General features: G+C 46.7%; 48 protein-coding genes (1 of these 48 running past the window's edge). 40 read left to right on the plus strand and 8 right to left on the minus strand.

Going from position 1 to position 57671, the window contains the following annotated elements; genetic code table 11:
* Positions 1–136 precede the first annotated feature (136 nt).
* Positions 137–385, plus strand: coding sequence for a hypothetical protein (locus HI950_RS31785; RefSeq protein WP_169090667.1), 249 nt, complete (start codon positions 137–139; stop codon positions 383–385).
* Between the two features lie 167 nt (positions 386–552).
* Here the strand turns inward: HI950_RS31785 and HI950_RS31790 are convergent, their stop codons facing one another.
* Positions 553–2868 carry an AraC family transcriptional regulator gene (locus HI950_RS31790; RefSeq protein WP_169090665.1) on the minus strand — a complete coding sequence of 772 codons (2316 nt, stop codon included), beginning with the start codon at positions 2866–2868 and terminating at the stop codon, positions 553–555.
* A gap of 356 nt (positions 2869–3224) precedes the next feature.
* Here HI950_RS31790 and HI950_RS31795 point away from each other — a divergent pair, with 356 nt between their 5' ends.
* From HI950_RS31795 to glgD, 10 genes are all read left to right on the plus strand, one after another.
* Positions 3225–4214 (plus strand): ABC transporter permease, encoded by a 990-nt coding sequence (locus tag HI950_RS31795; protein WP_169090663.1) that lies wholly within the window; start codon positions 3225–3227, stop codon positions 4212–4214.
* Between the two features lie 30 nt (positions 4215–4244).
* Positions 4245–5132 carry a carbohydrate ABC transporter permease gene (locus tag HI950_RS31800; protein ID WP_141680397.1) on the plus strand — a complete coding sequence of 296 codons (888 nt, stop codon included), beginning with the start codon at positions 4245–4247 and terminating at the stop codon, positions 5130–5132.
* A 35-nt stretch (positions 5133–5167) separates the two neighbouring features.
* Positions 5168–6691, plus strand: a complete 1524-nt coding sequence (locus HI950_RS31805) for an extracellular solute-binding protein (RefSeq protein WP_169090661.1) — start codon at positions 5168–5170, stop codon at positions 6689–6691.
* Between the two features lie 82 nt (positions 6692–6773).
* On the plus strand, positions 6774–8054 hold the full coding sequence (locus HI950_RS31810; RefSeq protein ID WP_169090659.1) for a Gfo/Idh/MocA family protein: 1281 nt from the start codon (positions 6774–6776) through the stop codon (positions 8052–8054).
* A gap of 29 nt (positions 8055–8083) precedes the next feature.
* Positions 8084–9547 carry an arylsulfatase gene (locus HI950_RS31815; RefSeq protein WP_169090657.1) on the plus strand — a complete coding sequence of 488 codons (1464 nt, stop codon included), beginning with the start codon at positions 8084–8086 and terminating at the stop codon, positions 9545–9547.
* Positions 9548–9561: 14 nt separating this feature from the next.
* The gene (locus tag HI950_RS31820) at positions 9562–10173 is read left to right on the plus strand and encodes a chromate transporter (RefSeq protein ID WP_169090655.1); all 612 of its coding nucleotides are present in this window, start codon (positions 9562–9564) and stop codon (positions 10171–10173) included.
* A 12-nt stretch (positions 10174–10185) separates the two neighbouring features.
* A complete protein-coding gene (locus tag HI950_RS31825; RefSeq protein ID WP_169090653.1) occupies positions 10186–10725 on the plus strand; it encodes a chromate transporter in 540 nt (179 codons plus the stop codon).
* A 142-nt stretch (positions 10726–10867) separates the two neighbouring features.
* Complete coding sequence (locus HI950_RS31830) at positions 10868–11734, plus strand: formylglycine-generating enzyme family protein (RefSeq protein ID WP_223285642.1); 867 nt, start codon at positions 10868–10870, stop codon at positions 11732–11734.
* A 396-nt stretch (positions 11735–12130) separates the two neighbouring features.
* Positions 12131–13279 carry a glucose-1-phosphate adenylyltransferase gene (locus tag HI950_RS31835; RefSeq protein WP_169090648.1) on the plus strand — a complete coding sequence of 383 codons (1149 nt, stop codon included), beginning with the start codon at positions 12131–12133 and terminating at the stop codon, positions 13277–13279.
* Positions 13280–13290: 11 nt separating this feature from the next.
* Positions 13291–14403, plus strand: a complete 1113-nt coding sequence (glgD, locus tag HI950_RS31840; protein ID WP_169090646.1) for a glucose-1-phosphate adenylyltransferase subunit GlgD — start codon at positions 13291–13293, stop codon at positions 14401–14403.
* Between the two features lie 406 nt (positions 14404–14809).
* Here glgD and HI950_RS31845 read toward each other — a convergent pair whose 3' ends face one another.
* On the minus strand, positions 14810–15292 hold the full coding sequence (locus tag HI950_RS31845) for a CcdC family protein (protein ID WP_169090644.1): 483 nt from the start codon (positions 15290–15292) through the stop codon (positions 14810–14812).
* A gap of 365 nt (positions 15293–15657) precedes the next feature.
* Between HI950_RS31845 and HI950_RS31850 the strand changes: the two genes are divergently transcribed.
* The 18 genes from HI950_RS31850 to HI950_RS31935 all read left to right on the plus strand — a co-directional run bounded on the left by HI950_RS31850 (position 15658) and on the right by HI950_RS31935 (position 39027).
* Entirely contained in the window at positions 15658–16107 is a 450-nt protein-coding gene (locus HI950_RS31850) for a DUF2798 domain-containing protein (RefSeq protein WP_169090642.1), read from the plus strand.
* 239 nt (positions 16108–16346) lie between these two features.
* Positions 16347–17561 (plus strand): family 43 glycosylhydrolase, encoded by a 1215-nt coding sequence (locus HI950_RS31855; RefSeq protein ID WP_223285638.1) that lies wholly within the window; start codon positions 16347–16349, stop codon positions 17559–17561.
* Between the two features lie 245 nt (positions 17562–17806).
* Entirely contained in the window at positions 17807–18223 is a 417-nt protein-coding gene (locus tag HI950_RS31860) for an SRPBCC family protein (RefSeq protein ID WP_223285639.1), read from the plus strand.
* A gap of 316 nt (positions 18224–18539) precedes the next feature.
* A complete protein-coding gene (locus HI950_RS31865) occupies positions 18540–19652 on the plus strand; it encodes an ABC transporter substrate-binding protein (protein WP_169090638.1) in 1113 nt (370 codons plus the stop codon).
* Positions 19653–19755: 103 nt separating this feature from the next.
* A complete protein-coding gene (locus tag HI950_RS31870) occupies positions 19756–20676 on the plus strand; it encodes an ABC transporter permease (protein ID WP_169090673.1) in 921 nt (306 codons plus the stop codon).
* A complete protein-coding gene (locus HI950_RS31875) occupies positions 20676–21485 on the plus strand; it encodes an ABC transporter permease (RefSeq protein ID WP_169090636.1) in 810 nt (269 codons plus the stop codon). Before HI950_RS31870 ends, HI950_RS31875 begins: the two co-directional genes overlap by 1 nt.
* Positions 21482–22525: an ABC transporter ATP-binding protein gene (locus tag HI950_RS31880; protein ID WP_169090634.1), complete on the plus strand. Its 1044-nt coding sequence runs from the start codon at positions 21482–21484 to the stop codon at positions 22523–22525. Before HI950_RS31875 ends, HI950_RS31880 begins: the two co-directional genes overlap by 4 nt.
* On the plus strand, positions 22522–23358 hold the full coding sequence (locus tag HI950_RS31885; RefSeq protein WP_169090632.1) for an alkaline phosphatase family protein: 837 nt from the start codon (positions 22522–22524) through the stop codon (positions 23356–23358). Before HI950_RS31880 ends, HI950_RS31885 begins: the two co-directional genes overlap by 4 nt.
* 193 nt (positions 23359–23551) lie before the next feature.
* Complete coding sequence (locus HI950_RS31890) at positions 23552–25177, plus strand: response regulator (RefSeq protein ID WP_169090630.1); 1626 nt, start codon at positions 23552–23554, stop codon at positions 25175–25177.
* Position 25178: 1 nt separating this feature from the next.
* A complete protein-coding gene (locus HI950_RS31895) occupies positions 25179–26963 on the plus strand; it encodes a cache domain-containing sensor histidine kinase (protein WP_169090628.1) in 1785 nt (594 codons plus the stop codon).
* Between the two features lie 13 nt (positions 26964–26976).
* The gene (locus HI950_RS31900) at positions 26977–27963 is read left to right on the plus strand and encodes a substrate-binding domain-containing protein (protein WP_169090626.1); all 987 of its coding nucleotides are present in this window, start codon (positions 26977–26979) and stop codon (positions 27961–27963) included.
* 29 nt (positions 27964–27992) lie between these two features.
* A complete protein-coding gene (locus HI950_RS31905; protein WP_169090624.1) occupies positions 27993–29285 on the plus strand; it encodes an extracellular solute-binding protein in 1293 nt (430 codons plus the stop codon).
* 179 nt (positions 29286–29464) lie between these two features.
* Positions 29465–30841 carry an ABC transporter substrate-binding protein gene (locus HI950_RS31910; protein ID WP_169090622.1) on the plus strand — a complete coding sequence of 459 codons (1377 nt, stop codon included), beginning with the start codon at positions 29465–29467 and terminating at the stop codon, positions 30839–30841.
* 89 nt (positions 30842–30930) lie between these two features.
* Positions 30931–31833, plus strand: coding sequence for a carbohydrate ABC transporter permease (locus HI950_RS31915; RefSeq protein WP_169090620.1), 903 nt, complete (start codon positions 30931–30933; stop codon positions 31831–31833).
* 11 nt (positions 31834–31844) lie between these two features.
* Positions 31845–32690 carry a carbohydrate ABC transporter permease gene (locus tag HI950_RS31920; RefSeq protein WP_169090618.1) on the plus strand — a complete coding sequence of 282 codons (846 nt, stop codon included), beginning with the start codon at positions 31845–31847 and terminating at the stop codon, positions 32688–32690.
* 168 nt (positions 32691–32858) lie between these two features.
* On the plus strand, positions 32859–33956 hold the full coding sequence (locus HI950_RS31925) for a polysaccharide deacetylase family protein (protein ID WP_169090616.1): 1098 nt from the start codon (positions 32859–32861) through the stop codon (positions 33954–33956).
* A gap of 41 nt (positions 33957–33997) precedes the next feature.
* Positions 33998–35149: an MFS transporter gene (locus HI950_RS31930; RefSeq protein WP_169090614.1), complete on the plus strand. Its 1152-nt coding sequence runs from the start codon at positions 33998–34000 to the stop codon at positions 35147–35149.
* A gap of 413 nt (positions 35150–35562) precedes the next feature.
* Positions 35563–39027 (plus strand): S-layer homology domain-containing protein, encoded by a 3465-nt coding sequence (locus tag HI950_RS31935; RefSeq protein WP_169090612.1) that lies wholly within the window; start codon positions 35563–35565, stop codon positions 39025–39027.
* Positions 39028–39160: 133 nt separating this feature from the next.
* Here the strand turns inward: HI950_RS31935 and udk are convergent, their stop codons facing one another.
* Positions 39161–39796, minus strand: a complete 636-nt coding sequence (gene udk / locus HI950_RS31940; RefSeq protein ID WP_169090609.1) for a uridine kinase — start codon at positions 39794–39796, stop codon at positions 39161–39163.
* 120 nt (positions 39797–39916) lie between these two features.
* Between udk and msrA the strand changes: the two genes are divergently transcribed.
* The gene (gene msrA / locus HI950_RS31945) at positions 39917–40594 is read left to right on the plus strand and encodes a peptide-methionine (S)-S-oxide reductase MsrA (RefSeq protein ID WP_169090607.1); all 678 of its coding nucleotides are present in this window, start codon (positions 39917–39919) and stop codon (positions 40592–40594) included.
* A 106-nt stretch (positions 40595–40700) separates the two neighbouring features.
* Complete coding sequence (locus HI950_RS31950) at positions 40701–41621, plus strand: aldo/keto reductase (protein ID WP_169090605.1); 921 nt, start codon at positions 40701–40703, stop codon at positions 41619–41621.
* A 231-nt stretch (positions 41622–41852) separates the two neighbouring features.
* Here the strand turns inward: HI950_RS31950 and hflX are convergent, their stop codons facing one another.
* From hflX to HI950_RS31965, 3 genes are all read right to left on the minus strand, one after another.
* Complete coding sequence (gene hflX / locus HI950_RS31955) at positions 41853–43124, minus strand: GTPase HflX (protein ID WP_169090603.1); 1272 nt, start codon at positions 43122–43124, stop codon at positions 41853–41855.
* 468 nt (positions 43125–43592) lie between these two features.
* Positions 43593–46541: a DEAD/DEAH box helicase gene (locus HI950_RS31960; RefSeq protein ID WP_169090601.1), complete on the minus strand. Its 2949-nt coding sequence runs from the start codon at positions 46539–46541 to the stop codon at positions 43593–43595.
* Positions 46538–47743 carry a hypothetical protein gene (locus tag HI950_RS31965; RefSeq protein ID WP_169090599.1) on the minus strand — a complete coding sequence of 402 codons (1206 nt, stop codon included), beginning with the start codon at positions 47741–47743 and terminating at the stop codon, positions 46538–46540. The genes HI950_RS31960 and HI950_RS31965 overlap by 4 nt, the downstream gene beginning before the upstream one ends.
* A 122-nt stretch (positions 47744–47865) precedes the next feature.
* Here HI950_RS31965 and HI950_RS31970 point away from each other — a divergent pair, with 122 nt between their 5' ends.
* From HI950_RS31970 to HI950_RS32005, 8 genes are all read left to right on the plus strand, one after another.
* Positions 47866–48183 carry a thioredoxin family protein gene (locus HI950_RS31970; RefSeq protein ID WP_169090597.1) on the plus strand — a complete coding sequence of 106 codons (318 nt, stop codon included), beginning with the start codon at positions 47866–47868 and terminating at the stop codon, positions 48181–48183.
* Between the two features lie 117 nt (positions 48184–48300).
* Positions 48301–49560, plus strand: a complete 1260-nt coding sequence (locus HI950_RS31975) for an ATP-binding protein (RefSeq protein ID WP_169090595.1) — start codon at positions 48301–48303, stop codon at positions 49558–49560.
* A 112-nt stretch (positions 49561–49672) separates the two neighbouring features.
* Complete coding sequence (locus tag HI950_RS31980; RefSeq protein ID WP_054026073.1) at positions 49673–49903, plus strand: hypothetical protein; 231 nt, start codon at positions 49673–49675, stop codon at positions 49901–49903.
* A 148-nt stretch (positions 49904–50051) separates the two neighbouring features.
* Complete coding sequence (locus HI950_RS31985) at positions 50052–50315, plus strand: hypothetical protein (RefSeq protein ID WP_169090593.1); 264 nt, start codon at positions 50052–50054, stop codon at positions 50313–50315.
* Complete coding sequence (locus HI950_RS31990) at positions 50312–51445, plus strand: GerAB/ArcD/ProY family transporter (protein ID WP_169090591.1); 1134 nt, start codon at positions 50312–50314, stop codon at positions 51443–51445. The genes HI950_RS31985 and HI950_RS31990 overlap by 4 nt, the downstream gene beginning before the upstream one ends.
* A complete protein-coding gene (locus tag HI950_RS31995) occupies positions 51405–52886 on the plus strand; it encodes a spore germination protein (RefSeq protein WP_411268178.1) in 1482 nt (493 codons plus the stop codon). Before HI950_RS31990 ends, HI950_RS31995 begins: the two co-directional genes overlap by 41 nt.
* Positions 52879–54078 (plus strand): Ger(x)C family spore germination protein, encoded by a 1200-nt coding sequence (locus HI950_RS32000; RefSeq protein WP_169090587.1) that lies wholly within the window; start codon positions 52879–52881, stop codon positions 54076–54078. The genes HI950_RS31995 and HI950_RS32000 overlap by 8 nt, the downstream gene beginning before the upstream one ends.
* A gap of 554 nt (positions 54079–54632) precedes the next feature.
* The gene (locus HI950_RS32005) at positions 54633–55304 is read left to right on the plus strand and encodes a polysaccharide deacetylase family protein (RefSeq protein WP_169090583.1); all 672 of its coding nucleotides are present in this window, start codon (positions 54633–54635) and stop codon (positions 55302–55304) included.
* A gap of 91 nt (positions 55305–55395) precedes the next feature.
* Here HI950_RS32005 and HI950_RS36850 read toward each other — a convergent pair whose 3' ends face one another.
* On the minus strand, positions 55396–56436 hold the full coding sequence (locus HI950_RS36850) for a glycosyltransferase (protein WP_317618490.1): 1041 nt from the start codon (positions 56434–56436) through the stop codon (positions 55396–55398).
* Positions 56433–57416, minus strand: coding sequence for a phosphodiester glycosidase family protein (locus HI950_RS32015; RefSeq protein WP_169090581.1), 984 nt, complete (start codon positions 57414–57416; stop codon positions 56433–56435). Before HI950_RS32015 ends, HI950_RS36850 begins: the two co-directional genes overlap by 4 nt.
* Before the next feature lie 218 nt (positions 57417–57634).
* Between HI950_RS32015 and HI950_RS32020 the strand changes: the two genes are divergently transcribed.
* Positions 57635–57671 carry the 5' portion of a hypothetical protein gene (locus HI950_RS32020; RefSeq protein ID WP_169090579.1) on the plus strand. The gene runs 263 nt beyond the window's last position, so the window shows 37 of its 300 coding nt (coding positions 1–37); the start codon lies at positions 57635–57637; the stop codon falls past the right edge of the window.

Below are 57671 nucleotides of genomic sequence, written 5' to 3' on the forward strand. Positions count from 1 at the left end.
GACCGTTCAGATTTCCATAGAGCGTTGTAATCAGACGGAAAATCAAGCTATTCTATGAAAACCTGATTTATGGGGGCTCAGACTCCGGAATTAGGGGGCCTAGCCGATTTCAAATGAAGAAATTAGGCAGGAAGCAGTGAATTATATCGACTGGATCATGAATAATACAAAAGTTCCTGACTATGATATCCGTCTGACTTACATGTCGACGCCTGCCAAGGATAAGTTTACTGTGTTTGATCACGATGATCTGCTGAACATCATGCTGTCGAAATATTCGGCGGAGCAGTCATGGCAAAAGGTTGTGGATAGCTACAAGGCCAAGGGCCTTGACAAGATGATTGAGGAAGTAAACGCGAAGGCAAAAGAAGAAGGTATTGAATAGATGAAGCGGGCAGATCATTCACGGAGGGATATCTGATCCGAATGGTCTGCTTCTTTGGCTTACTCGAGTGATGGCCGCCTCCGTACAGAACACGAAAAAGATCGCAATTCACCTAACCAAACTTGGCCAAGGGGGGGATGCGATCTTTTTTCCTAAAGGGGTACGATTTAAACTTTAAACTGTTCACGATATTGTCCCGGAGTCAGGTCTTCAAGCCGCTTGAACATCCGGTTGAAATAGGGTGGCTGATAGCCTGCGGATTTCGCAATTTCATGTATTTTCATATCGGTAGTGATGAGGAGCTGTTTACAGTGATTTATTTTGATAGAGGTTAAGTAATCAATATAGTTAGTGCCGGTCATCTGCCTGAATGCCTTGCTTAGCTGGGATATGCTCACGTTAGCCTCGGAAGCGAATGTTTCGAGTGAGAGATCACACATATAGTTTTCATTAATGGTCGTAATGATTTGATCAACGACATGCTTGATGGAATGCTCATAGCTTTTGTTCAAGATTTCGATATAGGGCCTAATAATATTCGTACGAAACCAGTGAATACAAGCGTTTGAATCATGAAGCTCCATCAATTCCTTTTGCAATTTGACCCCGTCGTACAGTGCATAGGGATTATGGCCGGATTGAAGCATGGCACGGTACAGGTTATTTTTCAAACGCATCAGCACTTGATGAACGACCCATTCAGGAGCACCGCCATTTTGTAGTGCCATAACTAACCTTGTTAAGATCTCGACAGACTCTTCTTCGAGTCCAAGGTTGAGTGTATGGGTAAATTCTTGCTCCAGCTCTAAAGGGAAATCGCTTTGCATATTCACTTGCTCCAATACGAGCTCAGCGTCTAATAGCTGACTGTCAGATATAAAGCTGCGGTAATTCAGTGCTTTTTTTGCCTGTTCTAGTAAAAAAGGAACGTTAGACCATGAGCGAGTGGGGCCGTTCATAATGATGGTTGCCTTCATGTTCAATACATCACGCAAAGTATGAATCATGTCTGTGCTTAATTGCAGCAGCTGTTTCTTCAGCTCGTCAGAGGACGAAGATGACGGAAAGATCAAGATCATAGCGAAGGAGCTGTCCATGAAATTAATCGTGTGCATATATGAGGTCACAGGCTCAGAGAGTTGTTGCAAAACATTGATGGCAGCATACGTAAGCAGCTGATCATCCCTTGCTGTAAGTGGACCGCTATCTCGGCTAAGCGTATAAGGCCGGCATATGATGACTGAAAAATGTTGATCGGTGATGTCGAGCTGCAGGGCGAGCAGCTTTTCCTTTATTTCCGATTCGGTCAAATGCGTAGCTTGCCCCGAGACAAATTGATTGATAAACGCTTCTCTAACTTTAGGGATGGAAACATTCAATTGGTTTTGTAAAGATTCAGCAGCGAATCTGTGCTGCTTCCATTTTTCTTCGATATATTCGATCTCATTGTATTGGGAAGGGTCTTTTGCTTTTTCTTCTTTGAACAAATCCACTATTTTGCGGATAGGCTTGTACATGCGATGTGAGGCAAACCAACTTACCCCCAGTGCGATAAGCAGTGAAATAGCCCAGTAGATAAGTACAACCTGCTTATAGGGTTGATTAGGTGCTGTGATAGCTGATGCGGGTGTTCCAGAGACGTACGTCCAGATACTGCCCAATTTCCAAAATGATAGTGTATTCATCAGCATGACATCGTTGTCGACAGGGAGTTGAAAATGGAACTCGCTATCATACGATCGACCGTTTGCACTTAAAAACTCTTGTATCCGAGGCAGTGCATTTGGGTAATCCTTGCTCGCATCGGATTGCCCGATCAGGGTATCCTCCCCATCAAGGACATAGGAAATTTGTTCGGAATTCGAATTGAGATGGAATTTGGAAGGATTCACATATAGAACAAGGGCTCCGAATGGCTTTTGGCTATTGAAAGGTAATTTCATCACAATCGCGTTTTTTGAGTCGTCTTTATTAAAGGGTCTGATAAGTTTGTTTGTCCAAAATATGCCTTTATCTTCGTTCATTAAACTTTTCCAAGATGAAGCAGCAGCAGGGCTGTCAAGCGACCGTAACCCAAGTGTTGATTGCATCACCTTATTCTGGTTTTCAATATATAAGTAGGCTTGATCGATAAGCGGGTAGCCATTTTCAATGAAATCCAGCGTATCGCTTAATTCAAGCGTCATTTCAAATTCATTAACAAAATTCATGTTGGCAATAGAGGACTTGAATATAGGGTTCGCAATCATATGCAGGGAGTATTGGATAAGCTGAGTAATTTGATCATCAATCTGCCTCGAAGTGTCTTGGAGCAGCTGTTCGTTATTATGCTGATACTGCTTAATGAGGTACTGATTTCCGACATTCCAGTTGATGGCACTGACAATAGTGATAGGAAGGCAGGTGAGGAGTATGGATAGAGCGCTAAGTTTCCAATACATGATTCCTTTTGAGGATAGTTTTCTTGCCCATGGTGTTTTCATTTACCTCACTCCTGATCCGAATATCATAAAGATAATCCATGGTGTTAAGAAATGATGTTGTTATCCATCATAGCGAAATAGAGTTCATATGAAAAGAAATACATTTGCAAAAAATTAACTTTGTTAGCCTAGAAGCTCGTTATAAAAATAGTGCAATCTATGGAAATGAATAGGACAAACCCATATTCCATAAGGGGTGAGAAGTCCTCATTTCTAGAAAAGACCATCTTTTTAGCAGCGGAAAAAAAGTCGAATTGCATGAAATGTTAGGAACAGTTACTTTCATCTTATCGATCAACGGTGTTCCAAGTTAGTGGAATGGACAAAATTTTGATAGGAGAAAGCGAGGTAGACCGATGCGAACACCTAATACGGAAGCAGCATTTCGGGGCAAAAGCTTATCGTCTCGACCATCGAAAAACAAAATAATCAAAAAAAGAAATCGATCACTATGGCCGGATTTAAAGCGAGATCGGTATTTGTATTTATTGGCTCTCCCGGGAATCTTATTTTTTATTATTTTCAAATACATTCCGATTACGAATTTAATTATTGCTTTTCAGGATTATTCGCCTTACTTAGGGGTTTGGGGAAGTGAATGGGTCGGGTTTGAACATTTCACGCGATTTTTTTCCAATCCTGATTTTTGGATATTGATGCGGAACACACTGGGCATAAGTGTCATGAACCTTGTTTTTTTCTTTCCGGCTCCGATTATATTGGCACTTATGATGAATGAAGTAAGGAATCAAGTGATGAAGAGGATGGTTCAATCACTCATATATATTCCTCACTTTTTATCTTGGGTTTTGATCTATGGGCTTACCTATTTAATGTTTTCCCAATCAGAAGGCTTATTTAATAAGCTGCTCGCAGCACTAGATAAGGACACCATTGATATTTTGTCCAATCCGAATTATTTCTGGGGGCTGCTGACGGCACAATCGATTTGGAAGGAAGTAGGGTGGGGGACGATTATATTCCTCGCAACGATTGCGGGTGTTGATCCGCAGCAGTATGAAGCGGCTGTGATGGACGGAGCAGGACGATTCCGGAGGATGTGGCATATTACTTTACCCGCAATGAGAAACGTCATTATCATTCTATTCATTCTGCGTTTGGGGACAATCATGGATACGGGCTTTGAGCAAGTGTACCTGATGATGAACGCTGCTGTAACTGAGGTTGCTGAAGTGTTCGACACCTACGTATACCGCGTGGGGATACGGCAAGGAGAGTTCAGCTATAGTACAGCGATCGGTTTATTCAAATCGGTTATTGGTGTGGTCCTTGTCGTAGCGGCAAATAAGGTTGCTAAACGGTTCGGCGAAGAAAGCTTATACTAATTGGGGCTGCGAAGGGAGAGACATCGGATTATGAAAACGAACATGATTTGGAAGGATCGTATATTTGGGATTACGAATGGCGGTATTCTCATCCTATTTAGCTTAGCCATGATCTTCCCGATCTATTATACAATCGTACTTTCATTCACGGCTCCAACGGAGTATTACACGAGAGATTTGATATTATGGCCGAAAGAATGGTCGCTCGATGCATATAAGTACTTGCTTGATAACGGATTATTCATGAATTCGTTATTGATCAGCGTTTTTCTGGCAACGGTAGGCACAGCGCTGAGCCTGCTGGTTACAGGAGGATTGGCATATGCCATATCATGCAGACGTCTTCGTTTCCGTAAAACAATGATGTTCATGATCCTGCTAACCTTTTTATTCACACCGGGTCTCGTGCCGCTGTATATGGTCGTACGCAATCTCGGGCTTATCGATAGTATTTGGTCGCTTATTCTATCGTCTTTGACAAGCGGATGGTACGTGCTCTTGATGAAAGGATTTTTCGACAGTATTCCTGATAGTTTGGAAGAGGCAGCTCGCATCGACGGGGCTACCGAGATCGGCGTATTCTGGCGAATTATTATTCCGCTGTCTATGCCTGCGCTCGTCGCTTTTGGGTTGTTTTTTGCCGTAGCTTATTGGAATACGTATTTTAACGGAATTATGTTTATTAACGAGCAAACAAAGTGGCCGCTGCAGGTTCTTTTGCAAAATATGCTCGTTGATCCTACTACGATGGGAGGTGGTGGAGAAGCAAAGGTAGCAAGCCAGATGAACAGACAGATGCCAACCGAAACGTTGAAAATGGCTGCAGTCGTGATCGCAACGATTCCAATTATGCTGGTGTACCCATTCTTGCAGAAGCATTTTGCGAAAGGCGCAATGGTCGGTTCTGTAAAGGAATGATGACATAGGTTTTACTAATCTGAGGAGGTATGATCATGAATCGACAAAGTACACAGCTGAAGAAGTCTCTGTTAACGAAATCCATCGTTGTAATTCTCGGATCAAGCATGCTCATAACGGCATGCAGCGGTTCAAAGGAGTCTTCTGATTCTTCGGCTCCAACGAAAATTCAAATCCAGACGCTGAATTATGCACCCGAATTTATTAACAACACAAACGTGATCTGGAAAGAGTTTGAGAAGCGTACCAATACCAAGCTTGATATTACATGGCTGTCGCCTTCAACCTCAGAGGAAAAGATTAATGTCATGCTTGCATCCGGCGATTTGCCCGAGGTTACATTTGTCGAATCGTTAGTGAATCCGCAGCTGCAGAAGATGGTTGATCAGGGCGTTTTCTGGGACTTGACGCCGTACATAAAGGATTATCCGAACCTAAGTGCCCCAAATCTAGAATTGGCTTGGTCTGATTCAAAAATTAAAGGGAAAAATTATTCCATCCCTCGGTTTTATCCTAGTTACGGAGGCGGGGCTTTTCCGATCCTGCGTAAAGATTGGATGGATCAATTAGGACTTGCAGCGCCTACAACGATGGATCAATTTTATGATGTACTGAAGGCATTTAAGGAAAAGGATCCGAATGGAAATGGCCAGGCGGATGAAATTCCTTATTCCGCTAACTACGACACATTAGGCTTTGTATACGGCGTGTTTAACGGTACGCAAGGGCAATGGAAATTGAAAGAGGATAAGCTTGTTCCTACCATAACAGAAGATGAGTCGCGTGATGCTCTGCTATGGATTAAAAGGGCGTATGAGGCAGGGCTATTCCCAAAAGATTTTGCCATTATGAAATATTCGCAAACGGTAGACGTGATTCGTGGAGGCAAGTCGGGCGGCACTTCTCAATCGATGAACCATGCCTGGGTTACGGGTTCCGTTATACGTGAGGTTGTTCCGACTGCCGACTATATGCCACTCACTTATTTGGAGAACGCAGACGGAGTGAAATATACGCCATCGGGTTCCTCTTATTATGGCGTGTATTTGATCCCGAAGAAGGTTTCGGAAGATAAATTGAAAGAAATTCTGAAATTTTTCGATTACGCTTATGGGAAGGAAGGCAATGAGCTTGCTACCTATGGTATTGAAGGTGTCCATTATACGGTAGAGAACGGCCGCAAAATTGCTACTCCGCAAAGTGCTATCGATCAAGTAGGCGACGGTAATATGAACAATTTGATTCATCTCATCAGTGATGACATGTCGATAGGTGCTGTTGGTATGCCAGATGATATTTACAATCGGAATGTCGAAATTGTCAATGAACGTAAAAAGATCAAGACGCCAAACCCTAGCATTGAATTGTATTCTGAAGTTTACAACAAATACTATCCGGAAATCTCTAAAAAAGTGAGCGATATGCGCACAAAGGTTATTATTGGAAAAGATACGATTGAAAACTATGATAAATTAATAGACCAGCTGCGCAATGATCCAACCTTGAAACAAGTTGCAGATGATATGACGGCTGCTTATCAGGCGAAATTGAATCATTAATACGAGAATGCAGAAGGGGTGCTATGCAATAAAATGCTGCTGCCACCTCTTTTTGCAATAAACCAAAAAGGAGAGAGATCGCATGAGTCCTATTAGAGCGATTCTGATTGGAGCGGGAGACCGGGGAATGCGCGCTTACGCTCCTTATGCGCTTGCCCATCAAGAGGATCTTTGTATTGTCGGGGTAGCTGATCCGAATAGCGGGCGACGGGAAATGATTGCAAAAGCGCATCAATTAACAGATGAACAGCAATATCATTCCTGGGAGCATATTTTGGCAGATAAGAAGGATGCTGATGTGGCTATTATATGCACAATGGATCATATGCATCTAGAGCCTACGCTTAGAGCGCTGCAGCTTGGTTATCACGTATTGTTGGAAAAGCCGATGTCACCTATTCCTAGCGAGTGCGTGGAAATGGAACAGGAGGCACTTAAGCAAGGCCGTTTGCTTACGATCTGCCATGTGCTGCGTTATACGTCTTTTTGGCAGACGATCAAGCATGAAATTGAACAGGGAGCCATCGGTGATATCGTTTCTGTCCAATTAAATGAGAATGTGGGCAATATGCATATGGCGCACAGCTTTGTTCGGGGGAACTGGCGCAATAGCGACGAATCAAGCCCGATGATTCTTCAGAAATCTTGTCATGATATGGATATTCTATCTTATATTATGGATGAGCCTTGCGAGCGTGTGAGCTCGTTTGGGTCCTTGATGCATTTTCATGAAGGAAATAAGCCGAAAGGAGCGCCTGCCTTTTGTGCAGAAGGCTGCCCGGCAGAGAAAGAGTGCCAGTATCATGCGGTAAACTACTATTTGAATGAAGGACGAGGATGGGCGCGGAAATTTACGAATAACGATACGGATGAGGAAATCATGGAAGCGCTGCGTACAGGTCCTTACGGTCGATGCGTGTACCAGACAGACAACAATGTGGTCGACCATCAGGTGGTCAATATGGAATTTGCCAGCGGAGCGACAGCAACGTTTAGTATGTGCGGTTTTACGGAAGACAACACTCGCATCGTGCAAATTATGGGGACAAAAGGCGATATTCGCGGCAATATGATGGATGATGCCATTACCATTCATCAATTTGTTACGAAGGAAAAACGTGTGGTGAAGCTGGAAGCATCTGAATCGGGACATGGAGGCGGAGATGCTGGAATTGTCCGTTCCTTTATAAATGAAGTGCGAAATTATGGACAGAGTGATGTGGAAAGCTTATCTTCAGCAACGGTATCTGTTCGGAGCCACTTGATGGCATTTGCCGCGGAAGAATCTAGGCTCCATAAAGGCAAGTCAATCGAATTGTCACAATATAAGAATCAAATCATGCCAGCAGCCTTGAACAAATGAGCGAAAGTGAGACCATGAGGGGGTAAACCGTGAAACCTAATCTGCTGCTAATTACCGTAGACCAAATGCGCTTTGATTGCTTGAGCATTCAGGATCATCCGGTTGTGGAAACGCCAAACTTGGATGCGCTCGCAAATAGCGGCGTCCTGTTCAATAACGCGTATTCCGCTACGCCGGTATGCATTCCGGCAAGAGCTGCCATTATGACGGGAATGGGACAGCGTTCCCACGGGAGAGTCGGCTATGCAGACGGCATCCCATGGACGTACGAGCATATGCTGGCGGGGGAGCTGGCAAAGGGAGATTACCATACGCAATGCGTTGGGAAGATGCATGTATATCCAACCCGCAATCTATGCGGATTTCACAATATCGTATTGCATGACGGTTACTTGCACCATAATCGCAAAGCAGCTACTGCTTATGGGGAGCACTTTGATCAATGCGACGATTACTTGCAGTGGCTAAGGCGGATGGCGGGATCGGATGCTGATCTGACTGATCATGGGCTGGATTGCAACGCTTCTACGGTGGCAAGAGCTTGGCACCTGGATGAAGGGCTGCATCCCACAAACTGGACGGTATCGGAATCTATTGATTTTCTGCGGAGAAGAGATCCGGGGAAGCCGTTTTTCCTCTGGACTTCGTTCGTCAGGCCGCATTCGCCGCTTGATCCTCCTGCGGCTTACTTCGATCTGTATAAAAATATTGAAATGCCGGACTCACCCGTAGGCGACTGGGTGGACGAAGCCGCTGCGGAGAAGGGCAGGTTTAATCCGACTACCGTTGTTGGCAAGCTTCCGAAACGGCGCCTCAACCTTGCGAAGGCCGGCTATTATGCGCTCATTACCCATCTGGACGATCAAATCGGGAGGCTGCTGAACGCTTTGCAGGAATACAATGTGCTGGATAATACGCTCATTTTGTTCACCTCCGACCATGGCGAGCTGATGGGTGACCATCATTTCTTCCGCAAAGGGCTCCCGTACGAGGGGAGTGCAAAAATACCGTTTATCATATGCGACCCCGGCGGGAAGCTGGGTTTAAGAGCGGGCAGCCTTGTTGATGAGCCGATCGAGCTTAGGGATATTATGCCAACGCTTCTAGAAGCGGCGGGTGCGCCTATCCCGAAAACGGTGGAGGGCAAGAGCCTGCTGCCGTTATGCAAAGGGGAAGGAACGGAATGGAGATCGTATGTGCATGGGGAAATGGCGATGGGTGAGCTGTCCAACCAATACGTAACGGACGGCAAGGTCAAATATATTTGGTATTCGCAGACAGGCAAAGAGCAATTTTTTGATCTGTTGAAGGACCCGCAGGAGCTGACCAATCAAGCGGAACGGCCGGAGCGGGCAGCAGAAGCGGCGGCTTGGAGAGAAGCACTCATACGTGAACTGGAAGGCCGTGAAGAGGGATTTATCGGGGAAGGCCGGCTCATTGCAGGCAGACCGGTCAAGCCGATTCTGAATCAGCTAACCTTTAGCAATCGATGAGGGAGGGTGATAGGATGACCGCCTTGCAATGGAAGATACTGTGGCATCTGTTCGTCATGTTTCTCAAGATTAGCCCGGTCACTTTCGGCGGTGGGTATGCGATGATTCCAATCATCGAACGCGAAGTCGTGGAGAAGCGGAAATGGCTTCAAGCGCAGGACATCTCGGATATTTTTGCTATTGCGGGGTCTGTACCGGGTGCAATTGCCGTTAATTCCGCGACTTTTATCGGTTATCGAATTGCCGGTGTGAAGGGTGCGATTGCCGCCACACTCGGCATTTTGCTTCCGACCTTCTGTATTGTCATCGTATTGTCTATTCTTTTCATGGAAATGAAGGATAATCCCAAGGTAGAGGCTGCATTTTTGTCCATTCGGGCAACCATTGTCGCCTTGATTTTTTATGCTGCGTACAGAACCGGCAAGACCGCTGCCGTAGATAAGATTTCTATTATGCTCATTGCTGGAACAGTCGCCGTTATGTGTTTTTTTCATCGTTATATTCATCCCGTCCTATTGATTTTTGGAGGCGCTGTTTCTGGCATTGTCATTATAGGAATGCGAAAGAAGCTTGGACGCAAAACGACGTTTCAGACAGACGAACAAGTATACGACTATATGATTTAATTAGGGGCTGCCATGCTAATCGAATTGTTTATGACGTTCTTCTTAATCGGATCGGTTTCATTCGGGGGCGGGTATGCGATGATTCCATTATTGCAGGAGCAGGTCGTAAATCGCCATGGCTGGATGGAGCAGCAGCATTTTATTGATGTTATTGCTGTTTCGGGCATGTCGCCGGGACCGATTGCCACCAATATGGCTATTCTAATTGGTTTTAAGGAGGAGGGCCTGCTTGGAGCCCTGATTGCTATGCTTGGGACGGTTCTGCCATCTATCATTATGATCATAGGTGTAGGTAGTCTCTTCTATAAAGTTCATAAAAATGATAGGGTGAAAGCATCCTTTTATGGCTTGCGGTCGACCATTACCGGGCTGATCATATATACTGCCATTATGTTTGCAATTAATAACGGGATGCTGTCTTCCATATCCTGGTTCACCTTCAGCCAGATTGTTATTTGTTTGGGATCGCTCTCCGCTTTTCTTTTTTTTCGCAAGCATCCCGTTTCCGTTATTATTGTATCAGGATTAGTATGCATTGCTTTGTATGGATAGTGCAAGTCATCGTATCGGGAGGAATAGGAAAGTGGAACAAAAACAATGCTGCTGTACAGCGGGAAGGGAACAAGCGCTGCTGGATACGACAAGGCAAAGCTCACAACCGCTCAGTTCTTCATTAATCCCTAAAAGGAAGACGATGAATTCATTAATAACGCTAGACGGCGGCGAGTTCGCTATGGGTTCTAATTCAATGGAAGGTTTTCCTGCTGATGGGGAGGGCCCCGTTCGAAAGGTTACGGTTTCTCCATTCCGAATTGCACCTTATGCCGTGACGAATGAGGAGTTTCTAGCATTTGTTCAGGCAACAGGCTATGTGACGGAAGCGGAAAGCTTCGGATGGTCGTACGTGTTTCATTTGCTGGCATCCGATGCAACCAAAGAGCGTGTTAGAGATGTACCGGAGCAGGTTCCATGGTGGCTAGTAGTGGAAGGTGCTTACTGGGCGAAGCCGGAAGGGCCGGATTCCAGCGTAAAAGATAGAATGGACCACCCCGTGGTCCATGTTTCCTGGCGGGATGCCGAGGCTTTCTGTCAATGGTCGGGTACGAGGCTGCCTACAGAAGCAGAGTGGGAATTTGCAGCGAGGGGAGGATTATCGCAAAAAACGTATCCTTGGGGAGATCTGCTTAAACTAGATGGAAAGCATATGTGCAACATTTGGCAGGGTAAATTTCCGGTCAAAAACAATGCTGGTGACGGTTATATCGGAACTGCGCCGGTTCACGCCTACGAGGCTAATGGCTACGGTTTGTATAATATGTCGGGGAATGTGTGGGAATGGTGCGCGGATTGGTTCAGCCCCGGCTACCATAGACTTACATCGGCGAGCGATCCGAAATGCGAGCAGCCATCCGGTAAACGTTCCATGAGGGGCGGGTCCTATTTATGCCACCGTTCCTATTGCAACCGTTACCGGGTAGCGGCTAGGAGCTCAAATACACCAGACAGCTCAACGGGAAACTGCGGGTTTCGTGTAGCAGCGGATATTGGTGAAGTAAAATAGGGAGCCACCTTGTAAAAAACGCTTCCTTGACCTTATGAGGCCTGAAATAGGGCATTCTGCAATAAATGCGGTTTCGCTACTAAACGAGCTATTGCGAGCGAATTCTACTTCTGTAAAATCGGTAAAATCGCCATTAAAACATAGGGTTCAACATAAAGATGCGTTCTGCATTTTTTGCGTGTTGAAAGCCCTTGTTTTCTGCGAAATAGTGCTTATAGAAAGGCTGTTGACTTCCCATAATCAACGGAGTATTATAATTTTTACAACAATGTATACGCTTACATTCCCATATATGCGGACGTTTAATTTATGGAGGGAGAGGCTTGAGTTAAATTATCAGAAAATTCTATTTATTAAAATCAAGGATGAAATTTTTAACTGTGGGGAGTGAGCCGAATGCAGAAAAAAGAATGTGTAGCCATGCTGCTGGCAGGCGGTGAAGGTAAGAGACTGAGCCATTTGACATCAAAGTTGGCGAAGCCTGCTGTACCCTTCGGCGGTAAGTACCGGATCATTGATTTCCCATTAAGCAATTGCAGCAATTCAGGTATTCACACCGTTGGGGTACTGACACAGTATCAACCAATGGTACTCAATTCCTACATAGGTATAGGCAGTTCATGGGATTTGGATCGGAAAAACGGCGGAGTCACCGTCCTTCCCCCTTTTATGGAACAAAGAGGCGGCAGCTGGTATAAAGGAACGGCTCATGCTATATACCAGAACATCCATTATCTTGAGCAATACGATCCCGAATATGTGCTCGTTATTTCCGGTGATCATGTGTACAAAATGAATTACGCGCTCATGCTTCAACAGCACAAGGACACGAAAGCAGATGCCACCATCGCGGTTATTGAAGTGCCGCTGCAAGAAGCCAGTCGGTTCGGCATTATGGATGTGGACAATGAAGACCGGATTATTGAATTCGAGGAAAAGCCGAAGCTGCCGAAAAACAACCTCGCTTCCATGGGCGTTTATATTTTTACCTGGGATGTGCTCAAGAAGAAATTAATTGCCGATGCCGAGGATCCGACGTCGAGCAATGATTTCGGCAAAGACATTATTCCATCGATGCTCGATAGCGGCAATGCGCTTTTTGTCTACCGCTTTAACGGGTACTGGAAGGATGTTGGAACGGTCGAAAGCTTGTGGGAAGCCCATATGGACCTGCTCCAGGAAAACCCTCCGTTTACGCTTCATGACCCTAAGTGGCGAATCTACGCAAAAAATCCCAACAAGCCCCCGCATCATATCGCATCTACCGGCAAAGTTACGGGCTCTCTGGTGAATGAAGGATGTATGGTATTTGGGGAGGTTGACCATTCTGTGCTTTTTTATGGTGTTCATGTCGGTGTAGGAAGCCTAATTAAGGATTCGGTCATTATGCCAGACGCCCAAATCGGGGAGAACGTCACGATCCATAAGGCGATCATCGGCTCGGGTACCGTTATCCAAGACGGCGCATCCGTCGGAAGCCCGGATGATTCGGCGGAAATCACCTTAATTGGCGAAAATATGGTCATCTCTTCTCAATTGATATAGGAGTGAATGCGATGAATAATGTGTTAGGTGTCATCAATCTCAGCATCAACCAGCCGCTCTTGCATGAACTGACGTACTCACGGGCAACTGCGACGGTACCCTTCGGCGGCAGATACCGACTGATAGACTTTGTATTATCCAACATGGTGAATTCGGGGATTAACAATGTGGCTGTACTCGCCCATAACAATTACCGTTCCATCATTGACCATTTGGGCTCCGGGAAAGAATGGGACTTGGATAGAAAATACCGCGGATTGTTCATTTTGCCTCCCAACAATACCAATGCCCCGGGCTTTAACGGCGATCTGCAAAACTTTTACGGCTCCCTCGAATATTTTAACCGCAGCACGGAAGAATTTGTTGTCGTTTCAAGCAGTCATATGATTTGTAATATCAACTATACCGAGGCGGTGGAAAGCCACCAAAGGACAAACGCGGATATTACTGTTATCTACAAGGAAATGGACGATGGCAGCGAGGACTTCTCGAATCTCATCACGCTTGATTTAGCGGGCGATGGACGGGTCGTGCGCATGATGGAGAACCGCCAGACGAAAAAGAGCAACAAAGCTTATATGCGCATGATCATTATTAAAAAAGAGCTGCTTATTGATTTGGTCAAAAAAAGCGTGAATCAAAACTACTATGATCTGGTGCGGCATGTCATTATTCGAAATCTGAATGAATTAAAGGTATATGGCTATGAGTACAAGGGGTATCTGGCCGTCATCAACTCCGTTCAAAATTATTACAAGTACAGCAAGGAGCTGTTGAATCCTGAAGTATGGAAATCCCTCTTCTACAAGCCTGGGGTGATTTACACGAAGATCAAGGATGAACCGCCCGCCAGATATGCGAATAGCGCCGTCGTAACGAATTCGCAGGTAGCTAACGGCTGCATTATTGAAGGGACAGTGGAAAACAGCATTTTGTTCCGGGGCGTCCGAATCGGTAAAGGGGCGGTTGTCAGAAATAGCATTCTGATGCAAAAATGCGTTATTGAAGAGGACTCATGCCTAGATCACGTTATCCTCGACAAAGAGGTATATGTCACACGAGGAAATAAGCTATCGGGAGAGGAAACGTCGCCTACGGTGTTTTCTAAGAAGAGCAGAATTTAAATACGGATAGATGATTTTTAAGGAAAAGAGAGCGCTCTGTAGGGTGTTCTCTTTCTTTGTGTTTTCAAAAAAATTGCCTTTTATTCATGCAATAAGGGAATGGAATTGGCTGTTATAGTTTCAATGAGATAAGCACATAACTAATTAGAATCTGATGCAAAGGAGAATCCATTATGAGCGATCAAAACAAGCCTAACAGCCAACATGTCGCACCAAAATCAAGCGATCCGAAAAAACAGGGAAGATCCGCAGCACAGAAAAAATCGAAATAAATATGAGTTGATTCAAGCCTGGTCCGGTTCTGAAGTTTCCAGACGCGAACCGGGCCGGTTATAAGTTCGTGTATTTTATGGATGTATGTTCTTGTCCTCCGACAATGTCAAAGGACAAGAACATACATCGCATTTTAGTTAATTCTGGCAGAATACGACTGGTAGAACACACGCCTAAATTTAATAAACGAAACAACTCTCCATGGAATGATGTATCCAAAAGCCAAGATGATGAACAATGCCATTTTCCCTTGAGGATCCATGACGGATATTTCTTGACGAAGAGCAAACCGTATGATCACAATACCTATGAAAACTGCGAAAAATCCCCAGTTTTTCTTGGCATAAATCAAGTTATCTTCTCTTACCTCGTAATTGGTCGTCCAAATCAATGGGATGGAAAATAAAATGCCAATTCCAAAGGCTGCCCCAAAAGCCCAAGCTGGTTCATTTACGTTAGGGCTAATAAGGAGAGACAGCCCAGGAACCATGAATAACAGTGGAATCAGTAGTCGAATCCCGTTACCCCGTATAGGCCGGTACATGCTTCTCGTTCTTTTCCACAAAACCAAAACTGCTATAAAAGCGATCATCACATAAAAAGCGCTTCCGTTCATTTTCTCGCCCACCTCTTAAATTGGATACTCTTATCTTAATTGCTTTGGCAGGACTTAGTTAGTGACAAAGGTAATTTTATTGATATGACGAGAGTCATTTGTAGGTGTGGAAGATGCCACCGCAGTAATCGGTAGGAAACAGATGATGTTATTCATTATCCAATCAACAAAAGAATCAACCGAAAAATCAAAGCGACAACAAGAAAAACAGCAGTAATAATGGTATTGATGATGCAGATATCAAGCCAAAGGTTTAATGATTAGTTACCCTTAAAAGGATAAATGAAAAACTACCGTGTTTTCGCCGGTAGTTTTTTTATTTCGACTTCTCAACCCAAGCCACTCAACCTCGAAATGTTCACGCAATGTTCACTTATGTGGAACTTTCCATTCTCGCTATAATAACAAAGGCACACGGCTTGATTGGCACGATATCTTTGAAAGAACTGCTTACCCGACTTATTGTAGTCTTTGTTATTGCGTCCTTATTGGAATTGTTTGTAGTCGGTCCAGTGGCCCAAAAAATTGCTTTTTCCTTACCCTATGACAAATCTAAGAAGGTATTTGTCATTCTATCCCTCGCATTTTTTATGGTGAGTGGAATGGTTCTCTGTATGTCTCTTTATGGATTGGGGAGTGTTTACTTTTCCGACAGCTTGCTTGGAGAATCATTGGTTGAAAGTTACTTTACTTTAGTATTTAAAAACTTTATTTTTGCTTTTCCTCTTCAGCTCATCATTGTAGGTCCGCTTGTTCGGTATTTATTTGTTAAATTCGTTAAAGATAAAACAACAATTGCAGAAGCTTTAAGCTAAAATATATGGATGTTCTCTTTCGATTCGTGATGTCATGATTATCAGTGAGCTTCCCCTCCACCAAATTAATCCACAACCGCAAAAGGTTGTGGATTTTTATTTTTAATAAAAATCCGTTTAGATTCGACTAGATTGTTTAATATCGTCCCCTGTTGACGCCAAAGCATGCAGGTTATGCTGAAGTAAGCGAATGAACGAATTAAGATATATCGATTACTATGATCAGGAGGGTTAAAAAAATGACGGCGCAATCTATCAAAGTGACATCAAAAAATCCTATCGTTACGACTATTTTTACGGCAGATCCATCGGCTCATGTATGGGGGGACGGCAAGGTTTATATTTATGCTTCCCATGATATGGACCCGGCAAGGGGCTGCGACCTAATGGACAGATATCATGTGTATTCGTCTGCGGACATGGTGAACTGGGTAGATGAGGGGGAGATACTCCGCTCGGACGATGTGGCTTGGGGCAGACCGGAAGGCGGCTTTATGTGGGCGCCTGATGCAGCATACAAAAACGGAACCTATTATTTCTACTACCCGCATCCAAGCGGATCAAACTGGAATGACACGTGGAAAATCGGAGTGGCGACCAGCCAAAAGCCTGCAAGCGGCTTTACCGATCAAGGATACATTCCGGGTCTTGGCGGATTTGCCCTGATTGATCCATGCGTGCTTGTCGATGAGGACGATCGTGCTTATATGTATTATGGCGGCGGCAGCAGATGCGAGGGCGGAGAGCTTAACGAGGATATGATGTCCATTAAGGGTGAAATGCGGGAAATGGAAGGTTTGGAGGATTTTCACGAAGCGGCTTGGGTGTTTAAAAGAGAGGGCCTCTATTATTTGACCTATGCGGACAATCTGGATGGAAATAACCGCATGAGATATGCAACCAGTGAAAATCCGCTTGGTCCGTGGACATATCGGGGCATCTTTTTGGAGCCGACCGGCTGTTCCACTACCCATGGCTCCGTTGCGGAGTTTAAGGGACAATGGTATTTGTTTTATCATAACCAGGATATTTCGGGTCAAGGCAATTTAAGGAGCATGTGCATCGACTATTTGTACTTTAATGAAGACGGAACGATCCGCACTGTCGTCCAAACCAAAGAAGGCGTTCAATCGGTAGGAGATGCACCAGCACCACACCCGAATGAGAAAACTTACTCGGCTGAGAAAAGCATCGTGGGCGGAGGAGCCAAAGTTGAACGAAATGAGCAAGGCGTCAGCGTTGTAAACCAGCTGCAAGCCGCTGGCTCCTACTGCCAGTTTGATCATGTCGATGGGGAAAAAGGCGGCAGAGCCGCGATTCATATTCGATATGCTACGGCTGAGCGTCTCGCCAAGCTAAATCTAACGGTCAATGACAGCGACTATTCATTGCTTAATGCCCAACCGGAAGCTCGCCAGACTTCACCGGCTGCGCCAGTATTACCGTCCCGTTAAGCCCAGGCGAGAACAATAGCATTACACTGACAGGCGGATATGGTGAAATCAGTATTGAAAGCATAATCGTCAGCCCATTCGTAGATTAATACAATTCAGCGATTGCAAGTGATAACCCTATCAGGAATTCGCTGCATTTTTTGATCGTTATATGAATTGACAATTAATAGGAGAGTGGATAGTATTGCCTTATGAATAAATACAATGGTCGTTGTAGCTAACGATCACTGAGGAGGCGGTTTCTTTTGAAAGGACAGACGGCTTCGGCAGGGTTCCAAATCGGCGTCCGAAGGACATTTCCGATCTCGCAGGAGCAAGCATGGGCATTGCTGGTTTCTCCAGAAGGGCTAAGGATGTGGTTGGGTGAGTTGACAGCACTCAAGCTTGAGGCAGGGCACCCATATACAACCGGGGAAGGCAATCATGGCGAATTGCGCGTCGTGAAACCCCTCCATCAGCTTCGGATGACTTGGCAAAGGAAGGATTGGGAACACTCGTCAACGGTGCAAATCCGTGTTATTCCTAATCCAACGAGCGCGGACAAGACCGTCATTAGCTTCCATCAAGAGAAACTAAAAGATGCCATTGAAAGAGAGACTATGAAACAGTATTGGGAAGAAGCAGCAGCCAAAATCCTGGAAAAAATAAACGCAGGCATGTGAGCATTCTTAAAAGAAGCAAATGAACGGCTTGCGGCAATGCTTATGGAATCGTACATAGATTGAACGAAACGTTGAGAGAGCACCCTGACAGGTGCTCTTTTTATTTTGCCTATACGATGACCTGCTAATAGCAAATAGATGAAGCTACCCCTATGAATCACAACGCGATAAATTTACCGCATTCATACATGATTTTAACAAATGTGCTTAATTTAGATAACCTACAGAAAATAATGACGATCTATACTTTAAAAGGGTAAAACAACAAGAATTCATAACAACCCACATTATACCACATGGGAGTGAAAGAGAGATTATGAGACTTTGGTTAAAAAAAGAGTTAATTGTTGGCCTTGTTCTATCCGTTTTCGTTCTAATGCTTGCTGCATGTGGGGGTAATAACAACAAAGAAGCAGCAGTTAATGAGAGTGCTGAAGTCGAAGAAATCTCACTAGCTGATCTGGAGAAAAATGCGAAGGAAGAAGGCACCGTCGTAAGCGTCGGAATGCCGGATACTTGGGCGAACTGGAAGGACACTTGGGCGGATCTGCAAACAAAGTACGCGCTAACGCACACGGATACAGATATGTCGAGCGCGGAGGAAATCGCCAAGTTTGAGGCTGAGAAAGACAAGCCGACTGCGGATATCGGCGATGTAGGTATCGCATTCGGACCCGTTGCGATAGATAAAGGCGTAACGCAAGCTTACAAAACTTCTTATTGGGATGAAGTTCCCGATTGGGCTAAAGATACAGATGGTCATTGGATCGTAGGATACCAAGGCTCGATTTCGTTCCTGACGAACACGAAGCTTGTCCAAACGCCACCCCAAAGTTGGGAAGATCTTAAAAATGGCGCATACAAAATCATTGTTGGCGACGTAACAAAAGCCGCGCAGGCTCAAATGGCTGTATTGGCTGCAGCGATTGCTTTTGGAGGAGACGAGTCCAATATAGAGCCGGGAATTGCGTATTTCGAGGATCTTGCGAAGAAGGGCCGCCTATCCAATGCGGAAGCAAGCTTGGCAAATATCGAAAAAGGTGAAGTTGAGGTTACGCTTCTATGGGACTTTAACGCCTTGAACAATAGAGATCAGCTGGGCAAGGATCAATTCAATGTAGCTATTCCTAAAGAAGGCAGCGTTGTGAGTGGTTACGCCACAATCATCAACAAATATGCTCCGCATCCAAATGCGGCGAAGCTAGCTCGCGAGTATATTTTGAGCGATGCAGGCCAAATCAACTTGGCCAAAGGTTATGCAAGACCGATCCGCGAAAGCGTAAAGCTGCCTGATGACGTAGCGGCAAAGCTGCTGCCTGCTGATGCGTATGCCAATGTTAAGCCAGTTGGCGATTATAAGGTTTGGGAAGAAACGGCTAAGAAATTGCCGCAGCTTTGGCAGGAACGTGTTCTTGTACACATGAACTAATTTCTGAAAGCTAGAATCTTGAACAGGATAGCCTATAATGGAGCGTCTTCGCCTTCTTGTCGAAGACGCCCCCTTTTATTTAATAGGAGGAGAGTATGCAGGCATGAGGCGAAGAAATCGATGGGTTTTTCTAGGACTAATCCCTTTTGTAGTGATGATTGTCGCGTTTCAATTCGCTCCGATCATGTCTATGCTGACCGGAAGTTTTAGACAGGAAGATGGCTCGGGCTTTACGTTTAGCTTTTACGCTAGAATCATGCAAAGCGAGTACTATTTAAAGGCGATAAAGAACAGCCTGCTTATTTCTTTATCCGCAAGTGTGATAGGCATCATAATCGGACTCATTTGCGCTTACTCCATCACGCGATTCTCGCCAAGGATGCGTGATCGGCTTCTTATGCTTTCAAATATGACCTCGAATTTTGCAGGTGTTCCGCTCGCCTTTGCTTATATTATCCTGCTGGGCAGCAATGGAGTATTTACGCTGCTGTTTAAGCAGTGGGGATGGGACGTATTCACCGATTTTGATTTGTATAGCTGGACAGGACTTATTTTGGTTTATGTTTACTTTCAGGTTCCGCTTGCCTTGCTGCTGCTGTATCCCTCCTTCTATGGAATTCGGGATCAATGGAAAGAGGCGGCATCTCTGCTGGGAGCGAGCAATTGGAAATTTTGGGCCACAATCGGCATACCAGTTCTAACGCCAGCCGTCTTCGGAACGCTAGGCATTCTCTTCGCGAACGCGATGGGCGCTTATGCGACGGCCTATGCTTTGGTCGGAGGAAATTATAATTTGCTTGCCATTAGGATTGGCTCCTTAGTATCGGGTGATGTCGTGAACGAGCCGCAGCTTGGCAATGCCCTTGCGGTTATTCTAGCGTTGTCTACTTTATTGGCCGTTTATCTGAATCATAAAATGGTTCAGCGTTCCCAATTATTTCATGCGAATTCATCCTCTGAAAAAGTCCGTAAGCGCCGGAAATCGATGCAACAATTGACGGCAGTTGTGAAGGAGGAGCTGTGATGGCGAACACCGTGAAGAAGAAGGGCTGGACGCATCGGCTGCTGCTGCTGGCGCTCATGATTTATTTGCTGCTTCCCTTGCTAGCCACTCTCATCTATGCGTTCGCCAAAGAATGGCAGACGACTATACTTCCTACACGCTGGACGACGGAATGGTTCGGCCAGATGTTTCAAGATATTCGGTTTTTGGATGCGCTGTGGACCTCCCTCTATTTATGCGCAATAAGCGTAGCGCTTAGCTTAGTCATTATGCTGCCAGCTGTGTTTATCATTACGGTTTATTTGCCTAAGTGGGAGACGTTTATGAAGGGGATCGTTGTTCTTCCATATGCTGTACCTGGCGTCGTGGCGGCGGTCGGACTCATTCGTGCTTACTCCTCCGGTCCAATTGAGATTGCTGGAACAGCTTACATTTTAATCGGGGCCTACTTTGTCGTTATTCTGCCTTACATGTATCAAGGCATTCGCAACAGCCTGCTTACCGTATCGGCGGTTGATCTGCTTAACTCAGCAGAAATGCTAGGTGCTAGCCGAACAAAAGCGTTCGTTAACGTGATCCTGCCGAATATATGGCCAGGCGTAATAACCTCAACACTATTATCTTTCTCCGTGCTATTCGGCGAGTTTGTCCTGACCAATATGCTGGTCGGCGGACATATTCATACGATACAGGTTTACCTTTATCAACGGCTCGGAGAAAGCGGACACATGGCCAGTGCAATTGCGATTTCCTATTTCATATTTATTTTAGTGCTATCTATGATCCTAATGAGGCTTGGCCAAAAAATGAATAAGGGGATTCAAGGATGAACGCTTATTTGGAACTGCAAGGCATTCATAAGCAATTCGGCGGTACAAATGTGCTGAACAGCGTAGATTTGCAAATCCGCGAGGGAGAGCTCGTAACGCTGCTCGGGCCTTCCGGCTGCGGGAAGAGCACGCTGCTGCGCTGTATTGCTGGCTTAACGGAAATAGATGGCGGGCAAATTATTTTAGATAAAAAAAATATCGTAAATCTTCCGCCCCGCAATCGGGAAATTGGGATGGTCTTTCAATCCTATGCTTTGTTCCCCAATCTGACCGTCAGTGAAAATATCCAATATGGGATGAAAATGAGAGGGGTCGCCAAAGCAGCGAGACAAAAACGGTCGGAGGAGTTGCTTGCTATTATTGATCTTGAGGACAAGCGCAATGCCTATCCCCAGCATCTCTCGGGCGGCCAACAGCAACGCGTGGCGCTTGCTCGTTCACTTGCCGTCCAGCCCAAGGTTCTTCTGCTCGATGAGCCGCTGAGTGCATTGGATGCCAAAATCCGCAAAAATTTGCGAACCGAAATTCGCGATATTCAGAAGCGTTTTAACATGACGACCATATTTGTGACGCATGATCAGGAAGAGGCGTTAATTTTATCCGATCGGGTATGCCTCATGAATAAGGGAAGCATCGTTCAGGAAGGAACCCCGGAAGAGATCTACACGACCCCAAAAACGGAGTTTGTCGCTCGTTTCATGGGAAGCTACAATGTATTGACCAAGCCAGAGGCATTAAGACTGTTCGAACAGGTAGACAGCTCAGCGGAAAGCTTCGCAATTCGGCCTGAATCAGTCATTCTCTTGAGCGAGGAAGCCCGTAATGTAGCGTTAAGCGAAGGGAAGCGAATTGTGGATGGCATGATCTATTCAGTCTCCATACTCGGAAATATCATCCGATACGCAATAGATGCGGAAGGCGTAAGGCTGACTATCGATGCGCTTAACGATGGTCGGTCGCTGCGGTTAGGGGAAAACAGTCGTGTAAGCTTAGCCATGGATCATTCCCAGCTCTTGCATCTGGAGAAGGAGGGCGCATGATCGATACTTCTCAAAAGCTGATTGTCGTTGTCCTCGATGGATTAAGATATGATTCCGCGCGAAAATATTTAGGCTACATGGAGCATCTGGTCGAACAAGGAAAAATCAATTGTTATCAGGTTCGATCGGAGCTCCCGAGTCTCTCGCGTCCCCTATACGAAGTATTGCTGACGGGTACGCCAGCTGTGAGAAACGGCATCACGGCTAATCATATCGCCAGATTAAGTCATGAGCAGAGCGTGTTCCATCTCGCTGCCAAAGCAGGCTTAAGAACGGCTGCAGCGGCTTATCACTGGGTTAGCGAGCTGTATAATTCAGCGCCATATAGCATCATTTCGGATCGTCATCAGCATGACGAGAGCAAGCCGATTCAGCACGGTATTTTCTATTTCGAGGATCATTATCCGGACAGCCATTTGTTTGTTGACGCCGAATATTTGCGTACAGCCTATGACCCTCATTTCTTATACATCCACACGATGAATATTGATGACGTGGGGAACAAATACGGCGGAGAAAGCAAGCAATATGAAGCGTCCGTGCGTGCCGTTGATGGCATGCTAGCGACGTTGGTTCCGTTATGGCTATCGCAAGGCTACCGTATTATTGTGACCGCAGACCATGGGATGAACGCTGCTGGTTACCATGGCGGGACGGAGCCGGAGGAGAGGCATGTTCCGCTCTATATTTGCGGAGAGCAGCCCCAGTTGCCGATTACAAACCAGAGCGAGGCTTTGCCGCAGCTTCTGCTTGCTCCGCTAATGTGCCATTACCTCGGGTTGGCACCGTCTGAGGCGATGATTGCTTTGGAAGGTCCGCATAGCAAGGGATAGTCAAACCAAGCAAAGTCCGACCACTAGGTCGGGCTTTTTTTTTATCTCTGAAAGTAAATAGGAGCAATACCAAATACCTAAGTAATGATCTCTACTATGAATCAATCAATTGTAAGCAAACTAGTTCTCATGCATAATTGGGGTATATTGTTATAGCAAATAGATGTATTCCAATAGAACTGGAGTTGCTTCAATGTACAGAGTAATGATTGTCGATGATGAAGCGGTAGTCCGGAATGGATTAAAAAATACGATTAATTGGAACGAGCACGGCTTCGAATTGATAGGGGATTATGCCAACGGCCGGGAGGCTTGGGATGCAGTAGAATTACATCGACCGGAGCTGGTCATTTCAGATATCAGCATGCCATTTATGGATGGGCTTGAGCTTGCCGGCTTAATTTCAGCTCAGTTTCCGTACATAAAAATGATTATTTTGACGGGATATGACGAGTTCGAATATGCGCAGCAAGCGATTCGGCTTAAAATTTCGGACTTTATTTTAAAACCGATTACGGCACAAGAAATAAGGCTTCTGCTCGACCGCATTCGAGCGGAAATGGATGAGGAGAAGAAGCGCCGCGAGGATCTGAGCAGGTTAAACAGCCAATTGGAGCAAAGCCTTCCGCTGCTCAAGGAGCGGTTCCTTGAACGCCTAGTTGCAGTTGGACTTAAAGAATCAGAGGTCGCAGAGCGCCTTACCTATTTTAATTTGCCTCCCGTGGCGCCACTGTATTTGGTTATGGTAGTGGATATCGATGATTTTGGAGATCGCGAGCTGCATTCCTATGAGCATGATGCCGAATTTTTGCGATTTGCGGCATTTGATATTTTTCAGGAAACGCTAGCTAGCGGTGATGTGCTTACTTTCCGTACCCGTGAAGAACGGATGGTCGCCATTGTATTTGGAGCAGACAATGAGAGTCTCTTATATGAGCGCGTATTTTCCCTTGCAGAGGATGTGCGCTATCATGTGGAAAAATATTTGAATTTTACGGTTACGATCGGAATGGGCAGAGCCTGCGCAAACGTGGAGCAGCTGCCGATATCGTACAAGAGCGCGTTGTCTGTTCTCGATTACCGCTTCCTGCTGGGGAAAAACCGTGTGCTTAGCATTATGGATATAGAGGGCAAGCCATCGAATGCTATGCCGCTGAGCTTGGAATGGGATCGCAAGCTTGCGGCTGCGGTGAAAACAGGCGCCGTTCAAGATGCCCACCGGTTAATCGAAACGGGAGTTGCGGAGCTTAAGGCGGCACTCGTTCCGGTAGAAGCGTGCATGCTGCAAATGCAGAAGGTTGTTTTGTCTCTCATGAACTCGATTCAAGAGCTTGCCATTTCACAGCAGGAGCCCTCCATTGAGCAGCAAATCAAGCTGATGAATGTGTTTAGGTTCAAGACGCTGGACGAAATCGAGGTTTGGCTAAAAGAGGTCGTGAGCGCCATCATATCAACGATTACGGAAAATCGGAATTATTTGACGAACATGCAAATTCATCGCGCGGTAGAGTACATCGATACGAATTATGCCAATGAGAAGATGTCGCTTCAGGATTTATGCCGCCATGTGCTCATGAGCACAAGCTATTTCAGCCTTGTGTTTAAGCAGCATACCGGAGAAACGTTTATTGAATATTTGACCGGTGTACGGGTCGCCAAGGCGAAGGAGCTGCTTCATAACTCGAATTTGAAATTGTACGAAATCGCGGAGCAGGTCGGCTACAAGGACCCGAATTATTTCAGCATTTTATTCAAGAAGCATACAGGTATAACGCCAAAGGATTATCGAGAAAAACAAATAAAGGGGAGCGGAGCCTAGCATGCTCAAAGAACGTTTCTTTCCTTTATTTCCGCTAAAAAGCATTCAATCCAATATATCGTTGGCATTTTCCTTATTAATATTGACGGCAATCGTATTGACGAGTCTAGTCAGCTATCAGGTATCTGTCGCTGCTGTCGAGCGAAATTCGAAGGGCTACATTGAAGAAATCATCAAGCAGGTCAATCTTAACATCCAATCCTACGTCGACAACATGGAGAACATATCATTGCTTGCAATGACGAATAAGAATGTCAAATATTATATATCCGATAATAGCTTCATTAGCGCAGAGAATCGCCGCATGTACGAGAAGCAAATTTCTGATTTGTTTCAAGCCATTCTGTATACGCGCCAGGACATCGCATCCATCATGGTATTTGGTTATAATGGCAGATTTGTATCTGATCGCAGAATTACGAGTTTAAATCCGAATACGGAGCTGGAGGAGCAAGCATGGTACCAGATGGCTAAGGCAGCAGGCGGCCAATCTGTCGTATCGGCTCCTCATGTGCAGAGCTTAATCGAGAACGAATATCGCTGGGTCGTATCCTTGAGCAGGGAGCTCAAAAGCACGGATGGCATAACGGCCGAGGGCGTATTTCTTGTTGATCTAAACCTCAGCATTATAAACGATATTTGCAACAACATTAACCTAGGCAAGAAAGGCTATCTCTTCATAGTAGACAAAAAGGGGAATATCGTTTACCACCCGCAGCAGCAGCTGATCGACAGTAAACTTCGGAGCGAGAGTATTACGGAGGTTTTGCAAGCCGCAAGCGGAGAATCCTTTACCGTTAACCAAGGGGACGGCAAACGTATCTATTCCGTACAGGATACGAACTTTGGCTGGCGTATAGCCGGGGTTGCTTACACCGACGATTTGATTGCAAGCAAAGACAATTTGCGCAATTCGATTATTTTCTATTCCTTATGCGGCTTAGCTTTTTCACTGCTTATTTCGCTCGGGCTGTCGCACCGGCTATCGAAGCCGATCCGGGTATTGCAGTCGGATATGAAGCAGGTGGAGAAAGGGAACTTCGATATCCAGACCGAAATCGGCCAAATGAACGAAATTGGACAGCTGGGCCGTTCGTTTAATCTCATGGTCAGCCGAACGAAATTTCTTATGGAGGAGATGATTCTGGGCCAAGAGAACAAGCGAAAGAGCGAGCTGCTGCTGCTACAATCGCAGATCAATCCGCATTTTTTATATAATACGCTTGATTCCATCGTCTGGATGGCTGAGCAGAAGCAGCATGAGGAGGTCGTTCTCATGACTTCCGCTTTAGCTAAGCTATTCCGCGCAAGCATTACGAAGGATCAAGAGCTGATCCCGATTCGGGTGGAAATGGAGCATATTACGAATTATTTGCTGATCCAGAAGATGCGTTACAATGATGAGCTTAATTACGTGATCGATATCGATGAAGCTATTCTGGGCTTTAAGACATTAAAGATATTGCTGCAGCCTTTTGTCGAAAATGCGATTTATCACGGCATTCGCAATATGTACGGCATGGACGACGGGCTGATTACGATACGCGGGAGACAATCGGGCGATCAGGTCATATTTGAGGTCGAGGACAACGGACATGGCATGACGCCGGAGCAGGTCGGGCGGCTCTTCTTCCGGGGCGAGGAGGACAATCGCAATCAGGGCATCGGCATCCGTAACGTCAATGAGCGGATCAAGCTTTATTTTGGACATGAATACGGCATCCAAATCCGCAGCGAAATCGAGGAAGGCACCTGCATTACGATCGTCATACCTAAACTCGATTAAGGAGAGCAGACTCATGCGGAAGCATCGATTTACTTTATGGCTAGTGCTGGCTATAGCGGTCATAGCGATCTATTCGGTATTCAATTTCAAGCTATTTACCGGCTTCACCCATGAGGAAAAAAGCGTCACTGTTATTTTAGAAACGTTAAACGTTCGCTACGATTTCTGGCAGGCCGTGAATCAAGGCGCTGAAGCGGCGGCCAAGGAGATTGGGCTGAATCTGAGCGTGGAAGGACCTCTAGCTGAAGACGATGCGGATACCCAAATTCAGATATTGGAAGCTGCGATTGAGCGAAAACCGCAAGCGATCGTCATTGCTACGATTATGGATGATCGGATGCCGGCTGTTCTGGCGAAGGCGCGTGAAGCAGGCATAAAGCTGGTCGTTATCAATCAATCGCCGGATATGAAGCCTTCCCCGATTATCGTCTCCAGCAATCATTTAGAAGCGGGGCGATTAGCGGGACAGACTGCAATTAAGGAGACAAACGGACATCCGAAAATAGCTATTATTAGCGATCATGCTAATTCTGTCATATCCGAGGAGCGGGTCGCAGGCATGAAGCTTGTGCTTGCCGGCTATAACGACAGCATGAAGGGGCCTTTTTATGCAGATAACTCTGAGGATAGGGCTTACGAAATTGCCAAGCAGCTGATCATGGCCGACACCTCCATTAATACGTTTATTACGCTTAACGGGTCCTCGTCACAAGGCGTAGCGAAAGCGCTGAAGGAGCAGAACAGAACAAATGCCGTGAACCTAATCGGGTTTGACAGCACAAGCGATGAGGTGCAATTGTTAGAGGCGGGCATTATCAAAGCTTCCATTGTGCAGAAGCCGTTTAACATGGGCTACCTTGGCGTGAAAACGGCATTAAACCTAATAGAGGGCGACAACGCCGATCCCAAGATCGATATCGAATCCAGCATCATTACGAAAGAAAATATGTACACGACTGAAAATCAGAAGCTGCTGTTCCCGTTTATCAATAGCAAGTAGACTCTTCTCTGGAAGGATTAGATGACCTGATGCAGCGAAAATTTTATGACAAGCAGCCTTTTATTGTATCCGTTATATTCACCTTTTTCGCGCTTCTCCTCTCTTCCTGCATGAACAGAAGCTCGGAGCCTATTGCAGTGCCGAAGGAAGAGCGGGCATTGATTCGCTACGTTGCCTCCGAATACAGCACCGAGACCAAGCCGCTGCTGGAGAAGCTTGTTAAGGAATTCGAGCGGAAGAATCCGCTAATAGATGTAGAACTGCAGGTAGCCAATTGGGATATTCTTGATGGCATCTATACCACGATGATTAGCAAGAATCAGCCTCCCGATCTCTTAAACACAAATGTATATGCCCACTTTGCACAGGACGGCTTGCTTAACCATTTGGATGAAATCATATCGCCTGAGCTGGCGGGCAAGCTGTACCCCAATTTAGTTGAAATGGATCAAATGAACGGGGTGCAGTATGCCATTCCTTACGTAGCCACCACGCGGAATTTGTATTATAACAAGGATCTGTTCCAAAGGGCCGGCATTGCAGCTCCTCCTGCAACATGGTCAGAGCTTGAGCAGGCCGCCAGCAAAATCAAAGCACTCGGCGAGGCGGAAGGATTCGGCGTTGATCTGACGGATAATGAGACGCAGGCGTCTTTGTCTTATGTCTTTTACGGCTCGGGCGGAGAATGGATTAAGGATGGGAAGTGGAATATTAATTCAGAGACGAACATCGAAGGATTAACCTTCCTGAAAGAGCTGTTCGATAAAGGGCTGACCGATCCGGAGCCGACCGTTACGACTCGCGATGAGAAGCAGCGGATTCTCGGAGTTGGTGAGCTTGCGATGATGATATCCGGCAATTATTTCACGTCCGTCGTCCCGAAGGAGTTCCCTGAGCTCAAATGGGGGAAAGGCCCGATTCCAGTGAAGGACGGAACGCCGCCCATAACGTTCGGCGTACATGATGTGCTCGTCTCCTTTAAGACGGATCATACGAACAAAGAAGCGTTGTCTACCTTTCTAGACTTTCTTTATGATGACCGCGCCTATGAGGAGATGATCAAACGGGAAGGCTTTCTTCCGGCCACCACGACAGTAGGCGTTCGATTGTCCGAGCAGGACGAAGTAATGAAGAGCGATTTGGAGGCGCTGAGCAAAGCGAAATTTTATCCGGTAAAAGAGCCTTCTTGGCAAGCGGTGCTCGATTATGCCCGCAAAATGGGGGACGCCGTCCTGTTCGAGCATACGACCCCGAAAGCAGCGTTAGACCAGCTCCAGCTTTTTGCAGAAACGAAGAGCAATCAGCTGAATAATCGAAAGTAATAATAAAATGGATTATTTTCCTCTAAAACCATACAAAAGAGAAGATAATAAAGAATATATGGAAGATATTCGATAGTGAACAATGCCCTCCCAATTTATGATGAAATTACGCGCTAGAGCTCAAATGCGAGCTCATTCCTACTGCGTAAAAAACATCATTTGTGGGAGGGTTTGCTTTAATGATTATGAAGAAAAAGTTTGCCGCGCTTGGTATTGCCGTAATAATGGCTGCCGTATCGCTAACAGGTTGTGGTGGGTCAAATAACGGTGATTCGACCAATAAAGCCTCCAACACGCCTTCCAATTCTGCACCTGCCGCTGAAACGACTGTCGCACCTGATGCCGAGAAAGAAACAGCCAAACTGACGGGCGATTTCGAAATTCAATACTTTGTTGGCGGATATGGCGACAAATGGTGGAAAAAGGTTATTGCTGATTTCCAAGCCGCGAACCCAGAACTGAACATTAAAGAATCCGCAGGACCAAAAATAAATGATCAAAACAGACCTCGCTGGATCGGAGGAAATCCTCCTGATTTCGTATATATCGATGGTCCGGTGCTGAACGACCGCCAAATGGTAGAGGATGGCCAGCTTGAAGACTTGACGGACTGGCTGAAGGAAGCGAAAAACATTGACGGCGATTTGATTACCGACATTTTGGCTCAACCCGCTCAACAATTTGACGGTAAAGTATACAACATTCCGCTCGTTTTGAACTCATGGGGCGTGTTCTGGAACAAAGCGCTCTTTAAGGAAAAAGGCTACACGGAGCCGACAGACTTCCAATCCTTCCTGGATGTAAGCGAAAAAATCAAAGCAGACGGCATTACGCCATTCATACACACAGGCAAATATCCTTACTATATTAACGGTTCGATCCTGTACCCTGCTATCGTATCGGCGAACAACAATGATTTCACCATTCTTCAAGACATGGCTGCTAACAAAGTAGAAGCCTTCGAGAGCCCAGCCGTACTTGCTGCGCTTAACAAAATCGTAGCGCTGCGCGATAAAGGCTTCATTGATAAAGCTTCCATCCAAATCAATCACACCGATTCCCAAATGCTGTTCCTGCAAAATAAAGATGCGTTTATCCCGAACGGTCTATGGCTGCCTAACGAAATGGCGAAAGATATTCCAGCCGGCTTTGACTTTGGCTTCATTCCTTCGGTTACGCAGGAAGCGGGCGGCAAAGTGGTTGCCAACACTTCCACATCTACAGTTGCCATCGCTAAAAAAGGTAAAAACAAAGAGGCGGCAAAAGCGTTCCTGCAATTTATCTTCTCAAAACAGCAAGCTTCCCAGTGGGCTGAGCTTAGCGGCGCGCCTTCCAACATTAAAGGCGACATTAGCGCTTCCAACGCACCAAGCTTTGTTAAAGATGCAGCGAAATATTTGACGGACCCGAACACGGTCGTTATCCCGACGATTACTTATAACGCAGACGTGGATAAAGCGATGATGGATGCAACGGATGCACTTACCATCAGCACGATTACGCCTGAAGAGTGGGTTAAACGGGTTACGGACGTCGTGAAAAAAGTGAGCAAATAATTAGCCTTTAACAAAAATGAAAGCAGCGGGTGATCGAGGCATAACGCCTTAGGTCGCCTTCTGCGAGTTTACTTGGAAGGATGGGTAGCATGGGCTCAGGGACGGCAAAATGGCAGCGAAATATATTTATTGCATCATTCATCATTCCGACGCTTCTCTTTTTTGGCGTATTTACGATTTATCCGGTTTTGCAAAGCTTGTATTATTCGTTCTTCGAATGGTCCGGCATGTCGGACAAAAAAACGTTTATCGGTCTTGATAATTTCAAAGAGCTGCTTCACGATCCCATCGTATGGAGAGCGATTGGCAATGATTATTTTCTCGTTGCGGGCAAAATAATCGGCATTATGCTTCTCGCGACGTTTTTCGCAGTAGCGCTTACTCGCTTCGGCTTTAAGCTGGCTGGTTTCTTCCGGTCGATCTTCTTTATTCCGAATGTCATTTCCGTCGTAGTTATCGGCGTATTGTGGAATTTTATATATAATCCGCAAATCGGCTTCTTAAATGGATTTCTATCGTTATTTACGAAGGAAAAAGTGACGATAACATGGCTCGGCTTTCCGGATCATTCGATCTGGATGCTCCTGCCTCCGGCCATTTGGGCGGGTATCGGATTTTATATGATCCTTTTAATCGCTGCCATCCAGAGCATTCCTGAATCCTATTATGAAGCGGCAAACATCGAGGGAGCGGGCCAGTGGAAGCAATTTTGGAGCATTACCGTTCCTCTCACTTGGGAGCAAATCAAAGTATCCATTCTCAATATTATGATGACAACGTTGAATGGCTCCTTCGTCATCGTATGGATCATGACTGAGGGCGGACCGGATAACAGCACGCAGGTTATGGGCTCCTATTTGTACCAGATGGCCTTCCGTCAATTCCATTTTGGATACGGCGCTTCGATAGGCTTTATGATCTTGGTCCTCTCGTTAATTACGACAATCGTACTTCAGCGGTTAATGCGTCACGATACCGTTGAGATGAGCTAAGGGGGATAAAGATGAATGTACAGCTAAAAAATCCGGTCGCTAAGCTGATTGTATATGCCATTTTGTTTCTATGGGGCATTTCCGTATTGTATCCGCTCCTATGGACCTTGCTGGATGCATTAAAGAATAATGAACAGTTTTTCTTAAATGCACCATGGTCTTTGCCCGAAATGCCGCTGCTGTGGTCAAACTTTTCTTATGTATGGAGCAAATATCATTTTGACACGTATTTCGTCAACTCGATCGTCATTACATTCGGCTCGACTTTGCTCGCTTTGCTGTTGTCAGCAACAACGGCTTACGTCTTGGCCAGATATACGTTTAGAGGCAGCAATGCGCTGCTCCTGCTCTATATTTCATCCATGATGGTTCCATTTGTATTAGCGCTCATTCCTTTATTCTTCTTGATGAATTCGATGGGATTAATTAATACAAAGATTGGCTTGATCTTTGTGTATACATCAAGCCTGCTTGCCTTCGGCATCTTTGTCCTTGTCGGATTTTTCAAATCGCTGCCGAAGGAGCTGGAAGAGGCTGCAATTGTGGATGGCGCTTCTTATTATGGAACGTTCTTTCGGGTGATGCTCCCGTTGTCGCAGCCAGGCTTAATTACAATAGGCATCGTGAACATCTTGAACATTTGGAACGAGTATATCGTAGGTACGATATTAATTAACGATCCCGAGCAATATACGCTGCCGGTGGAAATAGGCGTTATGCAGGCGGAGATGCAGTATCGTACCGAGTGGGGGCCGTTGTTCGCGGCGCTTCTGATTACGATTATTCCCGTGCTTATCATTTATATTATTTTTCAAAGGCAAATCGCGAGCGGCATTACAGCTGGCGCGGTCAAATAAAGCTATCCGTTCGAATCGAAGGGCACTTTCATCAAAGTGTCCTTTTTTTGCATGCCGCCTTCATTAATAATAGTAAGATTGTATTAGATGTGAAGAGGACAATATTAGAATCGGGCTGGAACCTCGTCTATAATACAGGGTATAAAACGATAGAAGCGAGGCGGCAATATGACGGCTGAAGCAGTTTGGAAGGGAAATGCCAACCAGGCAATCTGCGCGTTTACCTTTGATGACGGTCCTTCCCAGCTCCCACTGGAAATGTGGCTTGATGTTCTAGAGGAGGAAGAAGCTATCGGTACCTTTTTCTTCACCGGAGAATGGATCGACAGGTACCCAAATAAGGCAAGAGAAATTCTATCACGGGGACATGTGCTTGCCCCCCATACGTATCACCATCGCCGGATGGCGCAGGTGCCAAAGTCTGTCTTTCTAGAGGAACTGAAGCTAACCGAGCTGGCATATCAGGATGCAACAGGCCTGCCGTGTCCAACCTTTATGCGTTTTCCTTATTGCTCCTATCGGGAGGAAAATCTAGAATGGCTGGCTGAACGGGACGGCTATCTGGATATTGAAGGAATCGACTCCGGCGATTGGGCAGGCGTACCTGCTGAGAATATCGTTGCACAGGCTGAGCCCGGTCTTGTTAACGGAGCGATTGTCGTTATGCACAGCAATGATATTGCGAAGCACTCTCCAGAGGCCTTAAGAGAGCTGATTAGAATTGCAAAGCAAAGAGGTTTGAAAGCCGTAGGCATACCTGAATTGTTAGGCTCTCTTGGAATAGCTGTGGGTCATAAGTCTTGGAAGGTGGCAGTCGAGGTTCCTGCTGAGCTGGATCTACCCGCGGAAAACTGGGTTCCGCTAAAAAGCCGTGAGGAGCTTATAAAGCTAGCAGCCCAAAGTATAGAATGGCGTATTCGGCAGTATACGCTGTATTTCAAATCCGAATGTGAATGGCTAAAGCATCTGGAAAATTCACTTCATGAGTTTCGCGTTATTGAGGATCGCCAATTGTTTCATTTGTGGGAATTTAGCGGCTCCTACTGGGGCTATGTTCGTGCTGGCGTCATGAAAGACACGCTTGTATTACTCGATTTTGCGGCTAAGGAAGCGCAGGCGGATACGTTGGTCTATATGCTGCGCTGGGCTGCGGAGACGGCGTCAAAACTTGGCTTAACTCGAATTGAGGCAAGGCATGATATTCGCAGAATAAACCAAATGTGCAGGCAGCTGGGCTGGCAATCCGAGATTTTGGAAGATCAATAGAGTAAAGGGTCTGCCAGCTGTAGAAAAGAGGAGAATCTCAAGTGAAGTCATTAGCAAGCTATTATTTTTTATTTTTTCTGTCCATGTCTGTCGTTATGCCCTATACGAGCCTTTATTTTAGCGACAGAGGCTTTAGCCACACCACGGTTGGTCTCATTTTGTCATTATGGGCTTTGGTAAGTATCGTTGCCCAGCCTGTTATGGGCATGATCAATGATCGTGTTAACAATCCGCGGAAAATCATGATGGTTTGCGCCATAGCGGCTCCCGTACTGAGTTTGGGTTTCTATTTTATGAATGGACTTGCGGCTATTCTCGTTTTATCCGTTTTTTTTGCATGGTTTCAATCCTCTGGTGGACCGATTGGCGATGCCATGGCTGTGGAAATTGCCAGCCAAAAAGGCTTTTCATTCGGCAGCGTGAGGCTGTGGGGCGCGTTAAGCTTTGCATTGGGGACGTTCGCTACGGGCATTTTATACGAAAAATATGGCTACAACGATATTTTTATATATTATATCGTCTTAAATACAACGCTCTGCTTGGCGATTATGCGGCTTCCTGCAACCCAGATTACTCGCAGAAGAGTGACGTTATTCGGCCAAATGGGCGAGGTCGTACGCAATAAGCGCTTTATGGTATTTGTGGTCACAAGCATGCTCATGATGATGTCCGCATCCATTAATATGAACTTCTTGCCGTTATACTTTAAGGAAATGGGCTTTAACAAGAGCTGGATCGGAAGTGCATATGCGATTGCTGCCATTATTGAGGTGCCTATGTTCTGGGTAGCGACCAAGCTTAGCAAAAGAATAGGCAGATATCAGCTGTTATGCGTAGCTGCATTCATTTATTGTATTCAATTTTTCGCCATGTATAGTTTCGCCAATGTCTCATTGACGCTAGCGGTTCAACTGCTAAATGGAATCGCGTTTGCCTTCGTGGCTGGCACATCTGTAGAAATCGTACAAAGCTATGCGACAGAGGGAACGAAAGCGACACTGCAAACGGTATATGCGGCAGTAACATGGGGCCTTGGAGGCATTGTCGGCAATGCGATGGGAGGCATGGTTGTCGATCGCTTTGGGGCGCAGTCGCTTTATTTCATTCTGTTTTGTCTATGTATGGCGGCTTCCTTGCTGTTCATAGTGAACAAGAATCACCAGAAATCCATCGCGCCAGCTCTTGAAGCTTAACGGGAGGCGGATGCTGGAAAGTTGGATGACAAAGGCCGACTCTTGCGAGAGCGGTCTTTTTTTTGCTCTGTTTACCAGTTGATCAACATCGATGTTCACATTACGTAAACGGCTATAATCTCCTTATATTAACAAAATACAATATTATGATTATGTGTAATTATTTATAAATAAACCGATTAATTTTAAAAGGTTAGCAGTTCTTTTCCCTGCTAACCTTTTATTTATTTGCTGGGAAATGGCTTTGTTAAGAAATTGTATGGTTTGCTTCAAACATATAGACACGGCAGGGGCCAATCTATTACTTTAGACATGTGTTCATAAGAAAAGAAAATAGGAATGGGGGGTCAGCACTAGTAGCATAGCATGCTATAGGCAATTGAACGAACAACATTATAACGGAGGTTTATAACATGTTATCTAGTAAGTGGGCCAAGCTGGCAACAGCTGTCATCCTGTCTGCAAGCATTTTAGGGCAAAACTTTTCAACGACAACCACCTATGCAGCAACTGACATACAAGATGCAAAGAGCGTAGACAGCAACGGAAAATGGATGACGGGAGAATATCACGCCCATACCTTCAATTCCGATGATGCGCAGCTATCGCTTCAACAAACATTAGATCAAGCATTTGAGACTTATGGCTTGGACTGGTTGGCAATATCCGACCACTTGAGAACTTCGAAGCGAGATGATGATGGTCATGATATTTCAGGGGGCCCGATTCCGCTCTCACAAGCCATCGTCGACTATCAGACCAAGAAAATCAAGCAGCTGAAAGACTCTGGCAAATATCAAGGTAAAATTACGTTTACAGGCTTTGAGTGGGATATGCCAACTTATGACCATATGGGAGTAGGCATATTGGATGACAGCATGAAGGCGTCGAGCCAGTTCGAATATTTGTTTACGGATCGTCCGGAAAGCATGTTTAACCCAACGGATGTAGCGGCATGGAAACTGCAGGATACAAAGCCTTCAGTTCTTGATAAAAATGCGGCACGTACTGCTGTGAGTTGGCTGAAAACGAATTATGAACATACAAGCTACATGTTTGTAAATCACCCGTCAAGAAAATTAAGCGGCGGGAAAACCATATTTCAAATTTCGGATATTCGCGATTTCAATAATATCGCTCCAAACATCGTTTTCGGAATGGAGGGCATGCCAGGAAATCAGATGGAGCCTGACCGAGGCGGGCTGAATCAAAACAATCCGAAAAACAAGACCTATGGCGGCTCCGACTACATGACCGCGAAGGTTGGCGGGGTGTGGGATGCTTTGCTAGGCGAAGGTCGCAAGTTCTGGAGTTTTGCCAATTCGGATTCACATTTTAAAATAGCAGGCGGTTTATATTCCAGCGGCTACCTGCCGGGTGAGTATTCGAAAAACTATACCTGGATAAAAGGAAACGACATGCAAGCAGTGCTAGAAGGCATGCGTTCAGGCAAATCGTTCTCCGTACATGGCGATTTGATCAATGCACTTGATTTCAATATTGCTAACGAAACGAGCAAAGGCGAGATGGGACAAGACTTTAAAGTGAAAGAAGGCGACCCTCTCAGGCTTACGATTCGTTTTAAAAGCCCTCAAACAAACAACTATGCTGTCATTAAAAGTGATGATCCAAGCGTAAATGAAAAGTATACTCATACAAGCGATATTACTAATGCCGTTAATGTAGATCATGTTGATTTGATTGCTGGCGATGTCACAGGCATGACTACACCAGGAACGGACGAATACAACAAAGATACGAATGATTCAACGAAGGTCATTGCTAGATTCACGAGCAAAGACTGGACAACGGATGCAGAAGGCTACAATGTCATAACATACGATCTAGGGTCTGCGAACAAGAACCAATATTTCAGGCTTAGAGGAACAAATCTTGGTATAAATGTAGCTGGGGAAACAGAAAACGGCGAACCGTTAATGGATGACAAAACGCTTGACGACAACAGTATTAGTGATGAGTATGCACGCTATTTGAAACGGTTTAACGAAATTAATGATCGGAACTATAAGGATCTGTGGTTCTATTCGAATCCAATCTTCGTTACTAGCGTGCCGAACGACAATGATGAAGCAGTTAGCAAAACACTAAGTGGAATAGATTTGGGTGATACGAACGCGCTTGAATCCGATCTTAAGCTGCCTCTAGCTGGGAAGTTTAATGCGAGCCTATCATGGAAAAGCTCAAACAACCTGGTGTTGGGCGATGATGGCATGATTGTATTCCGTCCGAAAAAAGATACATTAGTCACATTGACTGCTACGTCAACCCGCGGCGATGTCACTAAGAGCAAAGATTTTTTTGCGACGGTGAAGGGTGCGGAAAACGCTGCTGGGTTAACGCTTAAAGGTTCGCTAAAGACGGACGATAACCAAATGTATAAAAATGGCGATTGGACGAACAAAAACGTGACTGCAAGCGTATATGCTTCCGTCAACGCGCCGGTTACCATTGCGGAATTGTCCTTGTCTAAGGACGGCGGGAAAAACTATGAGCCTTACACAAACGACACCAAGATAACCGTGTCGCAGGAAGGCGAGAACACGCTGCTGTTCAAAGCAACGGATACGATTGGCAATGAGAGCTTGTGGCTTGTTAATGCCAACATTGACCGCACAAAACCAGTCATTACTCTGGTTGGAGATCAGACGATCAATATGACCGTTGGGAAGAATTATGTCGAGCAGGGTGCGAAAGTAACGGACAACCTTGGTGTAAATGATCAGGCAACCGTTACGGGATCGGTTTACTCATCGGTAGTCGGAACGTATACGGTGAAATATAACGTAAAAGATCGCGCAGGGAACGCAGCGGATGAAGTAACGCGTACAGTTAATGTAAATGAAGAAACAAGTGGAAACACGGGTCCGAATCCAACGATTCCGCCAAAAGTTGAACCAAAGCCAGAGAAGCCCGTTACCTCGGTAGAGGTTGATTTGGATGCTTCTAAAGGTACAGAAGGCTCAGTTAAAGATGTCGTGGTCTTCAAAGTACCAGCCGACGCGCTTTCGGCTGACGGAAAAATCAGCGTGAAGGTATTGGAAGAAAGCGAAGTGCCATCGGCCGGAAATCTTGAAGCGCTTAGCGAAACGGTTGAGTTCATCAGCACGTCAGGCAGCAAGTTTAACAAGCCGATCGAAATCAGCTTCAACTACAAGCCGGAAAAAGTCCAACCGGGTAAGAAAGCGGCCGTTTATTACTATCACGAGCAGCAAAAACGCTGGATTTATATCGGCGGAGATGTAAAAGCAGATGGTACGATCGCAGTCAGCGTTAATCATTTTACTAAATTTGCGGTTTACCAAGCAGAGCCGAAGGTGCTCTCAGACATGACGACGAACTGGGCAGCTCCATATACGGATCGTTTGATTGGCATGAATGTTATCCAAGGTTATGAGGACAACACATTCCGTCCAGAAAAGACCGTAACACGCGCAGCATTCGCGAAAATGATTGCCCAGGCGCTGGGTCTTCCAGCTGCTTCGGGGAATACAAGCTTTGCGGATAACAGCGAGATACCCGCATGGGCAAGAGCTGATGTAGCCGCTGCTGTACAAGCAGGCATTTTGAAAGGCTACGAACAAAATGGCAAAATGTTCTTCAAAGCAACCCAAACGATTACACGCGCAGAAATGTCTGTGATGATCGCGAATGCTTTGAATGCCAAAGCGGCAAGCGCACAAATTTCATTTAAAGATGCTGCAGCTATTCCAGCTTGGGCGAAAGCCTCAATTGATACGGCTGTAACAGCGGGCATTTTGAAAGGATATGACGATCTTTCGTTCAAACCAGATCGCGTAGCAAGCAGAGCCGAAGCGGCTGCAATGATTTATAGGCTGCTGGAAAGCTTGCATATCTAAACCTGCGTTTCATCGGGTCGATGGGGCTTCTTCAAAAGAGTAAGTCCCATTGAGCCAATCCTATAGGATATGAAAAAAGAACCTTCAAGCCACTCAAAAGGTGAGCTGAAGGTTCTTTTTTTGTCATTTTTCACTATGCATCAGTTAACACCGTATCATCCATCAAATATTTTTCTGTCAATATGGACAGCAATTGAATGCCGACTTCATTGTGCCCGCCTTCGGGGATGATCAGGTCGGCGTATTTTTTGGATGGTTCGATAAAGGCCTCGTGCATCGGCTTAACCGTCTTCAAGTATTGGTCATGAACGGACTGAATCGTCCGGCCGCGCTCCTCGATATCCCGAAGCACCCGGCGGAGAATACGGACATCGGGGTCTGTATCAACAAATACTTTGATATCGAGGATCTTCCGGATGCTTTCTTCATAAAGCACGTGAAGTCCTTCGAGAATAATGATGCTGTTCGGCTTAAGCTCTACCGACTCACCTGTGACACGCGCAAAAAGCGAAAAGTCATAGACTGGCGCGTAGACGGTTTTGCCTTCTCGAAGAAGAAGGAGGTCGTGAGCAAGAAGCTCGATGTCAAAGGCTAAAGGATGATCATAATTGATCATCTTGCGTTCTTCCAGGCTAAGATGTATAGGGTTGCTATAGTAGTTATCCTGGGATATGAATGTGACTTTCTCCGATCCAAGACGATCGATTACAGAGCGCGCTACCGTTGTCTTGCCGGATCCGGTGCCGCCGGCGATTCCAATAATAAGCATGGCGATTGAATAAACCTCCCTAAAAGTGTTGCCGGTGCAATTTCAGCAATTTTAGTATTGTAGCACAGCATTCACTTTTTTTCATCTCGATAGTACAATCAATGGTATGGAGGGCAGAAAATGAACCATTCGGATAATCAGGCTAGCTATATTGAACCAACGTTTTTGCATAGCAGCACCCAAAGCGCAACGCTCGGAATGGGTTGTTTTTGGAGCCCAGAGTCCTTGTTCGGTCATTTGCCGGGTGTTATTCGAACACGTGTCGGCTATGCAGGCGGCACCACAGCGGAACCGACTTACCGGCAAATGGGTGACCATACAGAGACGATCCAGCTGGAGTTTGATTCCAACCTCATTTCCTTTGAGGAGATTATAGAGGTGTTTTGGAATCATCACAATCCGGTTAATATCAATGATTATAAAGGAAGGCAATATAAGTCGCTGTTGTTCTATACAGATGGACAGCAGCAGGAAGCGATCCGGCATGTTTTGAAAAATCGGGTAGCTCGGGGCCAAAGCGAGCCTGATACGGAGATTGCACCCTATTCAGGGTTTCACCTCGCGGAGGATAGGCATCAAAAATATTATTTGAAGAGGTTTCCGAATGCCGTTGAGAAGCTTAGCGAATGGTATCCCTCGCATGAACAGTTGACCAATTCCACCATTGCGGCCCGTTTGAATGGCTTGGCTAAAGGGTATACCAGCTTGGAGCGCATCGTGAAGGAGATCGAGCAATGGCAGCTCCAAGCGGAATTAAAGAAGAGAATGGTGGACCTAATCAAGCAAATACGGTGGTAGGAAATGCTTAATTCACATATAGGCTGACCAAGCTATTTCTTGTGAATGGATTTAAATGGTAAGATGAAAGAGACAGGCATTAGATCAAATCGAAGGAGTGATGATCTTGAAGTATAGAAGACTGGGGAGCACAGGGTTAAATGTATCAGTCATCGGTATTGGAACCTGGCAATTTGGAGGAGAGTGGGGCCGTGAATATTCGCAAAAGGAAGCGGACATGATTCTCGACAAAGGGCATGAGCTCGGCATTAATCTCATTGATACTGCAGAATGCTATGGCGATCATCTCTCGGAGTCTTTGATCGGTAATTATATCAGCCGCCGCAATCGCGAGGATTGGATCATTGCGACAAAGTTCGGACATCACTTTCACGAGCGGTTCACTCGCACCGATTCATTTCATGCTGATGGGGTAATTGCTCAGCTGGATGCATCGTTGAAGGCGCTGCAGCTTGACTACATTGATCTGTACCAATTCCATTCCGGACCGGATCAGTCCTTCGACAACGATGAGCTGTGGACTGCGCTGGATAAGCAAATAGCGGCAGGGAAAATCCGTTTTCTAGGAACGTCGATTGGAAGCAATGACAATCTTCATCAAACGGAGGCTTCCTCTAAAGTGAACTCGCGCGTCATTCAGGTTGTTTATAACAGGCTTGACCGCAAGCCGGAGGAGCGCGTATTCCCGTCCTGCCAGCAGCAGGATTTGGGCGTGCTTGCCCGTGTTCCGCTCGCGAGCGGTTATTTGAGCGGCAAATATAAGCCTGGCGCCGTCTTTGGCGAAACGGACGTCCGCCACAGGCATGATGTAGAGAACACGCGTCTTAAGCTGCTTGAAGTGGAGCATATTCAGCGTGAAGAGGTTCCGCAAGGCGTAACGATGGCTAGCTGGGCGCTTGCCTGGTGCTTGAAGCACCCTGCGGTTACTGCTGTTATTCCGGGCTGCAAGGACGCTGAGCAGGTTGAAGCCAATGCTAAGGCCGCGGAGCAAATCACCGAGCCGCACCCACAGGATGTCAGCATCTAGCTGCATTCACGATACGAGCAGGGTAGTTTTGTGAAATAGCTTCCTATTCATGGACAGGAATAGTGGTCCATCGTGTAAGAAATGTAAAAAAGAAACCGTTTCTTTGTATGTGGCTGGGGTTGAACCTCCACTTTACTAAAGAACGGTTTCTTTTTGTTTTTTCATGAAAACAAGAGCTGTAAGCACGCATATGCGCTTACAGCCTGACTCGTCGGATGATACACGTCGTTCTTATTGGCCAAGCACGGTTACTTCATTCCGATACCTTTCGAAATCGGCAACGCGGCATTCCAGCTTCATGCGGGTTCCCTCTGGTTCATAGTCTGTGGCTTGCACATGGGCATGCTCATTGAAATACGCAACTAATTTCCCTTGGCTGAAAGGAATCAAGATCTCGCATTCCATGTAGTCATCGAAGATATGGTCGCGAATGAGCGAGATAAGCTCATCCAATCCACTCTTTTTCTTCGCGGAGATGAAGACCTTATTCTCTTGCACCGCCGGGTAGGCATGCTCGGTCAAATCGCATTTATTGTATGCGTAGATGGTTGGAATATGATGAGCGCCCAGCTCCTTCAGCGTATCATTCGTGACGGAGACCAGCTGCTCGTAGTCTTCATGGGAGTAGTCGACAACATGCACCAGCAAATCGGCCTCGGCAACTTCCTCTAAGGTCGAACGGAAAGCTTTTACAAGGTGATGGGGGAGCTGGCTGACGAAGCCGACCGTATCCGTTAGCAAAAATGATTTGTTGTCATGCAGATCGATGCTTCTCACCGACGTTTCCAGTGTGGCAAACAGCATATCCTGAGCGAAAACCAGCTTATTGGTGCCGGGATTGCAGTTCTCAAGGAGAGCATTCATCAAGCTGGATTTTCCCGTATTCGTATAGCCGACGAGACAGACGACAGGCACCTCGTTTTTTTGGCGCTGCTTCCGCTGAATTTGGCGTCTTGCGACAAGCTTATCCAGCTCAGCCTGGAGCGCGGTTATTCTCTCTTCAATGCGCCTGCGGTCAAGCTCCAGCTTCGTTTCGCCGGCGCCCCTATTTTTGAGACCGGCGCCGCCGCCTTGCCGTCCTAATGATGCGCGCAGACCGACCAAGCGGGGAAGCATATACTGGAGCCGAGCGACCTCAACCTGAAGCTGGGCTTCTCTTGTTTTGGCGCGCTCCGCAAAAATATCTAAAATCAGAATCGTCCGGTCGATGACCGTTCGCTCCAAAGCAGCCTCCAGATTGCGAATTTGGGAGGGGGACAGCTCATCGTTAAAAATAACGACATGCGCGTCATGCGCTTCAAGCAGCGCGAGAAGCTCCTGTATTTTGCCGGTCCCGATATAATGGGATGGGTTTATGCGGGCTGCCTTCTGGCTAAGCTCATCGACTACTTCTATAAAACAGGCGGCAGCCAGATTGCGAAGCTCCTCCATGGAGTAAGCGAAATCGGTTTGATTTTGAAGCTCAACGCCGACGATAATTGCCTTTTGCTGCGGTTGTTCCATTATTCATCATCCTCTTACGGTTATTTTTTCAAACAAAAAAACACAGGCAGCTCTGCCTGTGTTCACAGTTATGGGTAAGAGGATATCAGATCGTAAAGGCCTTCCATGAGCAAAGAACAACGAAGCCGGCCCAAGGAGTAGGGGGGAAACCACCTATCACAAGAGCTGCGGAGCTAAGGTTCATGTATGCATATGGAAATTCCGTTCCAAAGGTGAATACGCAAAAAAAGGGCTGTTCCCTTCACGCTTTGCCGTATTCTTTATATATGGGTTCCTTTAAAATGGCAGACCTATCCTGAGTCCTCTGCACACAGGCAGAGCTTTGGCGCTATTCAATTAGCAGCTGCGCAAAGACCTAACTCGGATATAGTCTATCACACGGAACCCTCCGTTCATTTAAATTAGAAACAGTGTAGCACAATCAATCGCCAAACGGCAAGTCGTAACCGAATTAAATTATGGGATAATTTAGGGGGTGCTCCAATCCTGACGAAGCGTAAATAGCTCCTTCAGCGCTTCCGTCGAAAGCTCCGTAATCCAGCCTTCGGAGCTGGAGATCACGTTTTCGCTAAGCTGCTGCTTATTCTCCAGCATTTCATCGATACGTTCCTCAAGCGTGCCAAGCGAAATGAATTTATGCACTTGAACATCGCGGGTTTGACCCATGCGGTAAGCGCGATCGGTCGCTTGATTCTCGACGGCGGGATTCCACCAACGATCGAAATGGAACACATGGTTAGCCGCTGTCAGATTAAGCCCGACTCCTCCGGCTTTGATGGACAAAATAAATACGTTAGGCTGCTCGGCAGGCGGCAGCGCATTCGATTGAAATTTCTCGATCATTCGATCTCGCGCAAGCTTAGACGTGCTGCCGTTCAAGTAGAGGATCGGCTCCTGCAGCTCTTGCTGCAGCACCGCTTTCAGCAGCTCTCCCATCCCGATATACTGCGTAAAAATAAGGCAGCGCTCTCCCTCGTCCCGCAGCTCTCTCACCATGGCGAGCAGCCGTTCGAGCTTTGCGGAACGGTTGATTAACGGCTCGGTATCGATTTCCCCGCCAGCCGAAGCCGATACCTCGAGAATCTGCTCCTTCGTGAGTAGCATAGGATGATCGCAGATTTGCTTTAGCTGCATAATCGTAGATAGGATGGCGCCTTTGCGTTCAATGCCTTCTAGCTTTTGCATGCGGTCCATAAGCTGATTGACGGTTTGATTGTAGAGCGCGCCCTGCTCGGCTGTCAGGTGGATATAGGTTTTCATCTCGTTCTTGTCCGGCAAATCGAGCAGGATAGCCGGGTCCTTCTTCTTGCGGCGAAGCATAAACGGCTTAACGAGCTTTTGCAAATCGGCGGTGCGTTCTGCATTTTGCTCTTTCTCGATGGGATTGCTGAATCGCTGCTGAAAGCCATGGGCGCTGCCTAGAAATCCCGGGTTCATGAAGTCGTATATGGACCACAGCTCCGATAGGCGATTCTCAATCGGCGTGCCGGTCAGCGCGATACGATGCTTGGCTGATAAGCTGCGCACCGCCGTGGATTGCTTGGTCTGGGCGTTTTTAATATTTTGTGCCTCGTCTAGGCAAATCGCTTCCCAAGTAAAGCTCTTCAGCAGCTCCTGATCAAGCGTTGCCGTTGCAAATGAAGTAAGAATGACATCTACATGCTGGATTTCCGCATGAAAAGCATCCCCTTCCAGGCGTCTGCTGCCATAGTGAAGCATGACGCTCAGCGATGGCGCGAATCGGCTAATCTCCTTCTGCCAGTTGCCGAGAACCGAGGTCGGGCAAATGATAAGCGCAGGAAGCCGATTATCTGTATGTGCTGCGCTTTCCTTGAGATTCAGTAAATAAGCGATAAGCTGGACGGTTTTGCCGAGTCCCATATCGTCAGCGAGACAAGCGCCTAGCCCAAAGCGCCGCAAGAAGGACAGCCAAGCAAAGCCCTCGCGCTGATAAGGGCGAAGCTCTGCCCGCAGTCCAGCAGGGACTTCAAGCACAGGCCATTCCGACTTCTGGCTGAGCTGACTGACGAGCTTCATGAGATGCTCGTTCAGCTCAACTTCCAGTTGAATGCGCTGTGTTTGCTCCAAGTCCTGCTCAGGCTGCTCATCCTCTTGCCCTTCACTGCTGCTCAGCAAATGCAGCTGAAGCACGTCCTGAAAGGACAGCCCCTCGGAGCGGTCTATGCCGGCCATCGCTTTGCGGATCTGCGCAAGCAAGGCGGGATCAAGCGATATCCACTGACCGCGGAAGCGGACCAGCCGCTCATTGCGGGCAACCAGTTCATTAAATTCAGACTCGGAGAGATCGGTCTCGCCGATCGCGATTCGCCAGTCAAAGTCAATCAGTGTATCAAGCCCGAACAATGACTCGCCGGTGCTCTCGGCACGGGTGCTGACCTTGGCGCGAAGCCGCGGTTTCTTGCGGCTCGCTGTTTCCCACCATGCGGGAAGCAGCACCTGCCAGCCAGCCTCTAACAGCCGGGGGCTGTCCACAGCTAGGAACCGCCATGCAGCGTCATTTGCCATGGGGGCGTTCAACAGATCCTCTGCATGCCCGGAAAGCCGCTCCTTAGGCAGACTGGCGCGCAGCCGATTCAGCCAACCGGCAGAGCGCTCGCGCACGGCATTCGTCCAGGAAGCAGGCCATGAGCCGAAAGCTTCCCCTGCTTCAGACAGCCGGAGAGGCGCAAGCACCGCTTGGTTGAGCTTGTCCTGCAGAACGAGCTTAAGCTGCCAAGGTGCATCCATATCCGCTGGCTCTACGAGCTGCAGCATAGGACGGAATGGGGCTTGGTCGGCTTTCCAGCCTATCGCGATCAGCCACGCCTGCGCATCCAAGCCCGCTGCGGATGCGTGATCCTTCGCGAAGAGCAGCGGATATTCTCTTCGCAAATCGGCCGCAGTCGTTTCCGTCCCATAGCAAACGTCGAATAGGGTTGCTGAGAATGCCGCTTGCAGCCCGGCCCGCATCGTTTCGTCCGCATCTGCGGCCTCAAGCGCAGCTTGGATTTGTCTATTTAAAGCAGCGTTATCCCAGGTCCATTGCAGCTTGCCGGCACGGAAGGCGGAGAAGCTAGGGATATAGCGCTTGGCTTCGATTTCCGCAGCCAGCAAGGGGGCAAGAGTAACGAGCTGCTCGGCAAAATCTCCCCAAACCCACTCCACATGCTCAAGCAGCTTCTTTTTCGCGAAGAAGGGGATTACCTGCTCGGCGGGAAGCAGAACAAGCTCCAGTCCCTGAACCTGCTGAACCTCCAGCTCCGTACCGTAGAAGGAGGCCTCGTGCCAGGCGAACAGGCTTTGCTTTAAGCGGAGGCCGGTTATATAGTCGTTCGTGCCGCTAACCCCATATAGAAGGGCATCGCCATGCGTCGTTAAATTAACGTGCACCGCAATGGATTTTGTATGTATGCTCATGGAATTAGATTTCCTCTCCGAAGCTCCTCCTGCAGGGCGCGAAGCCGGCTGTTGCGAGAGGCGAAGGCTGTAATATACGATTCCCAGCGCTCCTCGTCCTTCATTTTTTTGTATAGCTTGGCGAGCCGTTTGAGCAGCTTTACCGCTGCTTTGTAGCCGTCTCTATTTTTGAGCAGAACATATCTCTCCGCAGCCTGATGAAAGAAGGGAAGCAGCAGCTCTGGCGCATGTTTCTCGATTGGTGCCAACACGCTGACGCGATAGTCCAGAGGCTCGCTGCTAGTACTTAGCTGATAATCGATCCACTGCTGCCATTTGGCGTAGAGGAGCAGCTTTTCCTCATAGATGGCTTTCGTATAAGGCAGCATCTGAATAAGAGGCGCCCACATTTGCTGCTCTGCACCGGGAATATGTGCAATAACGCTGTCCCAGTAGCGATAAAAGCTTGTCAAACTATTCAGCCGTTGACTCTCCATAAAAGGAACAGCTGCAACAAGCCATTCCCTTAATCGCTGCCATTCCTCTGCCTCTTGCAATACGGTTAGCATCGGGAACAGATCCTCGGGACGTACGGCGATGCTGCCGCTCATTTCCTTCAGATGCGCAAGTGCTTCTTCATCGCGGCGCAAGTAGAGGCATATCCAGCTCTTAGCAAGCAGCCACGGGTATCGGGAATGCGAAGAGCCAAGCTCATCCGGTGCCTGTTGCAGCAGCTGCAGCTCGTCCGCAAACAGACTTGAATCGTAGGGGGAAATCCAGCAGCGCCAAAGCGAGATATACGGTTCATAGAAATATAGTTTGGAGCCGGCTTCGGTCAGCATTAGCTTTCGCAAATAGGCGAGTATCTCGGTTATGCGCTGCCAGTATCTCGGCTCATCAGCGATGTCAGGCTTATTTTCAAATATGCGCTCAATCGCCTTCTCCACATCGGAAATAGCGGCATGCGTGTGAAAGCCGATAAAAGAACCCGGCTGCGACGTTTGGTTCGGCGCCCGGTTAAGCAGCAGCGCCAGAACATAAAGGTGGGCGCTCAGCTCGAACAGGCCGTTGCTGGCAGGAGAAAGCGCAGGTTTTATTTGGTTAATGGACGCCAAGGCTTCCTTTGCAAAGGAAGGGTTCCGGGTATGCTCTGCCAAGAAGGCGGTACGATGCTCAAACAGCCCGTGCCACTCGGCAATATTCATCGTATCAATTGGTTTCATGACGGATAGGTCTCCCGAGCGAATAAGGTTTATTTTCGAATAAGGTTATTATATCATTTATCTAAATGAAGCTAGGCATTACCATGATCATGTTTAGATGCACAGGGGAAGGAAAGATTATTATGGCTATTCTTGAAGTACAAGAGGCTGACTGGCTCAAGCTGAATCGAATCGGCAACGGAAAGGATGCGCTGCTGTTTTCATCGCCGTTCTGCGGAACGTGCAAGGTTGCGGAGCGCATGCTGGAAATTGTAGACGCCGCCGAGGTTCCAGTCACTTTATATAAAATAAATATTAACTATGCAGCCAAGCTGCGCAATGCATGGAAAATTACAAGCGTGCCCTGTCTCGTCCTGCTCAAGGACGGGGAGCCTGTTCAATTCGAATATGCGATGCGGTCGGTAGATTATTTGTATAAGCTAATGAAGAACTTGGACTAGCGAGATGTTTAAGCTTTTATAGCCTATTTATCTTTGTTTTATGCTATATTATTGAGGATATGAATTGCTAAAAATAGTAAGCTATATTCATATAAAAAAGATAGCATGGGGGTATTTATGCTAGGTTATTTTAAAGATTTTGTATTAAACATATTTATCATATGCTCCCCGCTAGCCTTATACCCGTACATCCATAAAGCCAAGAGCAACGTGCTTCTTTATCGCTTCTTCGTGAGCATCCTCTTTTCGCTAGCCATTATGATGACGATGTCTTTTCCCATTAATTTAAATGGCTTAATCTATGATTTCAGGTCGATTCCACTAGCGATCGGCGCACTTTATGGCGGACTGCATGTATCGATATTTTTATATGTGGTCCTCTTGCTGTATCGCAATTTTCTTCACGGTCCAAATGAATGGGTGTATGTCATCTCGATAATGCCAAGCTTTGTCGTTTATCTCTTCCTGTACAAACGCTTTCGCTCTTTGCCAATCGTTCGCAAGATAGCTGTGGTCATCTTGTATTGCTCGCTCATTAAGCTGTTGACCTTTGCGTCGTATCATATATGGACAGGGCAAATGGAAATCCTGTTAATAAAGCCAAATGCAACCTTGCAAACGTATGTGCTCCAAGCCATAATTGCGGGGATATGCGCCTATATCATCTATGTTCAGGATCAATTTTTTCTGATGCAGGAGGAGATGATCAGGAGCGAGAAGATGAAAATTGTCGGTGACATGGCCGCATCCGTGGCACATGAAATTCGCAATCCGCTTACCACCATTAGAGGGTTCATTCATTTATTCGCTACAGCTAATCTCGAAAATGATAAGAAGGAAACCTATAAAAAAATATGCTTCGAGGAACTAGACCGTGCGGAGCTTATCATTGCCGATTACCTCTCGCTCGCTAAGCCTGATCCTGAGGTCGTTGAAGCGATCAATATCAATGAAGAAATCCATTACTTATCGAATGTGCTTATGACCTATGCGAACTACCATAATATTCAAATAGAGGTCGAGACAACAGAAGAGCATGATTTTCACATCCATGGAGACCGCTATAAATTCCGTCAGGCACTCATCAATATTGGCAAAAATGCGATCGAAGCCATGCAGGGCGGCGGTTTATTAGAGCTTAAAACGGACATTCGCGATAATCATGCCCTTATCGTATTAAGCGATAATGGGAGTGGAATGGCACCTGAGCAAATGAAGAGGCTTGGCACGCCTTATTATTCGACTAAGGAGAAGGGAACAGGCCTTGGAACGATGGTTTCCTTTAGCATTATTAAGAAGATGAATGGGAAAATCGACGTTAAGAGCGAGCTTGGAATAGGTACGGAGTTTTATCTCAGCTTCCCGAAAGCGAATTGAAAATCATTTTTCCGTTAAAATTTTCATCCTGCTAAGATTATCGCGCTGTTCGTGCTATAATTAAGAGGTGCAGTCAATAAAGATCATTGACTATGATAAAGGAGTCGGAAATATGCAGGTAGTATTTGAAGACTGGGATCAAAAAGTTAAAAAGACATTTAATGCGACCAGCAAGCAGGTTGTATTGACCGTAACCGAGGCCGGTGATCTCTTAGGCCTTACAAAGGACCAGATGAAGGTGTATGTGCTTAAGCATAACCTGACGAAGGTTTCGATTAATCGCAGCGTCCACAGATATCTATTACTGAAAAGCGAAATAGATGAGATCCTAGGAAAAGCCTAATATGTACATCAGCCACAACCTCCGCCGAGGTTGTGGTTTTTTGTTGTTTCATAAAAAGCGAGGCATGCTGCTATTTTGTACATAATTACCATTGGTTTCGTGAAATATAGGAATGGTACATAAATGCATGGGAATGGGGTAGTTCAAGATGACGACTATAGGCGTAACAGCTGCTGCTATCTTGGCTTCGCTGCTTCTTGCTCTTCTTGATATGGGCGTATATCGCGAATCCTTTGGACTTGCGTTCTATAAACAGTCTCTGGCTTATAATAGCTGGCAAACCTATTTGATCGTAATAGGTGCTTTCACTTTTGCCCTAATACAGGATTGGCGAAGCCTAAAACGTTCTAAAGGCAGGCAGCAATCACAGCGATTAAGAGGCGAGCAGCGCAGCGATAGGAATAAGCGATGACAAATAAAATGACCATGTTTCAAAGCTACAGCCTCATGCTTGTTTTACTTTTAGGAACGTCAATTCTCTTTGGGACTCCTAAGCTAGTGCCGGATGTTTGGCTGGTTCAAGTGATTACCGTCGTTCCAGCCCTCTTGTTGTTTCTGCTCTACACCACTATGGTTTCTACGGAGTCGCCGAAAGGGCTGTACGCCCTCTTGGTTGCAGCTTGGGGAAACCTAATTGGAAAAGCATTCGTACTCTGCTACACCATTTATTTTCTGTATATTGCAGCACGGAATGTTCGGGATATGCTGGAACTAGTCATGACGACGCTATTGCGTACAACTCCGCAGGAGATCGTTGTCGTACTGTTTGTACTTGTAATCGCTTATGCAACGTATGGCGGCATGCTGGCATTAGGAAGGTTATCGGAAGTTATTATTGGATTGATTTTTTTGTTTTTTATTGCGATAGCTGCTCTTTTGCTCATGAGCGGGTCGCTTGATCTGCATAGAATGCTGCCTTTTTTGTCCAAAGGAATCGTCCCCGTTATCAAGACGAGCATCGAAAGCTCCTTGTGGTTTCCTTATGGTGAATTGATCGTGTTTCTCGTTTTGTGTCCGCGAATGGGCGGGAAAAGCTTATTTCGCAAGGCTGGAGTGAGGGCGGTTATAAGCGCAGGCATTATTTTAGCCTTCTCTGATTTGCTGCAAATATGGTCGATGGGGATGGAGTACGAGAAGTATTCGACTTTTCCGCTGCTGGATGCGGCAAGGCTCATTAATGTATTGGATTTTATAAACCGTATGGATGCACTTGTTGCCTTGATCACCATCTTCGGCGTTTTTTTAAAATGCACCATTTTTTTATATGCAGGCGCCAAAGGCGTGTCTGTCATATTTCGGAGGGCAAGCCGGACTTACATCTACCCGCTCGCCATGTTGATTGGGGCCATGTCAATCATCGTCACGCAAAACTTTGCTGAGCATTCGGAGGAAGGGCTTCATTTTGTGGTCTATTTCCTGCATATTCCGTTTCAGTTTGTGCTTCCGCTCCTTACGGGAGCTTTGATTTGGATTCGTTCTAACCGAAAGGGAGGCAATGCGAGTGAACCGATCAAACCAACCTTCACAAAGTCAGATGGATAGTCAGTCTATACAGTCAATCGATCAAGTTCGCTCCTATGTAACGGATATTTTCGGCAATACGGATGACCTTGCCGTTGTGGCGGTTCGTATCGGGGAAACGAGTGGACTGCTCTGCTATTTGGAGACGATGACGAGCGTCCCTTTTATTATGGACCATATCATAAGGCCGCTATCGCATATGAAAGAAAGTGAAGCGCTTAGCAGCACCGAGGCGATGCTGGGAGGTTTGATGGAGAAGTATTTCGGAGGGTTGTCCTGTGAGCTCATTGACGATCTGAAGGACCTTGCGCATAAGCTGGTTGCCGGTTACGCCGGCTTAGCGATAGACGGGGCGTCTTCGATACTCGTGTTAGACGTGAAGAAGATGGATAACCGAACGGTCGCTGAGCCCACGTCACAGGGCGTCGTAAGAGGGCCGAAGGATGGATTTACCGAATCGGCGGATACGAATATGAGCTTAATCCGCAGGCGTTTGATCAATGAGAGGCTGCGCTTTGAAAAATATGCAGTAGGCGCAAAATCGCGTACTGCCGTGTACATAGCCTACTTGGAGGGAGGAGTCGACTCCAAGGTGCTTGATAAGATCAGGAAAAGGCTGCAAATGAGTCAAATGACGAGCGTGATGGACTCCGGCAATTTAGAGGAGCTTCTTAGACCAAGAAGCTTCTCTTTGTTCCCGACCATATACAGCACCGAGCGGCCGGATGCGGTTTGTTCTTCCATCATGGAGGCGAAGGCCGCTATCATTGTGAACGGCAGCCCGTTTGTGCTCGTTGTTCCGGCAGTCATGAACGATTTTTTTAAGTCGCCGGAGGATCATTATCAGTGGTTTGCTTTCGGTACCTTCACGAGGCTATTGCGATACTTAGCTTTCTTCTTCTCGCTGTTCGTTCCCTCCATCTATATAGCGATAACGACCTTTCATGCTGAATTGATACCAACGGTGCTGCTGACAAGCATAGTTGCGCAGCGGGAGGGCATCCCTTTCCCGGCCGTTATCGAAATTTTATTGATGGAAATTACGTTTGAAATCTTGCGCGAGGCAGGAACGCGAATGCCTCGGGTCGTCGGTCAGACGATATCCATCGTAGGAGCCTTAGTGCTTGGCGAGGCGGCCGTTCAAGCGGGAATCGTATCCAGCATCAACGTTATCGTAGTGTCGCTAACCGCTATTTCCGGCTTCGCTGCTCCTATTTACACCTTCGGCACCAACGTTCGCCTTTTGAGGTTCGGATTTATTTTTCTAGCTGGGCTGCTGGGGCTCTATGGCATCATAGTGGGGGCTGTCTACTTGTTGGTGCATTTGGTTAGATTACAATCCTTTAGTGTTGCTTATCTGTCTCCGCTCGTCCCATTTCGCGTTAGCAATCAGAAGGATGCGGTATTGATCTTTCAGACTCCCTTGCCCGATGAGGGGATTGGAGGGGAGAGCCGTGAATAAAACAGCTAGACTACTTCTTGCCATATGCGTGACTGCTGCTTCCCTTTCTATCGCAGGCTGTTGGGACAGTGCGGAGCTGAATAAAACATCCCTTATTACAGGGATAGCCTTGGAGCCCGGAAAACACGGCAAGCTGCGGCTCACCGTGGAGACGATGATCGCTAAACGGCCGGAGGAGAGCAAGGATACAACGCCGTCGATCGTGCAATCCTTGGAAGGGAATTCGCTGCCTGATCTTTTGGTTAGGTTCAACGAAAGCTTGGATCGCAGCCTGCTCATCTCCCATATAGGCGTTATTATCATCGATGAACGGTTGGCCCGCCAGGGGATTCAGTATCTAATGGACCCGTTGCAGCGCACGAGATTTATTCGGGAGGATGTCTTAGTCTTAATCTCGGAAGGCGTTCACGCCTCTCAAATTTTCAAGGTCCTTTACCCTAGGAAGTTGCAAGCCTCCTCCAAAATCGTCTCCCAATTGAAAAGCTACCGTTCCTCAAGAGGAGGCGTTCCCCAAAGCCGGCTGTACGATGTCTCGGAAACTTTTTTGGCCGAAGGAAGAGAGCTGCTGCTTGCTTCAATCTCGCTGAAGGGCTCCATGAAGGATGCCGATAAAATGGAAAGCATTAAGATGGTCACGCCGAAGGCATCCATCGTCATAACCGGAGCAGGCATCTTCTCAGAGGACAAGCTGAAGGGCTTCATTTCTGTCGAGGAAAGCAGAATGGTGATGATGGCGAGCAATCAGGTTAAGACGACGACCCTTGCCATTCCGTATCGTAAGCATGATGTGTCTATCCGCCTTCGCCATATTGATTCTGATATCGACGCTTTCATGGAGAAGGGGAAAGTGAAAATTCAGGTTAAGCTGGAGGCAGAGGGCGCGGTTTCAAGCATTGACGAATCGATCGATATCACTAAGATTTCGGGCTACGAGAAGCTTGAGAAGCTGGGCTCGGATTATTTGGAGCAGCAAATGAGCGAGACTATTCGAAGCATACAGAAGAGGTTCGGTTTGGATGTATTCGGCTTCGGAGAGCACATGTATCGAATGCATTATGCGCAATTTGCTCCGCTTGCAGAAAGATGGAATAACGTATTCGCGAGCACGCCTGTAACGGTTAAAGTCAATATTCGGCTTCGTCGCTCCGAATTGAAGACGAAACATATTAAAAACGAGGGGGTTGGGCCGTAGCTCACATGATCTGGAAGAGATAGGGACGTTAAAAGGAGGATATGGCAGGATGTTTTCGAATGGCTGGTAGTGGTTTCCGCTCATTCCTCCTTAGACGGGATTATTAGATATAGCGCAGCCTGATGCGGTTTTTCAATAGGTTTAGCATTCGTTATACTTATATAGACCGATTGGAAAACATAAGCTGGAGGGTGATTTTACTTGACTTACATGGACATGTTGGGACGTCGGAGCATTATTTTGAAACGGAATATCGGCCATTTAATCATTAAAGACAACAGGCAGGGACTAAGCGCGCAGGAAAGCAATTTTTATCAAAATATGATCAAAGAATGGCATCAGAACGAATGCGAATTGAACTCGGTTCGAAAGCAACCGTGATAGATAAGCAGGAATAAAGGCCATTAAGGGGCTGTTTTGCAAGGCGATAAGCTTTGTGAAGCAGCCCTTTTCATTTATATGGATAATAAGCAAAAACAACAACGCGAGCAATATAAGGTATAATACATAGATGATGTTTTTTGGCAGTAATAGATAAACGGAGGTTTCTTGCTATGTTGGCGGTTGAAAGAGCGGCGTACCTCACAATGGATGACGGTCCTACCGAAGATTTTATGGAGAAGGTCGAGTATTTGAACGGAAAAGGAATACGGGCGATTTGGTTTTGTGCCGGCGAAGCGCTGGAGAGGTTTTCGGAAGAGGCTAAGCATGCGATTAAGACGGGACATGTGATTGGCAATCGCAGCTACGACTGTGCTGACTTCTCTGCAATCAGCTTATTGGATGTGAGAGGACAGCTGGAGCGATCCGATAGAATAATAGAGCAGCTATATGCGGAGGCAGATGTTGAGAGGCCGTCAAAAGCATTTCGATACCCGTATGTGCAGGACGAGACGAATGATGAGCATTTTGCAGCGATAGAGCGGCTGTTGGAGCAGCTTGGCTACCAGCAGCCATCCTTTGAAAAGATTCGATATGCTGCGCCAAATGAGGCGAGCATGAAGCCGGGAATCCATGTTTCTTGCACGCTGGATACTTTCGATTTGGCAGCGGACGGCGCGCTAAGCGGAGGGGGCGATTCACAAGCTTCTAACGGAAATGAGATCATTATGATTCATGACTGGATCTCGGCGGAGCCTTTTAAGGCGCTCGTGGATAAGCTGCTTGCGATGGGTTTGGCGTTTAGGCTGCCGAAGGAAACGAGTCTGAATGTACAATTGGTTTAAGTTATTTATAGCAAGGAGAAGCCGGGTACGGCACGCAGCAATGGAAGCATAGCTGCGTGCCGTACCCGGCTTTTTGTTTGGCAAACCATTCTTAATAAACAAATCTGCGCTGCGCGTAGTAGCTGAATGCAAATAACGAAGCTTCGGTCAACAGCTTGGCGACCAGCAAGGGAATGCCGAGGCGTTCATTAAAGAGAAGCATAAGTCCGTAATTCAATGAGAAGATAACGGCGACGAGAGCAAAATATTTGGGCATCGATCGCTTGATGGCGGCACGCTTGCCCTTCGAGAATACATATCTCTTATTCATTGTGTAGTTGAAGATGGAGCTTGCAAGTCTTGCTCCTAGTACGGCGAACAGCAGGCTCGAGCTAAATAGATGGATCAGCGCAAGCAATAGAAAATCAATGGCGGCAGAAAGTAAAGAGCTGGCGCTAAAGGCGATAAACGGAGCATAGATTCTAGCGGAATCCGTTATCGGCCTGAAATGGGATGATTCATTATGGTCCAGATAGATCGTATCAATCGGAACCTCATGAAAGGAAAAGCCTGCCGCCGGCGCTTCAAGCAGCAGGTTCATCTCATACTCAAAGCGATCTCCTGGTATGCGGCAAAGCCAGCTCAGCATATGGGCTGAATAACCGCGCAGCCCGGTCTGCGTATCATACAGGCGATTGCCTGTTGCAAAAGAATAGACGAGCCGAGTAGCGGTGTTTCCAAAGCGGCTGCGAAGGGGCACTTTACCGGTAAAGCGTCTGCTTCCGAGAACAATATGCTGGTTGTACTCCTGTATGCTGCTTGCAATCTTCATAATATCCTGCGGAAGATGCTGTCCGTCGCTGTCCGCGCAGACGATGCCATCGGTTATGTCCTTTTGTTGAAAATAGTGAAAGCCAGCCTTAAGCGCATGGCCTTTGCCTTTGTTGATGCTATGGGTAATGACGGTGCAGCCCAGCTCTCTTACGGAGCTGAACAGCTCTCTGTAAGCAGCTCCGCTTCCGTCATCCACTACGACGATCGGGAACGAGCCGATCGCCCTTAGCTGTTCGATTAGCGTTACAAGCCGCCCGTCCGGCTCATAAGAGGGAATGAGAATATTAATGGCAGTGTGCCTCCATTCAGTAATCGTTATTCTGCGATGTAAATAATGTCGCTGACGCCGCGCTCCTGCTGCTTGCCAAGCGGGTTGTTGACCACTCTGCCCATGAAATACATCGTTGACGAGCCGCCGCCGTCAAGATTATAGGCTACGGACGCACCTAGCTCCGTAAATACACTCGCAAACTCAGATAAGGTCATTCCTTTGCTGTAATTGTCCTTGCGTCCATCCACAACGACGAATACGTAGTGATTTGGCGCAATCATGCCAATCCCCGTTCGGGGATTCGAGCCTTGAATCGAACGGTTCCCGAAATTGGTATCGATGACTACTTTGTCGAAGTCGCCAGCAATGACGCCATCCTTCACAAGAATAGGGCCGAAGGAATACGTATCGGTCACGCCCTCAGCAAGCAGCTCGGAGGAGGTTAGCTGCTCCTCGTTGTAGGATTTTATCGTGCCGTTGCTGAGCAATGCCAAAGCGTCGCGCGCAGGCTCGTCCCGGTACAAGGTGCCGCCGCGAATGATGACGCCGTCATCTCGGAAGCCGTAATAATCGCCGTTGATCGCAAAAATGGCATTGTTCTTCGCCGCAATCGCAGACGTGTCTTCCGTTATGTTGCGTCCGAACGCATTTTTGGCGAAGGCGGACTGCAATAGGCTAGCGTCCGCGAACTGAACATCCGCGACAAAATAAGTGACCTTGTCGCTTCCCGATCCGGATTCGACTTTCTCAATATGAATCTGAGTATCTGCGCTGCTGTAATTCCAATCATCCTGCTCTACTTGCTCAGTAGCGGCATTGGAATCAGCTTGAGCGACGGCTGGCGTCTTAGCGGCTACATCGACCTCAACATGCTCAATAAGATAACGATCAGCCAGCATGTAGAGCACACCGCCAATGATAAGAATGATAACGGTGAGGACGAGCGCTATTTTTTTCCTTCTGGTTAGATTTAAAATGCCGATCAACTCCTGACAGGGATATGAAGCGAAATGAAGCTTCGAAAGCATTCGGAATGACCTCATTCGAATAAGATTATTGTCGTATCGCAACGTTAATCGTATATGAAGCGGGACTGAGCGTTTACTGAAAGCTTGGAAGCGGTGGCTAAGAAGGCGGCTAGGAGGAGCGTTTGATTTGTTTTGGAGGGGGAAATACTTATACAGGAGGATGGAATAAATTTCATGCATGCGCCTCATAAATTCCGTAAACGAAGGGAATATTGCTTATGAATTCACGAATGAAGCAGCTCGAGGACAGGCTCT

Origin of the sequence: Paenibacillus sp. PL91 (assembly GCF_012935325.2) — a bacterium.
Taxonomy (GTDB): Bacteria; Bacillota; Bacilli; order Paenibacillales; family Paenibacillaceae; genus Pristimantibacillus.

Excerpts from the sequence above, each read along its gene's own strand:
- HI950_RS31790 (WP_169090665.1), bottom strand. The coding sequence starts at position 2,868 with ATGAAAACACCATGGGCAAGAAAACTATCCTCAAAAGGAATCATGTAT.
- HI950_RS31795 (WP_169090663.1), top strand. The coding sequence starts at position 3,225 with ATGCGAACACCTAATACGGAAGCAGCATTTCGGGGCAAAAGCTTATCG.
- HI950_RS31800 (WP_141680397.1), top strand. The coding sequence starts at position 4,245 with ATGAAAACGAACATGATTTGGAAGGATCGTATATTTGGGATTACGAAT.
- HI950_RS31805 (WP_169090661.1), top strand. The coding sequence starts at position 5,168 with ATGAATCGACAAAGTACACAGCTGAAGAAGTCTCTGTTAACGAAATCC.
- HI950_RS31810 (WP_169090659.1), top strand. The coding sequence starts at position 6,774 with ATGAGTCCTATTAGAGCGATTCTGATTGGAGCGGGAGACCGGGGAATG.
- HI950_RS31820 (WP_169090655.1), top strand. The coding sequence starts at position 9,562 with ATGACCGCCTTGCAATGGAAGATACTGTGGCATCTGTTCGTCATGTTT.
- HI950_RS31825 (WP_169090653.1), top strand. The coding sequence starts at position 10,186 with ATGCTAATCGAATTGTTTATGACGTTCTTCTTAATCGGATCGGTTTCA.
- HI950_RS31830 (WP_223285642.1), top strand. The coding sequence starts at position 10,868 with ATGAATTCATTAATAACGCTAGACGGCGGCGAGTTCGCTATGGGTTCT.
- HI950_RS31835 (WP_169090648.1), top strand. The coding sequence starts at position 12,131 with ATGCAGAAAAAAGAATGTGTAGCCATGCTGCTGGCAGGCGGTGAAGGT.
- glgD (WP_169090646.1), top strand. The coding sequence starts at position 13,291 with ATGAATAATGTGTTAGGTGTCATCAATCTCAGCATCAACCAGCCGCTC.
- HI950_RS31845 (WP_169090644.1), bottom strand. The coding sequence starts at position 15,292 with ATGAACGGAAGCGCTTTTTATGTGATGATCGCTTTTATAGCAGTTTTG.
- HI950_RS31850 (WP_169090642.1), top strand. The coding sequence starts at position 15,658 with ATGTTCACTTATGTGGAACTTTCCATTCTCGCTATAATAACAAAGGCA.
- HI950_RS31855 (WP_223285638.1), top strand. The coding sequence starts at position 16,347 with ATGACGGCGCAATCTATCAAAGTGACATCAAAAAATCCTATCGTTACG.
- HI950_RS31865 (WP_169090638.1), top strand. The coding sequence starts at position 18,540 with ATGAGACTTTGGTTAAAAAAAGAGTTAATTGTTGGCCTTGTTCTATCC.
- HI950_RS31870 (WP_169090673.1), top strand. The coding sequence starts at position 19,756 with ATGAGGCGAAGAAATCGATGGGTTTTTCTAGGACTAATCCCTTTTGTA.
- HI950_RS31875 (WP_169090636.1), top strand. The coding sequence starts at position 20,676 with ATGGCGAACACCGTGAAGAAGAAGGGCTGGACGCATCGGCTGCTGCTG.
- HI950_RS31880 (WP_169090634.1), top strand. The coding sequence starts at position 21,482 with ATGAACGCTTATTTGGAACTGCAAGGCATTCATAAGCAATTCGGCGGT.
- HI950_RS31885 (WP_169090632.1), top strand. The coding sequence starts at position 22,522 with ATGATCGATACTTCTCAAAAGCTGATTGTCGTTGTCCTCGATGGATTA.
- HI950_RS31890 (WP_169090630.1), top strand. The coding sequence starts at position 23,552 with ATGTACAGAGTAATGATTGTCGATGATGAAGCGGTAGTCCGGAATGGA.
- HI950_RS31895 (WP_169090628.1), top strand. The coding sequence starts at position 25,179 with ATGCTCAAAGAACGTTTCTTTCCTTTATTTCCGCTAAAAAGCATTCAA.
- HI950_RS31900 (WP_169090626.1), top strand. The coding sequence starts at position 26,977 with ATGCGGAAGCATCGATTTACTTTATGGCTAGTGCTGGCTATAGCGGTC.
- HI950_RS31905 (WP_169090624.1), top strand. The coding sequence starts at position 27,993 with ATGCAGCGAAAATTTTATGACAAGCAGCCTTTTATTGTATCCGTTATA.
- HI950_RS31910 (WP_169090622.1), top strand. The coding sequence starts at position 29,465 with ATGATTATGAAGAAAAAGTTTGCCGCGCTTGGTATTGCCGTAATAATG.
- HI950_RS31915 (WP_169090620.1), top strand. The coding sequence starts at position 30,931 with ATGGGCTCAGGGACGGCAAAATGGCAGCGAAATATATTTATTGCATCA.
- HI950_RS31920 (WP_169090618.1), top strand. The coding sequence starts at position 31,845 with ATGAATGTACAGCTAAAAAATCCGGTCGCTAAGCTGATTGTATATGCC.
- HI950_RS31925 (WP_169090616.1), top strand. The coding sequence starts at position 32,859 with ATGACGGCTGAAGCAGTTTGGAAGGGAAATGCCAACCAGGCAATCTGC.
- HI950_RS31935 (WP_169090612.1), top strand. The coding sequence starts at position 35,563 with ATGTTATCTAGTAAGTGGGCCAAGCTGGCAACAGCTGTCATCCTGTCT.
- udk (WP_169090609.1), bottom strand. The coding sequence starts at position 39,796 with ATGCTTATTATTGGAATCGCCGGCGGCACCGGATCCGGCAAGACAACG.
- msrA (WP_169090607.1), top strand. The coding sequence starts at position 39,917 with ATGAACCATTCGGATAATCAGGCTAGCTATATTGAACCAACGTTTTTG.
- hflX (WP_169090603.1), bottom strand. The coding sequence starts at position 43,124 with ATGGAACAACCGCAGCAAAAGGCAATTATCGTCGGCGTTGAGCTTCAA.
- HI950_RS31960 (WP_169090601.1), bottom strand. The coding sequence starts at position 46,541 with ATGAGCATACATACAAAATCCATTGCGGTGCACGTTAATTTAACGACG.
- HI950_RS31965 (WP_169090599.1), bottom strand. The coding sequence starts at position 47,743 with ATGAAACCAATTGATACGATGAATATTGCCGAGTGGCACGGGCTGTTT.
- HI950_RS31970 (WP_169090597.1), top strand. The coding sequence starts at position 47,866 with ATGGCTATTCTTGAAGTACAAGAGGCTGACTGGCTCAAGCTGAATCGA.
- HI950_RS31975 (WP_169090595.1), top strand. The coding sequence starts at position 48,301 with ATGCTAGGTTATTTTAAAGATTTTGTATTAAACATATTTATCATATGC.
- HI950_RS31980 (WP_054026073.1), top strand. The coding sequence starts at position 49,673 with ATGCAGGTAGTATTTGAAGACTGGGATCAAAAAGTTAAAAAGACATTT.
- HI950_RS31985 (WP_169090593.1), top strand. The coding sequence starts at position 50,052 with ATGACGACTATAGGCGTAACAGCTGCTGCTATCTTGGCTTCGCTGCTT.
- HI950_RS31990 (WP_169090591.1), top strand. The coding sequence starts at position 50,312 with ATGACAAATAAAATGACCATGTTTCAAAGCTACAGCCTCATGCTTGTT.
- HI950_RS32005 (WP_169090583.1), top strand. The coding sequence starts at position 54,633 with ATGTTGGCGGTTGAAAGAGCGGCGTACCTCACAATGGATGACGGTCCT.
- HI950_RS32015 (WP_169090581.1), bottom strand. The coding sequence starts at position 57,416 with ATGCTTTCGAAGCTTCATTTCGCTTCATATCCCTGTCAGGAGTTGATC.